Origin of the sequence: Shewanella nanhaiensis, from assembly GCF_019457885.1 — a bacterium.
Lineage (GTDB): Bacteria > Pseudomonadota > Gammaproteobacteria > Enterobacterales > Shewanellaceae > Shewanella > Shewanella nanhaiensis.
In genome coordinates this window covers 461,371-506,504 of record NZ_JAHZST010000003.1, presented here as the reverse complement: position 1 = coordinate 506,504, position 45,134 = coordinate 461,371, and the positions used below count along the sequence as shown (strand labels likewise).

Annotated in this window: 31 protein-coding genes (1 of these 31 running past the window's edge); 15 read left to right on the top strand and 16 right to left on the bottom strand. The window is 45.1% G+C overall.

Annotated elements, in window-relative coordinates:
• The first annotated feature begins 669 nt into the window (after positions 1-669).
• The 4 genes from K0625_RS06670 (at position 670) to K0625_RS06655 (ending at position 9,409) form a co-directional block, all read left to right on the top strand.
• Positions 670-3,828 (top strand): HD domain-containing phosphohydrolase, encoded by a 3,159-nt coding sequence (locus K0625_RS06670; protein WP_220108960.1) that lies wholly within the window; start codon positions 670-672, stop codon positions 3,826-3,828.
• A gap of 217 nt (positions 3,829-4,045) precedes the next feature.
• On the top strand, positions 4,046-7,267 hold the full coding sequence (locus K0625_RS06665) for an HD domain-containing phosphohydrolase (protein ID WP_220108959.1): 3,222 nt from the start codon (positions 4,046-4,048) through the stop codon (positions 7,265-7,267).
• 190 nt (positions 7,268-7,457) lie between these two features.
• Complete coding sequence (locus K0625_RS06660; RefSeq protein ID WP_220108958.1) at positions 7,458-8,624, top strand: BamA/TamA family outer membrane protein; 1,167 nt, start codon at positions 7,458-7,460, stop codon at positions 8,622-8,624.
• 2 nt (positions 8,625-8,626) lie between these two features.
• Positions 8,627-9,409 (top strand): hypothetical protein, encoded by a 783-nt coding sequence (locus K0625_RS06655; protein ID WP_220108957.1) that lies wholly within the window; start codon positions 8,627-8,629, stop codon positions 9,407-9,409.
• Positions 9,410-9,719: 310 nt separating this feature from the next.
• Here K0625_RS06655 and accC read toward each other — a convergent pair whose 3' ends face one another.
• From accC to aroQ, 3 genes are all read right to left on the bottom strand, one after another.
• Positions 9,720-11,075, bottom strand: a complete 1,356-nt coding sequence (gene accC, locus K0625_RS06650; RefSeq protein ID WP_220108956.1) for an acetyl-CoA carboxylase biotin carboxylase subunit — start codon at positions 11,073-11,075, stop codon at positions 9,720-9,722.
• Positions 11,076-11,138: 63 nt separating this feature from the next.
• Positions 11,139-11,603 (bottom strand): acetyl-CoA carboxylase biotin carboxyl carrier protein, encoded by a 465-nt coding sequence (accB, locus tag K0625_RS06645; RefSeq protein WP_220108955.1) that lies wholly within the window; start codon positions 11,601-11,603, stop codon positions 11,139-11,141.
• 45 nt (positions 11,604-11,648) lie between these two features.
• Complete coding sequence (gene aroQ, locus K0625_RS06640) at positions 11,649-12,098, bottom strand: type II 3-dehydroquinate dehydratase (RefSeq protein ID WP_012323190.1); 450 nt, start codon at positions 12,096-12,098, stop codon at positions 11,649-11,651.
• 356 nt (positions 12,099-12,454) lie between these two features.
• Between aroQ and K0625_RS06635 the strand changes: the two genes are divergently transcribed.
• Positions 12,455-13,660: a lanthionine synthetase C family protein gene (locus K0625_RS06635; protein WP_220108954.1), complete on the top strand. Its 1,206-nt coding sequence runs from the start codon at positions 12,455-12,457 to the stop codon at positions 13,658-13,660.
• 570 nt (positions 13,661-14,230) lie between these two features.
• Here K0625_RS06635 and K0625_RS06630 read toward each other — a convergent pair.
• The 4 genes from K0625_RS06630 to arfB form a co-directional block, all read right to left on the bottom strand.
• Complete coding sequence (locus K0625_RS06630; protein WP_220108953.1) at positions 14,231-15,097, bottom strand: ankyrin repeat domain-containing protein; 867 nt, start codon at positions 15,095-15,097, stop codon at positions 14,231-14,233.
• A gap of 101 nt (positions 15,098-15,198) precedes the next feature.
• Entirely contained in the window at positions 15,199-15,429 is a 231-nt protein-coding gene (locus K0625_RS06625; protein ID WP_220108952.1) for a hypothetical protein, read from the bottom strand.
• 35 nt (positions 15,430-15,464) lie between these two features.
• Positions 15,465-16,043: a hypothetical protein gene (locus K0625_RS06620; RefSeq protein WP_220108951.1), complete on the bottom strand. Its 579-nt coding sequence runs from the start codon at positions 16,041-16,043 to the stop codon at positions 15,465-15,467.
• Between the two features lie 901 nt (positions 16,044-16,944).
• A complete protein-coding gene (gene arfB, locus K0625_RS06615; RefSeq protein WP_064792377.1) occupies positions 16,945-17,358 on the bottom strand; it encodes an alternative ribosome rescue aminoacyl-tRNA hydrolase ArfB in 414 nt (137 codons plus the stop codon).
• A 117-nt stretch (positions 17,359-17,475) separates the two neighbouring features.
• Here arfB and K0625_RS06610 point away from each other — a divergent pair, with 117 nt between their 5' ends.
• The 8 genes from K0625_RS06610 (at position 17,476) to K0625_RS06575 (ending at position 28,744) form a co-directional block, all read left to right on the top strand.
• Positions 17,476-17,841, top strand: coding sequence for a SpoIIAA family protein (locus K0625_RS06610; RefSeq protein ID WP_220108950.1), 366 nt, complete (start codon positions 17,476-17,478; stop codon positions 17,839-17,841).
• A gap of 205 nt (positions 17,842-18,046) precedes the next feature.
• Complete coding sequence (locus K0625_RS06605) at positions 18,047-18,193, top strand: DUF3012 domain-containing protein (protein WP_220108986.1); 147 nt, start codon at positions 18,047-18,049, stop codon at positions 18,191-18,193.
• Between the two features lie 212 nt (positions 18,194-18,405).
• The gene (locus K0625_RS06600; RefSeq protein WP_438944492.1) at positions 18,406-18,834 is read left to right on the top strand and encodes a hypothetical protein; all 429 of its coding nucleotides are present in this window, start codon (positions 18,406-18,408) and stop codon (positions 18,832-18,834) included.
• Between the two features lie 165 nt (positions 18,835-18,999).
• Positions 19,000-20,349, top strand: a complete 1,350-nt coding sequence (locus K0625_RS06595; protein WP_220108948.1) for a TolC family protein — start codon at positions 19,000-19,002, stop codon at positions 20,347-20,349.
• Between the two features lie 16 nt (positions 20,350-20,365).
• The gene (locus K0625_RS06590) at positions 20,366-21,667 is read left to right on the top strand and encodes an efflux RND transporter periplasmic adaptor subunit (RefSeq protein WP_220108947.1); all 1,302 of its coding nucleotides are present in this window, start codon (positions 20,366-20,368) and stop codon (positions 21,665-21,667) included.
• A 67-nt stretch (positions 21,668-21,734) separates the two neighbouring features.
• The gene (locus K0625_RS06585) at positions 21,735-24,965 is read left to right on the top strand and encodes an efflux RND transporter permease subunit (RefSeq protein WP_220108946.1); all 3,231 of its coding nucleotides are present in this window, start codon (positions 21,735-21,737) and stop codon (positions 24,963-24,965) included.
• Between the two features lie 230 nt (positions 24,966-25,195).
• Positions 25,196-26,071, top strand: a complete 876-nt coding sequence (locus tag K0625_RS06580) for a cation diffusion facilitator family transporter (RefSeq protein ID WP_220108945.1) — start codon at positions 25,196-25,198, stop codon at positions 26,069-26,071.
• A 348-nt stretch (positions 26,072-26,419) separates the two neighbouring features.
• Positions 26,420-28,744, top strand: a complete 2,325-nt coding sequence (locus tag K0625_RS06575) for a M4 family metallopeptidase (protein WP_220108944.1) — start codon at positions 26,420-26,422, stop codon at positions 28,742-28,744.
• 61 nt (positions 28,745-28,805) lie between these two features.
• Here K0625_RS06575 and K0625_RS06570 read toward each other — a convergent pair whose 3' ends face one another.
• Positions 28,806-29,057: a DUF2999 family protein gene (locus K0625_RS06570; protein ID WP_220108943.1), complete on the bottom strand. Its 252-nt coding sequence runs from the start codon at positions 29,055-29,057 to the stop codon at positions 28,806-28,808.
• A gap of 99 nt (positions 29,058-29,156) precedes the next feature.
• A complete protein-coding gene (locus K0625_RS06565) occupies positions 29,157-31,478 on the bottom strand; it encodes a methyl-accepting chemotaxis protein (protein WP_220108942.1) in 2,322 nt (773 codons plus the stop codon).
• 362 nt (positions 31,479-31,840) lie between these two features.
• Here K0625_RS06565 and mepA point away from each other — a divergent pair, with 362 nt between their 5' ends.
• Positions 31,841-32,677 carry a penicillin-insensitive murein endopeptidase gene (mepA, locus tag K0625_RS06560; RefSeq protein WP_220108941.1) on the top strand — a complete coding sequence of 279 codons (837 nt, stop codon included), beginning with the start codon at positions 31,841-31,843 and terminating at the stop codon, positions 32,675-32,677.
• Between the two features lie 20 nt (positions 32,678-32,697).
• On the opposite strand, the gene K0625_RS06555 is transcribed toward mepA, so the two are convergent.
• The 4 genes from K0625_RS06555 to K0625_RS06540 all read right to left on the bottom strand — a co-directional run bounded on the left by K0625_RS06555 (position 32,698) and on the right by K0625_RS06540 (position 39,108).
• A complete protein-coding gene (locus K0625_RS06555) occupies positions 32,698-35,259 on the bottom strand; it encodes a beta-N-acetylhexosaminidase (RefSeq protein WP_220108940.1) in 2,562 nt (853 codons plus the stop codon).
• A gap of 23 nt (positions 35,260-35,282) precedes the next feature.
• On the bottom strand, positions 35,283-36,221 hold the full coding sequence (locus tag K0625_RS06550; RefSeq protein WP_220108939.1) for an ROK family protein: 939 nt from the start codon (positions 36,219-36,221) through the stop codon (positions 35,283-35,285).
• An 86-nt stretch (positions 36,222-36,307) separates the two neighbouring features.
• The gene (locus K0625_RS06545; protein WP_220108938.1) at positions 36,308-37,585 is read right to left on the bottom strand and encodes an MFS transporter; all 1,278 of its coding nucleotides are present in this window, start codon (positions 37,583-37,585) and stop codon (positions 36,308-36,310) included.
• Positions 37,586-37,833: 248 nt separating this feature from the next.
• Positions 37,834-39,108 carry a polysaccharide deacetylase family protein gene (locus K0625_RS06540; RefSeq protein WP_220108937.1) on the bottom strand — a complete coding sequence of 425 codons (1,275 nt, stop codon included), beginning with the start codon at positions 39,106-39,108 and terminating at the stop codon, positions 37,834-37,836.
• Between the two features lie 358 nt (positions 39,109-39,466).
• Here K0625_RS06540 and K0625_RS06535 point away from each other — a divergent pair, with 358 nt between their 5' ends.
• Complete coding sequence (locus K0625_RS06535) at positions 39,467-40,336, top strand: AraC family transcriptional regulator (RefSeq protein WP_220108936.1); 870 nt, start codon at positions 39,467-39,469, stop codon at positions 40,334-40,336.
• A gap of 338 nt (positions 40,337-40,674) precedes the next feature.
• Here the strand turns inward: K0625_RS06535 and K0625_RS06530 are convergent, their stop codons facing one another.
• From K0625_RS06530 to K0625_RS06520, 3 genes are all read right to left on the bottom strand, one after another.
• On the bottom strand, positions 40,675-42,990 hold the full coding sequence (locus K0625_RS06530; protein WP_220108935.1) for an aminotransferase class V-fold PLP-dependent enzyme: 2,316 nt from the start codon (positions 42,988-42,990) through the stop codon (positions 40,675-40,677).
• A gap of 174 nt (positions 42,991-43,164) precedes the next feature.
• On the bottom strand, positions 43,165-44,193 hold the full coding sequence (locus tag K0625_RS06525) for a M48 family metallopeptidase (protein WP_438944491.1): 1,029 nt from the start codon (positions 44,191-44,193) through the stop codon (positions 43,165-43,167).
• Between the two features lie 9 nt (positions 44,194-44,202).
• A protein-coding gene (locus K0625_RS06520; protein WP_220108933.1) for a YjgN family protein crosses the window boundary here: on the bottom strand, positions 44,203-45,134 show its 3' portion. The gene runs 247 nt beyond the window's last position; only the last 932 of its 1,179 coding nucleotides appear in the window; its start codon lies off the right edge, out of view; it ends in the stop codon at positions 44,203-44,205.

Sequence of the window (45,134 nt, the reverse complement as noted above, 5' to 3'; positions counted from 1 at the left end):
TCTCATCGTAGAGCTGGGACTAATGAAGGTCTCAATAGACTCTGAATACATTAGCGCAAACCAACTCCTGTTATCTTGCTTTATTATTTGCAATAACGGGGCGTACCATACATTCTGTCCAAAAATGCGCTATAACCAATAACCTCAATCGAAGAGACAAACAATCTGGTGTGAACGCGGCTGTGACCTTCGGTTTCAGGGATGAAACCGTAGAGCGTATAGGGACATATTCACAGCGTGTCGCAGAAGTGTTTCCACATTCAGCGAGCCGCAGGCTATAGATTAGATATGAAGTCATGGTTGATCATAAGCCAACCAAAGACCCAATGAACCCAACCAAAAAGATATTTGTAACTTGTTATCCTACAAGCCAGTTAACTGGTTGGAGAGGGTAGAAACCCATCATTCAACCATAGAAATAGTAGAAAATAGCGTAATTTAGGTAGTTGTTTAGCTCTATTTTACAATCAAAATGCTCTGGTTAGATTTTTATCTTATAACTACCTGTGTAGGTCTTTACAATTCCCTTTAAACTACATCTACATAGGTATTAATCACCTATTTTATGTGTGGGTTTAGTTATTTGGTCTGCCTTTTAATTCGTTGACTCAAATTGTTTTTTTTATAGACTGGTCGGTCTGCAAGGAGTGGTTATCATAGGGAGATAGGATGTTTTCTGTAGAGGGATACGAGCATAAACGGGTCTCCATACGGTTTACTGTCGTGAGTATTTTTATCTTTGCGACGGTATTAACCGCCGTGATAGCCATAAGTCTGCAGTACTATTTTAGTCAGTCTATGGCAACTGACTCTGCCTTAAAACATTATGATCTTAATGCCGATCATACTAGCAAGTACCTTTCTCAAGTCGACACACAAGCTGTCAACATCACCAAGTTGCTCTCAGGTTCAGACTTGTTGATCGAAGCCGAACACTTTAATGAAAAGTCGTTACACACTTTTGCTGAGCTGATGAGGATTAACCCACTCTACTTTTCGATTAACTTAGCCCTGCCAAATGGCGACTTCTACCAGTTGGTCAACCTCAACGCTTACCCTACTATTCGGGATCAATTACTGGCAACGCCCGATGATCGATGGGTACTGCTGTTGGTAGCTGGAGTGGGGGATGAAAGAAGCAGAAAAGTCAGTTATCTTGATGATAAATTTAATGAAAGAGTTAAAAGGGAGGAGCTGACTGACTTTGATCCAAGGCAGAGGCCTTGGTATATTTATGCTGGTAGGGATAGGGTCTCCAGAACTCAGCCCTACTTGTTTGATTTTAGCCAGTTCGCTGGTCAAACCTACTCCATAGCACTGGCTGACTCTGAGGCTGTTCTGGCTGTGGATATTACCCTCTCTACGCTGTCCAAATATTTAAACGTGATTGGCCGAAGTACCAGTGGAGGCTTTGAAAGTGAGGTCTACCTGTATCAGCCTAGCGGTGAGTTAATCGCCTCTAATCGGCAGCAATCGACTCAGGTGGAGATACCTAAATCATTACCACTTGTGCTCACTCAAGCTCAGCACTCCCTTATTGAGAGTTTACCTGTGCTCAGAGTCTCAAATGAGACCGATTGGCCTCCGATAGATTTTGCTATTTCGGGTCAGCCCTTAGGCTATGGTGTTGATATTATGGAGCTGATTGCTCAGATGACTGGATTAAAGTTCACCTATGTCAATGGTTTTAGCTGGCAAGGGTTACTCAGTGCCTATAAAACGGGGAAAATAGAGTTATTACAGTCAATAATAAAGACTAAAAATAATAGTGAGTTAGGTAACTTTAGTGAACCATTTTTAACTTTGCCCTATACCTTAGCAAGTTTAGAGGGGGCACCTAAGGTAAGTGCGCTCGCAGCCCTTAAAGGTGAGAGGGTAGCGGTGTCGACAGGCTGGTCGATCATTCCATTTATTCAGAGTCATTTTCCAAGCATCGAGTTAGTCGAGTATCCATCGAGCTATGAGTCTCTGCTCGCAGTTAAGCGTGGTGAAGTGATGGGGGCACTGGATATCGGGGTTAATCTGCATTATACGGCACGAAGGTTTTTTATTCAGGGTCTTAGCTTTCATGATGAACTCTCTTTTTCTCCTCAGAAGGGGCCCGATGGACTGACTATTCTGGCAAAAGATAAGCGATTAATTGAAATCATTAACCTCGCTTTAGCCAATATCACTAAAGAGCAGAAAAAGGCCTTGAGGTTGAAGTGGATAGGTAGGAGTTCTCCACGTCAGCCAATGAAAACCATGGGGGTGGTTCCCTATCAAGATTTGATAGAGATAGGCGCTCAGAGTGAACTACATCAAACACTGCAGAAACGACTTATTAATGGCGTCGAGCAGTTTGTCTATGTGACCTCTTTTGCTGAGGGGCTCTTGCTATTTGCTATTGTGATCCCTAGTGAGGCGATATTGGCCTCAAGTACAGATAAGGTGCTGACCTCTATATTGATAACGGCTGTTTGCATGTTGATGGTTCTGCCCATCTCTTGGCTGTTTTCAAACCCTATTATCAAGCCAATCAATCTCTTGTGTCGTGAAAATGTCAAAGTAAAACATAGGCGTTATAACTCAATCAGCAAGGTGGAGACACATATCAAAGAGCTCGATGAACTTGCCGATTCTATGCTTGAGATGGCATCAGCAATTCAAGCTTATGAAGAGTCTCAAAAAGCCTTGATGGAAGCGATTATTCGGTTAATTGCTCAAGCGATCGATGATAAATCTCCCTACACGGCGGGGCACTGTAATCGTGTTCCTGAACTCGGTTTGATGCTAGCAACAGCAGTGCATAAAGCGCAGAGTGGCCCCTTTAAAGGGTTTAGTTTTAAAAATGAAGATGAGTATCGAGAGTTTAGATTAGCCGCTTGGTTACATGATTGTGGCAAGATCACCACGCCAGAGCATATTGTCGATAAGGGCACTAAGCTTGAGGCCAACTATAACCGTATTCATGAGATCCGCATGCGATTTGAGGTGCTATGGCGAGATGCTGAGATTAAGTATCTCAAGTTATTAGCCCAGTCTCCCGAGAGTGAAGAAGCCCTGCTTGATCAGTTGAAAGCACAGCATGAACAACTAAAGCAAGATTTTGAATTTATTGCTAACGCCAATATTGGTGGGGAGTTTATGGAGGGCGCTGATATCGAACGGTTAACTCAGTTGGCTGAGATAAGCTGGCTTAGATACTTTGATGACAGGCTAGGTTTATCTCCTGTAGAGGAGGGGCATTTAGGGGAGGCTCCGTCTTCGCTGCCTGCTACTGAACAGCTGTTAAATGATAAAGCTGAGCATCTTATTGCTCGTATATTACCCGTTAGTTTTGATCCGAAATTGGGAATTAATATTCAGGTGCCTGAGCTGCAATATAACCGAGGGGAGCTCTATAACCTCTCTATCTCTAAGGGCACATTAACTGTGGAGGATAGGTATAAGATCAATGAGCATGTGATCACCACTATCAAGATGTTGGAGAGCCTACCATTTCCTCCTGAGCTGGCGCGAGTGCCCCGGTATGCATCGACTCACCATGAAACCTTAATTGGAACTGGCTACCCTAGAAAGCTCACCGGTGATGAGCTCTCTGTTCCTGAACGTATTTTGGTGATTGCGGATATATTTGAGGCATTAACCGCAGGCGATAGACCTTATAAAAAGGCGAAATCCGTCAGTGTCGCCGTGGATATTCTCCATAAGATGGCGTTAGAGCAGCATCTAGACATTGAACTGTTTAAGCTCTTTCTCTCCTCTGGGATCTATCTTGAGTATGCCAATAAGTTTCTTGACCCGTCTCAAATTGACGATGTGGATATCAGTCGATACTTGGATTAAGTGTCACTGGTAGTGAAAACGTAAAGCATGGGTTTTTGATTATTTTTAAGAGGATAGTTTCATTAATCCGCTATTTATTGGCGTATTATGTTGTCTTGATTGGTTGTTTATATCGTTATGATTTTATTGAATATTAACTCCGTCACTCTTTGTTGACTTGTTACCTACCTGTTATAAGATGCATGTTTCAGGGATTGAATCATAGAGCAGGGATACTATGGGTGTTGCAGCCAAGGTCAACAATAAGCGTTTTACCATTCGTTTCACTGTGGTGGGGATCTTTATTTTAGCCACTATTGTGACAGCCGCTATTGCCATAGGTTTGCAGTATTACTTTAGTAACACTATGGCCACAGACTCCGCCGTTAAGCTCTATAATCTCACGGCTAAAAACACCAGTAGTTACCTCACCCAAGTAGACAATCGAGCAACGAATACAACACAGTTACTCTCAAATTTTGATGATCTTGTGACCGATGGAGCTTTTAACCCCGAAGCGCAGCAAGCTTTTGCTGAAGTGATGCGAACTAACTCTTTGTTTTATGCCATCTACATCGGCATGCCCAATGGCGATTTTTATGAGCTAATTAACCTAGATGCCCATCCAATAATCAGGACGCAGCTCAATGCATCTCATTTAGATCGTTGGGTGATCATCACAATAAGTGGTGAAGGGGAGCTGCGTCAACGAGAGCAATCCTATCTCGATGAGCAGTTTAACTTGCGTGTGACGCATACAGAGCCCAGCGAATACGATGCGAGTGTCAGGCCTTGGTTTGTTGATGCTAATACCGAGTCTGTTTCAAAAACAGAACCTTATCTATTTCAGCACCTGCAATCGCCGGGTCAAACCTACTCCATCAAATTGGCTGAATCTGGTGCTGTGCTCGCCTTAGATATCGCATTATCGACTCTGTCAGATTTTCTGGTTATGCAGAGCGAGGGGGGAGCGGAAGCCGGTATCAATGAGAAGATCTACCTCTACAAAGAGAGTGGTGAACTGGTTGCATCAAACCAGATAGAGAAACGTGGCGTTGAGATCCCTACCTCCAGAGAGCTAAAGCTGAACAGTCAGCAGAGGGAGCTGGTTGCGGCAACTCAACCTCTTTTAGTCTCCAATGAAACCGATTGGGCGCCCATCGATTTTGCCATCTCTGGCATGCCCCAAGGGTATAGTATCGATCTGCTTAATCTGATCTCAGAGATGACAGGGCTTCGCCTGCGTTATATCAATGGCTTTAGTTGGAGCGAGTTAACGCAAAACTATAAAGCTCATGAGTTAGATATGTTGCACTCAGTGCTTAAAACCGATGAGACCCGTTTACTCGGTGAGTTTAGTGAACCTTTTCTTGAGCTGCCTTTTGCACTTGTCACTCAACCCGGTATCGCGCCAATTACTCATATTGAACAGTTAAATGGTAAGCAGTTGGCGATACCCGTTGGCTGGTCCATTATCGAGGTTATTAGGCAAAACTACCCCCAGATAGAGATTGTTGAGATGGCTTCGACCTATGCAATATTGCGCGCGGTTGAAGAGGGAGAGGTGTTTGCTGCGCTCGATAGCAGCATTATATTGCACTACACCGCGAATCAATTTTTTGTTGAAGCTATTCAGTATCATGAACAGCTGGATTTCTCTCCTGTAGAGGTCGATACCGGGTTACATATTGTGATGCCGACTCAAGAGCAGGCTGTGATTGAGGTGATTAATTTGGCACTTGCCAACATTACACCTGAGCAAACCCTAGCATTAAGGGCTAAATGGTTTGGAGAGGGAGATAAGGAGACCTTATCGACACAGGGAACCGTTCCTTTTGAGGCATTGATTGAGCTGGCAGGTTCGCCAAATGAGCAGAAAAGATTAATTCAGCGTGAGCTTAATGGGGTTGAAGAGTTTATCTATGTGACACCCATTGGTGGTCGCTCTTCTGGAGAGCAGGAGTATTTAGCGATAGTTGTGCCTACACAGCAGCTATTAGCAGCAAGCGTCGAAAAAGTGTTGCAGTCTATATTCCTCACAAGTATCTGTTTGTTGTTGATCTTGCCTGTTTCTTGGTTATTTTCATCGCCTATTATTCGCCCCATTAAGTTATTAGCTCTTGAAAATGAGAAGATAAAAAATCGTCAATATGATGAAGTGCGTAATGTCGACTCCAATATCTCTGAGCTCGACGAGCTAGCGACCTCCATGGTTGAGATGTCTGTCTCGATTAAGCAGCATGAGGAGAATCAGAAGGCCTTAATGGAGTCATTTATCAAACTAATAGCCCAAGCTATTGATGATAAATCTCCCTATACAGCAGGGCACTGTAACCGTGTACCTGAGCTTGGCTTGATGTTAGCGGACGCTGCGCAGAGATCTGAGCTGGCACCCTTTAAGGATTTTAAGTTTAATTCAGAAGATGAGCATAGAGAGTTCAGAATTGCAGCTTGGTTACATGACTGTGGCAAGATCACAACACCTGAATATATTGTCGATAAGGGGACTAAGCTTGAGGCGGTTTATAACCGTATTCATGAGGTCAGGATGCGCTTTGAAGTGCTGTGGCGCGACGCTGAGATTGATTACCTTAAGCGAGTATCTTCTGAAACGACCTCCTCTAAACATAGCCCGAACGAGCTTCTACTTGCAGAGCTGGCCCATAAACGAGAGCAGTTAATTGAGGACTTTGAGTTCATCGCTAACGCCAATGTTGGCGGGGAGTTTATGGGCCAAGAGGCAAAAGATCGTCTAGCTCAGCTTGCTAATATCACTTGGGAGCGCCATTTTGACGATAGACTCGGTCTCTCGCCTGTCGAAGAGCTTAATCTTAGTGCCCAAGAGGCAGAAATAAGTTACCCAGTGACTGAGTCGCTATTAAGTGACAGGGCCGAACATATTATCAAGCGAATCAATAAAGTGGAGTTCGATCCTAAGTTTGGTATCAAGATGGCGATCCCAGAGCACCAATATAACTTAGGTGAGCTTTATAACCTCTCTATCTCTAGAGGCACTTTGACCGCTGAAGATAGGTTTAAGATTAATGAGCATGTGACCAGCACCATTAAGATGCTGGAAAACCTTCCATTCCCACCTGAGCTTGCCCGTGTGCCACGCTATGCTTCGACCCATCATGAAACCTTAAAAGGGACAGGCTATCCACGAAAGCTAAGCGCCGATGATCTCTCAATACCTGAGCGTATCTTAGTCGTTGCCGATATCTTCGAGGCTCTGACCGCCGCCGATAGACCCTATAAAAAGGCTAAGCCCCTTAGTGTTGCTATCGATATTTTGCATAAGATGGCACTGGATGAACACTTAGATATGGATATTTTTAAGCTGTTTCTCTCAAGTGGGATCTATCTCGAGTACGCTCATAAATTCCTTGATATCAAACAGATTAATGAAGTTGATCTGGCCAAGTATTTAAATCAAGAACCGATGAAAAAGAGTGCGTGAATAGGAGCTCGCCCATTAGGGCCGAATGCTTAGGCTTATTGTGAGGGGGAGTCGCTGCTAGAGAGATTGGCACAAAACAAATTAATTGTTCAGGATTAATCTCGTGTTAAAATGCGCCCGGCGAGTCATATGACCGCCAGATAGGCCGCTTAGTGTCTCCCTTAATTCCCCATCATTGATTAGAGTCTTTATGAAACGGATTTTACTGTTAACCTTGTTTGCTTTTTCTAATGCGGCATTTGCCGTCGAACCTCTGTTTGAAACACCAAAAGATATGGAGCCAACTTGGGTGGACGATATCTTGTCTGTCTTTGGTGCAGATGGTGAGTTTGATGAGAGCAAAGCCATCGATATGAGCTATCTTCCAACAGCTTATTACACGCCGGAGAAGAAGTTTGGCGTTGGCCTTTTGATGGTTGGCCTATATAAAACCGATGGTGCTTCGGCACAGGAGCAGCCCTCATCTTTGGTGCTGAACTCCTTTGTTTCGATGAACAACTCCTACGGCGTTGAAGTTGAAAATATGACCTTTTTTAATGGCGGTAAGCAAAGATTATTGTTGGAGCTAGAGCTGCACAATGAAGCGTCAGTTTATTATGGACAAGGAATAGAGCAAGGTCACTTAGACAGTAACCATCATGAGTTTGAGGAGCAGTTATACAGCTTTAAACCTCGTTGGATGACCGAAGTTGCCGATAACTACTTTGTCGGTGTGGGTGCCAATTTTGTCTACGCCAGCGCAGACAAGTTTCAGTTAGCTGAGACAGAAGTACCTGTTGATTCTAGCGCTATTTTGCCCGATAACGTCAGCTCAGGCGTTGTAGTGACCAGTATCTATGACTCGCGAGATTATCGTTTAAATGCCACCAAAGGTTGGCTATTTCAAATAGATGCGGGCTTATATCAAAACAGTGAGTACGCTTCGTTTTCGACCTATGATCTTGAGTTGGCCAATTACATCGATTTGAGCTCTACCTCCATATTGAGCTCAGCACCTGGATTGATTGCATGGCAGTTACAGGGGCACTTTACAGATGGCGATGTGCCTTGGAACATGCTACCTGATTTAGGCGGCTCTAACGCCATGCGTGGTTATATTAAGGGGCGCTACCGTGACGAGCAGATGATGATGGGGCAAGTTGAGTATCGCTTACCTATATTCCAGCGTTATGGCATGGTTTTCTGGGGCGCCGCTGGGAGCGTAGCACCTAAGATAGGCGATCTGACCGATGAGCTATTAACCTCCTACGGAACAGGTTTCCGCTTTAAGATCAAAGATAATATCAATCTGCGCCTTGATGTGGGCGTGGGTGAAAATGAGACTAACTTCTACCTGAATGTGAACGAAGTCTTTTAATTATGGGTCATGCCATTGGAGCTATCACTTTGCTGCTGCCAAGCTTGATATTGGCCTCAGCTTTAGTTGGTGTCAGCAACAGAACTTTTGCCAATGATGAACTGGCAAAGCCGTTAGATTTGCCATTGCAAGCCTGTAGCCGTAGTTCACACTATGCTATCTATTTGAGTGGTATTCATACTGGTACCATGAGCAGAACTGAAACTTGGCAGGGAAAAACGGCCGTTGTTACCTCAAAGAGTGAAGCCAGTATTCTAGGGATCGGCACTCAATATCAGCAGCGAGCTGAACTCTCCTGGTCAGATAACACCCATGAATGGCTTACCGACAACTTTCATCAGAAGGTGACAGGATTTCGTTCTCGGGATATGCGGGTGAGCTTTGAAAATGCTGGTCGTGAGTCTCGCGTGGATATTGATGGTGATGTCGATACCTACAGTTCAGACAGCATTCCTCTGCGAGATGTAGATACCTTAGCGATTCAAATTCGTGAATATCTGCTGCAAGGGCGAAAGCAGTTCGCTTTAATTAGACAAGCGTCAGATGCAATAGAGCCTTACCAGCTCTATGTGCAAGAGCAGCTGAGTGAAAATATCCCGCCTTGGGGAGAGTTAAGCTTAATACCCGTTGAGCAAACTGGTGCTGAGGATGTTACCTACTACTTCGCCCCAGCTCTGGACTATCAACTAGTCAAAGCCCGATACCACGGCTTTATACTCCATGGTTTGATAGAGCTTGATAACTACACTTCAACTTGTGAGCCAAATATAGTTCAGTGGCCTTGATGCTTTTTAATAAGCTTTAAAGCTGGATTCTGAAACCAGTTTAGAATGACGGATAAATAGTTAGTAGGTTAGGCTTTAGCCCATCAATAACTTATATCGATATGCAAACCTGACGGCATCAATGCCGACCTACAATAGGATAAGGCTTGATCGTATATTCTTCTCTGCTTGACCCGTAACGGTCGTAGGCCATTCCGTATCTTTAGCCGCTTGTGGTATTCGCTTTTATATCAGCGAAGCTATCAGCTGTGAGTTTACGAACGCACTCTCAGGCATGCAGTGCCGTTCTCGCAGGGCGAAGCCCGTTCTATTACTTCCTTAAAACCTGCTCTTCTAAGTAGTGTATCGACTGTCCGCCCTCTCTAAAGCCTCTGTCTTTTAGGATCTGTTGGAGCAGAGCTTTGTTTGTCGATATCCCTTCGATAGTTAACTCATCCAGTGCAGTTTGCATACGGGCGATAGCTTGATCTCGTGTCGCGCCCCAGGTTATTAACTTGCCTATCATAGAGTCATAGTAGGGGGGGACCGTGTAACCAGCATAGAGGTGAGAGTCCCAACGCACACCTATGCCGCCGGGGGCGTGAAAGCCTGTGACAGTTCCGGGTGAGGGGATGAAAGTGTGGGAGTCTTCAGCATTAATGCGGCACTCTATGCTGTGACCGTTAAGTTGAATATCTTGCTGTTTAATGGTGAGCGGTCTGCCCGATGCTATCTCAAGTTGGGCATGAATCAGATCTATGCCTGTTATCATCTCAGTGATGGGGTGCTCAACCTGAATGCGGGTATTCATCTCGATAAAGTAAAACTCACCGGCCTCGTAGAGAAACTCGAAGGTACCAGCACCGCGATAGCCTATCTCGATACATGCATTGGCGCAGAGCCTACCTATTGTGCTGCGTGTGGCGCTATCAATCTCTAATGCTGGCGCCTCTTCCAAGACTTTTTGATGTCGACGCTGCATTGAGCAGTCTCGCTCTCCTAGATGTATGGCGTTGCCTTGGCCATCTGAGAGGACTTGTATCTCGATATGGCGTGGATGTTGAAGATACTTCTCCATATAGAGATCGCCGTTAGCAAAGGCAGCCTTAGCCTCAGCTTGAGTCAGTTCAATCGCCTGAATAAGTTCATCGCTATGGTGGACGACTCGCATCCCTTTTCCACCACCGCCAGCGGTCGCCTTGACGATAACCGGGTAGCCTATTTTCTCTGCAATCTCTTGATTAAGCTTATTATCTTGAGTCAGTACGCCATCGGATCCCGGCACTGTTGGCACACCCACTTTTTTCATTGCGCTAATCGCTGAGACCTTGTCCCCCATCTGCCGTATCACATCGGCATTAGGGCCGATAAAGGTGAAGCCACTGCGTTCAACCTGCTCGGCAAAATCTGCATTTTCAGATAAAAATCCATAGCCAGGGTGGATAGCATCGGCCTTGGCTTGAGCGGCTGCGGAGATTATCGCCGGTATATTGAGGTAACTGGCAATAGGGGCGGGTTTACCGATACAGATGGTGTTACTCGCATGTTTAAGATGAAGCAGGTCTCTGTCGGCAGTGGAGTGCACTGCAACGGTTTCAATCCCTAGTTGCGAGCAGGCGCGCTGAACTCTTAGGGCTATCTCACCACGGTTGGCAATCAATACACGTTTCAGAGGCACTGGCTTCATCGGTTTTATCTTCTTTGTTATCTATTAATGAAAGGTGGTTAGCTTTCGAAACTCGAAACGCCTCTATTCATCCTCAATAATAATTAAGGCTTGATCGAACTCCACGCCATCACCACTCTCAACTAAGATTTTGCTGACGATGCCCGAGCGTACGGCCTCTATCTGGTTCATCATCTTCATCGCTTCGATAATGCAGATAGGGTCGCCCTGCTCAACCCTTTGGCCTACTTTACACAAAGGTTCAGCCTCTGGTGCCGGAGAGAGGTAAAAGGTACCGACCATAGGCGAGATCACTGTATTTTTTTCATCGAAGTCGGTGACCTCATCGCTGTCACTAGCATCATCTTGCTTGTTATCGACTTGAGGTGAGTTGGCGGCTGTGTGGAGCTGCTGAGTGGTTTGAGAAGCGCTTGTTTGATCTCTGTGCTGGCAGATCCTGACCGATTCCTCCCCTTCGGTGACCTCAAGTTCGGCGATCCCTGACTCCTGCACTAACTCGATCAACTTCTTAATTTTTCTAATGTCCATAATGGTTCCGATTTATCACAGATGAAAATACTGACGGGCTATGAGCTAAGCCGATGGACCCTGCAAACGATTAATGGCTGACTTGAGGGCAAACTGATAGCCATCGGCGCCTAAACCACAGATAACGCCGACGGCCTTATCAGAGAAGTAGGAGTGGTGACGGAAAGGTTCACGGGCATGAACATTAGATAGGTGAACCTCAATAAAAGGGATCGCGACCCCTAGAATAGCATCTCTAATAGCGACGCTAGTGTGGGTAAATGCAGCAGGGTTGATGATGATAAAATTGGCATCTGTGCTGTGAATTGCATCAATAAGTTCATGCTCTGCATTGGATTGAATATGTTCGAGTTCAACATCGGCACTGTTTGCCGTATTTTTCATATTCTGCACGATACTGTCTAAGGTGTGATGACCATAATGGCCGGGCTCACGACGCCCTAACAGGTTCAAGTTGGGACCATTGACCAGTAGAATCTTAGCTTTGGCGCTCATATCAAAATCCTTTGAGAATACAGGTGAATCGTGCATTTATGCACTGATAAGAATAATAGTCTGATTTCACCAGAAGTTGACGAAGATGTCGACATTTGACTGCTTTTTCGACGAAAATAGCAGGAGCTTCGCCCTGCTATAATGGCACTTCGTGCCTAATTCGTGCTTATGAATAGGTTCGAAAGCTCACTACTAGATTACTTTTCTGTGAGCAACAGCTTCAAGAGAAGGAGATGTTTTGATAGTGCTGTAGAGTGTTGATAACTTACTAGGTACGCATTAAGTTATACATTAATAATCGCTGGCCCATTTTTCTGAAGCAGAACCAATTAAACAAGTCCAATTGGCTTAAATCTATGTTATTTGACCCCTCGCGTCACGAGCCCCTGACGAATCGTTTATGGGATAAGGCTATTGTAGAAGCTGAGATATTATCAATTATTGATGATATTGAGGGCTCACTCTTGCCCGAGTCTTGCTGGCCTACACACCCGCTTGATGCGGAAAGTTATCCTAAGGTTGGTCCAAAATGGTCTGCATATGCAGGGGCTGCAGGAACCATTCATGCCTTACAAATATTGGGGCGCTACGGATATAAAGTCAGTGATCTGTCTGTTTTATTAGAAACCGTTTACCAATCTTTTTTGAAAAGCCCAGATGTTTCAGTCGAACCTGGATTACAAATTGGTGAACTTGGGATATTAATGCCCGCCATGTTAGCTCAACCTAACAATGAAGAGTTATCAAGACGGGTAATACGTTGCATGGAAGCGACGTTAGCGCTTCCTCTGTACGAGATCACTTCAGGGCAAAGCGGCATGATGCATGGGGCGCTGGCGCTATATCGTAAAACGGGTAAAAACCATTGGAAAGAGTTATACGTAAAAGGTGCCAAGGCGTTATTGGATAATTGGAAGTTAGATACTGATACCGGAGAGTGGCTTTGGGAAAGCCAAGTGTTCGGTCCAAAGCGTCACTATTATGGTGCCTGTCACGGATTAACTGGTAATGCCAATATATTGCTACAAGGTGCTGATTTACTGTCAGATGACCCTAGAGCCATGATCCTGAAACGTACTATCTCTACACTGAATACCTCAGTTGAGCAAGATGGTAATTTAGCGAACTGGAAACTCTGCACTAAGCCAAATATTGACAAACTGCTGGTGCAATGGTGTCACGGAGCGGCAGGAATAGTTACCGCGATGGCTAGGACACAACAAGATGATTCCCAAGACTCCAAACTACTGGATCGTTTACTACAAGAAACAGGTGGACTTGTTTGGCAAGCTGGCCCTTTGGTAAAAGGGGCTAATATTTGCCACGGGACATCAGGTAATGGTTACGCTTTGTTATATCTATACCGCAGGACAGGTGATTCAGTGTGGCTTGAGAGAGCAAGACTATTCGCCATGCACGCTATTGAACAGTGCCAAAAAGCGCGTCTGGCTTATGGACAAGGCCGGTATACTTTATGGACTGGTGATGCAGGCTTTGCGATATATCTGTACCACTGCCTTCACCCTAAAGAAGCAGCAATACCAGGGTTAGATCTGTTCTAATGCTCTGAGTTTTTGTTTGTTGCTACTCTCCGTGGCCCTCCGTGTTCTCTGTGGTGAATTGCTTTTGTCTTGGTGCTCGGGATTGCTAGGACGGCACTTCGTGCCTACGAGGACGTTCGCAGGCTCACTGTTAGGCCGCTTCGCTGCTAGAAAAGCTGAGATGAACTTACGGACAACTTTTTGAGTACAAAACGCGCTGCTTACGGAATAACCTATGGCTACGGGAATGCTTCGCTTACAACAAAAGCAAAATTGAGCATGCGCTATTGCCGTCATCCCGGGCTTGTTCCGGGATCCATTCTTTCTTGTAAAAGCACGAAGACATTCTCACCACAGAGCGCTGCGCTTCACAGAGATCACGGAGTTAAAGATGGAGACAAACGTCTACAGAACGCGCTGCTTACGGAATATCCTGTGGCTACGGGAACGCTTCGCTTACAACAAAAGCAAAAATTGAGCATGTGCTATAGCCGTCATCCCGGGCTTGTTCCGGGATCCATTCTTTCTTATAAAAAAACAAAGATATTCTCACCACAGAGCGCCGCGCTACACGGAGGTAAAGCTGGAGGTTTAATGTGGCTCTAGTTCTGGAATTGATGAAATTAAACCTTGATAACGCTTTGTTTCAAAAATCTTATTTGCTTTTATGATTTGATAATGGGATGAGGAAATAGGTACACCATTTTTAACTAGAAACTTCACAATACCAATTTGTTTTCCAGTTTCAAAGAAGTCTTTTAGAGCTGACTCTAAAGTATCACGGCCTTTCACTTTAGAGTCTATTTTTACTCCATTACTCAATAAGTACTTAAATATCGAAGGTTTAACCTGAGTGCTAACAGCGACATTAAAAGCGTTACCTGTTATAGAGCTTGCATAATGGAGATCTAAACCGTAGTTTTCTAACACTCTAATTTTATCCAGCTGACCCGAAGCAACTAATATATGGATTGAACTTGGGGGTAATTCAGCTCCACGGTTGAGTAGTTCTAAAATAACATCTAGTGGTGCATTTTGAAGTAATGCTTGCAAGATAAGAACTTCAAGTGCCTCAGGTGCAGTTTCTTGAATGATATCAGTAATATTTAATAGAGCGTCCCAATCTTTTGCTACCAGCACTTCAAATGCTTTCTCACCTACTTCAATGCCTTGCTGAATTTCTGGATCATCACTGGTACCAGCAGCAATATCTTTACGTACTTTTTTATGTAGCTCTGTTTGTATATCTATATTGTTTTGGGAAAAGGCTATAATTTTACTTTGTTTAGACTGAAGCTGGATATCTTGAGGTTTAAATTCGGGCAGTGAAGATACTGTCGTTTTTTCTATGTTAGGAAGATCTTTACTGTTTTCGTTTGTACTGCTGAATGTAGTAACTAAGGGCAGTAATACAACTATAATAATGGCAACTATTATGCCTAGCTTAATTAATTTCATTTATTACCTGCAATTCTATCTATTCTATCCTATTTGAGTTAAATAAGTTCCAGCCGCGAATAGAAAATATCTATTCGCGGTCAAATATCTTTTATACAGCTTTACTTATTTTCATCGTGTTTGACAAAAGGGTTTTTCCATCCATTTTCATCAGTAAAAAATCCTAGAGTAATTGAAGCTATCAAACATAAAATATTCATCCATTGTGTGGGTAACTGCGATATTATTCCCATGTAATACATTGCAAAGTACGGCAAGACTGCGGACATATAGATAACGAAACTTCTAAGCCCTTGATTCTTTGGTAACGTCATAAAAATTGATTTTAACATTTTTCATTCCTCTAAAAATATCATATAAGCTATGTTCAATCACACTTTGCTTTGGCTGCTTCGGCTGCTGTATCACAAGCGGATAATGCATCATCCCAAGCCAGTCCATTGATTATTTCACATACAGCAATAGATCCTGGATTAACGAAGCCAGTACACAATAGAGCAGTGTTTGCTGCTAGTGCATTAGCAACATTTCGACAAACGCGCTTATTATCTGTTGCTGCGATTTCACATCGTTCTTGAGCATCGATACCATTGTCTGTATCCGGTTCTTCCTCTTCTCGCTCGAGGCCTTCCTCAGCGTCTTTCAGCTCTTCAAGCCACTCTTCCAATTCATATTCGTCCCAATTAAGTTTTTGTCCAACAACTTGGTATCGATCTATCTCTTGATCCCATTCATCGAGATAATCATTGTAGTCTTCCTCCCAGTCATCATAGTCTTCCTCCCAGTCATCATCTTCATCATCCCAATCATTTGAGCCAGCATAAGCTGAGTGTATGCCGATAGATACCGAATATGTTGTAGTATTTGAACTTGATTTATATATTTCATCTACGGATAAGGAGCTAATAAGTAAGAGGGTAAAGGCAACCCCTATTTTTTTAATCATGACAGAATCCTTTAGTCAATTATTAAATGGTATTGTGTGCCGTTACTATTTTTATACATAGTATAAGGTCACAGCCTCGAACCTACTCCTCCGTGCTTCTTGGTATCAACTGCTTTATTGTCCTTTTTTGCTCTTTTATATCTCTATTTTATATCTATTTGTATATTTTGTTCGTTACTTGATGGGTTTTTGAGTGTTATATTCTTTTCTTTGTGTTTCTGGGTAAGCATCATAATCAATTAGCTCAAATCGAAGATATGAACTCAAGTGTAGATGCAGCTGTGGGCTTCGGTTTCAGGGACGAAACCGTAGAGCGTATAGGGATATATTTATAGCGTTCCACAGAAGTAGCTACATGTGAGCCTGCTGCAAGCAATAAATACAATCGAAGCTATGGCTTTCTAGATACCATCAAACACCAAATCACTCCAATGAACCCAACCAAAAAGATACTTGAAACTTGCTATCGGGCAAGTCAGTAAACTTCTGTCCAAAGATGAGCTTGTAACGTCTGAGGGATAAGTTCGAAGAGATGAATAATCTGATGTAGATGCTGCTGTGGGCTTCGGTTTCAGGGCGAAGTTTCACCCTGTGAAACTCTTTGAGCGCGAGGTAAGGATACTGAGCTGGCCGTTTAACAGGGAAGTTATTGGAAACCACAGAGCGTATAGGGATATATTTATAGCGTTCCACAGAAGTAGCTACACATCAGGTCGCTCTTTGGCATCCTGCCACTGCGACATTGGTGCATCCCTGCACGGCACCTGCTGCAAGCAATAAATACAATTGAAGCTATGGTTTCCTAAATACCATCAAACATCAAGCCAACCCAATGAACTCAACCAAAAAGATACTTGAAACTTGCTATCGGGCAAGTAGAACACCTGTGATGAGACAAATGTCAAAAGTCTTTGTTTTGACGCAGCGCCTTGGTGGCCCCTTTCTGCTTTTTAGCATCTACTCGCCTGCGTTGGCTGCCCTTGGTGGGTTTGGTCGCTACCCGTCTTTTCTGCACTATGGCCACACTGGCAACCAGTTCAATAAACTGTTCCAAGGCGGTTTGGCGATTAAAGTCTTGGCTGCGGCTGGCTTGGCACTTGATGATGATTTTGCCGCTCTTGGTGATGCGATGGTCGGCTTTTTTTAACAGCGCCTGTTTATAAAAATCTGGTAGGGAGGAGGCGTTGATGTCGAAGATTATCTGGGCGGCGGTAGACACCTTATTTAGGTGTTGACCGCCAGCGCCACTTGAGCGGATAAATTGCCATTCAATCTCATTTTCTTGAAGGGAGACACTATTTGAAATTTTAATCATGGCAAACTACTTTAGCTTCGGGGAAGGCTATCTTACCAAAACTAAAATGGATTTATTCATGTTTACTATTTTTGCTATGCTGCCCCCAATTAGACTGATCTGTTCGGAGTATTTTCTATGTTGTGTAAAATCCCAGATATTGCAGAAGGCGTGATAAGCCTTTTTGCCAGTGGGCGTTTGTCGAGTTCAGACTATCAAGAGAAACTTAAACCCTTGATTGAGCAGAGTCGTGGTGAGACGGGAAAGGTTTTTCTCTATGTCGAGGCCGATGTACTACTTGAGGGATGGGATGCAAATTCACTGACTGGCAGTGGTGAAGTGCGTTTAGATAACTTCGACGCTTTAGTGCTTGTTGGTGGCCCTGATTGGTTTGGTAACGCTGTACGTTTGATGGGGCCTTTTATGCAAAGTGAGGTGGCTTGGTATCCGCTTGAGGCGAAAGTTGAGGCGGTAGCTTGGATGACTGAACGCTTAGAAAAGTAGAATGGTCTATTTTATCTAGGTTAGATAGTTTATTCTATTTGTTTACTAAAGCGGCGCCGGATCACATCATGTCCTAGTGGCTAGCCGTTTATTTATAAGAAAAGTTATTCGCTAAGGAAATGCGAATAACACCAATACTTAAGGAAATGTCATGTCTTTATCTACCAAGTTAACTAAAACTGTTTCTGCTACTTTCTCTGTCTTGATGGCGAGTGTGTTTGTTCTCAGCCTAAGTGGTTGTGCGCCTGAAGTGGGCAGCGAGAAGTGGTGTAAGCAGATGAGCGAAAAAGATAAAGGTGATTGGTCAACCAACGAAGCGACAGATTACGCTAAGCACTGTGTATTTAAGTAAATATTGTTTACAGTGTCAGAGATCTTTTGACAAAGTGCACAGAGATCTCGATTTTAGATAGTTGATTCACGGTAGTAGGTAGAAAGGCTTGTTACCGTGGAACTTTTGAATACAATGTCAGTCTGAATAAAAGTAAGTTCCCAAAACGCTATTTATAAAGGTATTTTTTGAAGCACTCTTTTCGTCAATTTACTCACAAGATCGCTCTTATGATGGTCGCTGTTGTGCTACTGCAATTCGCAGGGGCAAACTTAGGCGCGCATCAGTTGCATCTTGGGGATCATGAAGAGGAGAGCGAAAACCACCCACATCTGGAGTTTACCGCCCAGATCACCAGCTTAGCCCAGTGTATCGATTGTACCTGCAGTGTTGAAACTGATGTTCCACTTTCATCTAGCAGCGATGCAAATATTAGCCAGTCTTTCGATCTTCCAGGCGCTAAACATAACCATTTGATCAGTAAAACCGAAACTCAGACCTTCGATCTCTGTTTAGATTGCCAGTGTCACGGTGGTCACGTGACAGCTATGTCTATCACCACTATGGTGCCCTCTATTCCCAAAGGGGATGAACTTGTGGCCAGTGTAGAACAATACCTGCCACCAGAAGCCACGTTAAATTACCGCCCTCCAATCGTATAACCTTAATGAGTTAAAAAGCATTACGGCACAGCATAGATCTATCTGATCTCTGGCTGTACCTCACTTTTTTACCCCCATTTAGCCTTGTGCCTAAACCTTGCTGGAACTTGAATGTTTCGCCTGAGCATTAGTGCATTTTTATGGCCTTTGGGGAAAGGAAATACGATGAAAAAAACTATCATTGCCAGCTTATTGCTTGCCTATATGGCGGGTGGAGCACTGTATGTGCAGGCGGCAACAGCAGACTCAAATTTAGCGGCAGAGGGCTCAAATACTGCACCTATAATGCAGAACTCTCAAACCCCAATAGCTCAAGATGAAGCGGGGGCGGTCTTTAGCGTTTGGCTCCCAGAGCTAATGCAAGATTTTAATGCTCTGCCTGAAGTTTTAGCTCAAGAAGCTAAGCGCAAGCAGGCCAAGCTTATGATCAAGGCTGCCGATCAAGCGGTGTACAACCCTGAGCTTGGTCTTAATTACCAAAATGCCTCAGAAGACACTTACTCTCTGGATATTAGTCAGACCATAGATTGGGGAGATAAGCGTGGCGCCGCAACCCGTAAAGCCCAACTGGAAGCTGAAATTTTGCTATCTGATATTGCCTTAGAGCGGAGTCAGATGCTGGCAAATACTTTACTTGCATTGGTTGAGCAATCACAGGCGAGCAAGGCGTTAGCGTTTCAAAAACAGCAGTTGGCATCGGCTAAGACTCAGCTAAAGATAGCGGTGCAGCAGATGGAGCTAGGCGATCTGTCTGCGGTAGAGCTGCAGCTTATCCAGCTTGATGTTGCCAGCAAGGCGGCAGATTATGCGGTTGCTGAGCAGGCATCTATCACGGCTGATGCGGGTGTGTTGATGTTACTAGGCAGTAGCGATCTGCCTTTTAACGGCTTCTTAAGTGCATTAACAACCTCCCTTGTCTCTAAACAGGTTGATCCGCAACTGCCCGCCTTAAAGAGCGCATACCAGCAGGTGTTACTGGCGAAAGTAGTGGCACAGCAGGTGAAAGCGGATACCTCTGCCGATCCAACTATCAGCTTGAGTGCTGAGCGTGAAGGTGAGGAGAATAAACTAGGGCTGGGCTTATCTATTCCTCTGCAGATCCGTAACAACTACAGCGATACCTTAGCCGTTGCAGGTCAGGAGATCGCTGTCGCTGAGCAGAGTTATCTTGCGCGTGAACGCGTGCTTACTCAGCAACAGAAGAAATTCAATCTAAGTCTGCCAAGACTCACTGAGCGTTATCAGGAGTGGCGCGAGTTAGTGTTCCATTCAGGTCAGGAAGCGGCGTTAGCGTTAGGTCAGCAGTGGAAAGCGGGTGACATCAACACCAGTGATTACCTGCAGAGTCAGCGCCAACTGTCGAGCAGTTTCCTCGCAGGCTTGTCACTGGAGACCGCACTTTACTCGAGCTGGCTCGAGTGGATGGGCGCCAGTGGCCAGCTAGAGAGCTTCCTTAACGCTCAGCTACCAGCAGGTTTAAGTGCGGCTGCTAACACCAGTACGCTTTCTCATTAGATTGGAATTTATCATTATGAAACACAATACAGATTTAAAGATTATTGAAGTTAACGCCATTACCAAGGCGATCGCGAAAGCCATGTTTAGTGCAAAACGTTTTGGGCTATTTATCACCTTAGCGGCGGCTATCTCTATTCCTAACGCGGCATTGGCTGGTGACGGTCATGAGCACACATCCATTGAGAGTGGCTCAGGCGAGCCTCATCTGGAGGAGATTGCTCATCAAAATGAGGAGAGCCATGATCACGATGGAGAGTCAAAAGTAGTGGCCGATGATGGACATGGCCACGGAGCTGGCGAGGCTGAAGAGGAGTCTCACGCTCTAGTGCTCTCTGATGAGCAGCTAGCGCTGGCCAATATTCAGGTTGAGAAGTTAGCCGTTGCCACCTTCAGTTTAGAGGCGGTTGCCACTGCAACCTTAGTGGTCGACCGTGATAAAACCATGACCTTAGCACCGCAGTTGGATGTCAGAGTCGAGCAGCGTCATGTGGTTCCTGGGCAAGAGGTGACACAGGGGCAAGCACTGCTGACATTAGGTGGCGTTGCTGTTGCACAGGCTCAGGCTGATTACATTAATGCCGCTGCTGAGTGGAGCCGAGTTAGCCGTATGAGCAAGAGTGCGGTGAGTGCGAGCCGCCGCCTTCAAGCTCAAGTCGATGCCGAGTTAAAGCGCGCGATTTTAGAAGCGATGAAGATGACCTCAAAGCAGATAGCTCAGCTGGAGTCGAACCCAGGCAACATAGGTAGTTACCAACTGTTAGCGCCGATCAATGGCCGTGTTCAGCAAGACTTAGCCAAGTTAGGACAGATAGTGCCTGCGGGAACAGCTCTAATGCAGCTAACCGATGAGTCTCATTTGTGGGTTGAGGCGCAAGTGACACCAGCTCAGTCTGAAAAGGTGAGTATAGGCAGCGTGGCTTTAGTGCGTGTGGGTGAGAGAAGTTTAGAGGCAAAAGTGATTGGTCGCTCTCATGAGTTGGACAGTGTGACTCGCACCGAGCAGATCTTGGTGAGTTTGGAAAATCCAGGCCATGTGATCCACGCAGGTCAATTTGCAGAACTTTACCTGCCTGATTCTATCGAAACTGGTTTTGTGTTACCGGATGCGGCCTTAACTCGCGGTGGTGATGGGGATTGGCAGGTATTTATTCAAGATGAAGATGGTTTTGAAGCTGTCGAAGTCGATGTGGTTGAGAGCCAACGTGGCATGAATCTGGTTCGTGGATTAGCCGTTGGTAGTCAGGTTGTGGTTTCCGGCGCCTTTTTCTTAGCGTCAGAGCAGGCTAAATCTGGTTTCGATATTCATAACCATTAGTCACAAGCTTGAGTCATTACTCAGGTTTGGACCATCTACATATTCTTGAAAAGAAAGAGGTTCTCTCATGTTACAGAGACTGATTGAGGTTGCGATCCGTAACCGATTACTGGTGGCACTTGGCTTGATCGCCATCGCGGTCGCCAGTGTGGCCATGTTGCCAAAATTAAACCTGGATGCCTTTCCAGATGTGACCAATGTTCAGGTCACAGTGAACACCGAAGCTGAAGGTCTGGCTGCAGAAGAGGTTGAAAAACTCATTAGTTACCCAGTTGAGTCGGCGATGTACGCTCTACCTGCGGTGACTGAGGTTCGCTCACTGTCGCGAACTGGCTTGTCTTTGGTTACCGTTGTGTTCGCCGAAGGCACGGATATCTATTTTGCTCGCCAACAGGTATTTGAGCAGTTGCAGGCGGCGCGGGAGATGATCCCCGATGGGATAGGCGTGCCTGAAATTGGCCCAAACACCTCGGGATTAGGACAGATCTACCAATATATCCTGCGTGCAGCGCCAGATGCAGGTATCGATGCAGCAGAGCTACGTAGTCTTAACGATTACCTTGTTAAGCTCATTATGATGCCTGTGGGTGGGGTGACCGACGTACTCTCCTTTGGTGGCGATGTTCGTCAATACCAAGTGCAGATAGACCCTACTAAGTTGCTCAGTTTTGGCCTCTCTATGGAGCAGGTAACCACAGCCCTTGAGAGTAATAACCGCAATGCAGGTGGCTGGTTTATGGATCAAGGTCAGGAGCAGCTCGTGGTTCGCGGCTATGGTCTTCTGCCTGCTGGTGAGGCTGGATTGCAGGCGATAGCCCAGATCCCATTAACTGAGTTTGCCGGTACGCCAATTCGTGTCAGTGATATTGCAAAAGTTGCCTACGGCAGTGAGATCCGTGTCGGTGCTGTCACCATGACACGCCGCGATGAAGCGGGTAATGCACAGGATTTAGGTGAAGTGGTTGCTGGTGTTATCTTAAAGCGTATGGGCGCGAATACTAAGGCGACTATCGATGATATTAATGCCAGAACGGCGATGGTTGAGCAGGCCCTGCCTGAGGGCGTGACCTTTGAGGTGTTCTACGATCAATCCGATCTGGTGACCCAAGCTGTGACCACAGTACGCGATGCACTCTTGATGGCATTTGTGTTTATCGTGGTCATTCTGGCACTGTTTCTGGTGAATATCCGTGCCACCTTACTGGTACTGCTCTCTATTCCTGTCTCTATCTGTCTTGCCTTGATGGTGATGTCCTACTTCGGCATGTCGGCGAACTTGATGTCATTGGGTGGATTGGCGGTGGCTATCGGTATGTTGGTGGATGGCTCAGTGGTGATGGTGGAGAATATCTTTAAGCATCTGACTCAGCCTGATAGACAGCATTTGAGTGATGCTCAGTGCAGAGCGGATGGAGAGTTAGACCCTCACCATGCCTATGAGGATGGCTCAAGAGCAGGCTTTGAAGATGGTATCGCCATGCGAGTGATGTTGGCGGCGAAAGAGGTATGTAGCCCTATCTTCTTTGCGACGGCGATCATTATCGTAGTGTTCGCGCCTCTGTTTGCGTTAGAGGGGGTAGAGGGTAAGTTGTTCCAGCCGATGGCGGTGAGCATTATTTTAGCCATGTTGTCAGCCCTTGTGGTGGCGCTGGTTGCCGTTCCGGCTCTTGCTGTCTTCCTGTTCAAACGTGGGATCACCTTAAGGAAGAGCCCAGTTCTTAAGCCAATTGAGGCCGGCTATCGCCGCCTGTTAACGGCAACCATGGCAAGACCTAAAACTGTGATTGTCACCGCCGTGGTGATGTTCGGTTTGAGTATGGCGCTCTTGCCACGCTTAGGGACTGAGTTTGTGCCTGAACTTGAGGAGGGCACGATTAACCTACGTGTGACTCTAGCTCCTACCGCCAGTCTTGGGACTTCACTGGATGTTGCGCCTAAGCTTGAGAGGATGCTGCTTGAGTTTCCAGAGGTCGACTATGCACTGAGCCGTATTGGCGCCGCCGAGCTTGGGGGCGATCCTGAGCCTGTGAACAATATTGAGATCTATATCGGTCTTAAACCTGTTGATGAGTGGCGCTCTGCTGAAAGTCGTATTGAGCTACAAAAAATGATGGAGAAGAAACTAAGCGTCTTCCCTGGACTGCTGTTTACCTTCTCTCAACCGATCGCAACCCGAGTGGATGAGTTGCTGTCAGGGGTGAAGGCTCAGCTGGCGATCAAGCTATTTGGTCCCGATCTTGACGTATTATCTGAAAGTGGTGAAAGGCTTACGGCTTTAGTTGCTGGGATCCCCGGTGCTGTGGATGTCTCTTTGGAGCAGGTGAGTGGCGAAGCTCAGCTGGTGGTTCGTCCTAAACGTGAGCTGCTTGCACGCTATGGTATCAGTGTTGATGAGGTGATGAGCCTAGTAAGCCAAGGTATTGGTGGTACCAGCGCTGGGCAAGTGATCGATGGCAATGCCAGATACGATATCAATGTGCGTTTGGCCGAGGAGTACCGTAATGCGCCAGATGCTCTTAGGGATCTGATCTTAAGCGGTGTGAGTGGTGCTAAGGTGCGCTTGGGTGAAGTTGCCAATGTTGAAGTTGAGATGGCACCGCCGAATATTCGCCGCGACGATGTTCAGCGTCGTGTTGTGGTGCAAGCCAACGTATCGGGCCGAGATATGGGCTCTGTAGTGAATGATATCTACGCCATTATTCCACAGGCTGAACTGCCACCTGGATATACGGTTGTGGTGGGGGGGCAATATGAGAATCAGCAGCGTGCTCAGCAAAAGTTAATGCTAGTGGTGCCTGTCTCTATCGGTCTTATTGCGCTACTGCTCTTCTTCTCATTTGGCTCGGTGAAGCAAGTTGGCTTAATTATGGCGAACGTGCCTTTGGCCCTAATTGGTGGTGTGGTCGCCCTGTTTGTCAGTGGCACTTATCTGTCGGTACCAAGTTCAATCGGCTTTATCACCCTATTTGGTGTAGCTGTGCTTAATGGTGTGGTGTTAGTGGACTCAATTAACCAGCGACGTCAGGCTGCACTGAAAGAGAAGCTAGGCTCGAACGCTGGCGAAAGTCTCTATACCAGTGTGTATGAGGGCACGGTAGGGCGTTTGCGTCCGGTATTAATGACGGCCTTGACCTCTGCATTAGGTCTCATTCCTATCTTGGTATCGAGCGGTGTGGGCAGTGAGATCCAGCAGCCTCTTGCTGTGGTGATTATTGGTGGTCTATTTAGTTCGACCGCTTTGACCTTGCTGGTATTACCGACCCTGTATCGCTGGATCTATCGAGGTGAGGAGAAATAGTCTTTAGCTACGAGTTGCGGGCCAAAAGCGACAAGCTTTTGTTCGTGACTTGTGGCTTTTGGGCTCTGTTTTAACTCGATTTTTAAAGCTGGATGCTTACCTATGGGGTGCATAGCGTTAGTCTGCCGTCGCACCCACATTTGTTACCGTCACCCAGCCTATGGGGTGATTTAGTACGCGCAGCAGGAAGCTGCGCTTTTTAGAGGTTAATTGCTAACGGAGTACTTTAAATGTCACACAATCATCAGTTTGAAACCAATAGTAAGAAGCTCTATATCGCTATTTTTATTAATATTCTACTAACTATTTTTCAGGTTGTTGGCGGTATCTTAGCTGGAAGTTTGTCACTTTTGGCCGATGCTCTACACAATTTTAGTGATGCTGGCGCGATTATTATTGCAGTTATTGCCCGTAAAATTGGTAATAAGCCTGCCAGTAACCGAATGACATTTGGTTATAAAAGAGCGGAAATTCTAGGCACATTAATCAATAGTGTCTCCCTTATTGCGGTCGGTTTATATCTTATCTTTGAGTCAGTCGATCGTTACTTAAATCCACAGCCTGTTGATGGTTGGATAGTCTTTGCCGTTGCAGGTATTGCTTTAGTCATAGATCTTGCTACCGCACTGTTAACTTACTCATCAGGTGCTAAAGATAATCTGAACATTCGTGCTGCGTTTATTCACAATGTTTCCGATGCCATGGCCTCTGTTGCTGTGATTATTGCTGGCATACTGATCATCAATTTTCAGTGGTATATTGTCGATCTTATTACTACGGCTATTATCTCTATCTATGTCATCTACCATGGTTGGATCTTACTGAGAAAAGCTGTGCTGATTCTGATGGAAGCGACACCTGAAGAGATAGATCTGAAGAGAGTGAAAGAGGAGCTTATTCAGTTGGAAGTGTTAGAGTCAATTGAGCATATCCACTTGTGGGAAATTGCTGATAAACAGTATATGTTTACAGCAAACTTAGTACTGAGCGATAAAGAGAGTTCAGTGGCAGCACTTGAACTCGTGAAGCAGAAACTCGCCAGTGAGTTTGGGATCAAGCACACTACACTTGAGATCATAAATAGTTCATCTAGCTCATCACTCTAGTTAGCCGTAGAGCGGGCTTTTTTATTCACGAGAGGATGTCTGTTTCAAATCCTCTTTGTCACTTTTATCACTACCCAAAAGTTTATATTACTAGTTCTTTTTTGCTCTCAAGATAGCCCTTTTATCTGATTGTCTCCTCTACCTTTGGCTTATAGCATTGAAGTTTGTTTCAACTTGTAACACTTACTTTTCATTCTTGTTACTTGGTCAAACGTGAAACAGAGCATATCCGACCTCCTAGAATTTCAGTCTATTTTTTTGTTGTGTCTGTTTGAACTGGATGTCTTCAGGTTCGCTGCAATATTCAGCGGCAAACTTCCTAATTTTTAATAGAAATGGGCATAAAGCATGATGCTAAATAATAAGATCTCATTAGTTTTTCTCGCTATTTCAGCGGCGCTAAGCTCTCAAGCTATGGCGGCGAATAGCGTCGATGTTTCAAAACTAAAAACTATCCACTCGAGTAACGATATTAACCGTGTTCTTCCCCTTGAGAAAGGCAGCGATTTTAAAGTCGCCAAAGAGGTTAAGCTGGGTAAGATGGGCGTTAAACAGCGCCTGCAGCAATACTTCTATGGTGTTCCTGTATTCGGCTACTCCATCAGTTCAGATGTGTCATCCATGGGGATCTATTCTGATTTGAAGGGCAATATGTTGGGTAATATTGCTCAACCTGAGAGTTTTGTTAATGCCAAACTCTCACCTCAACAAGCTATCGCTGCTTCAATAAAAGGTAAAAATGGGCTGGCAAAGAGTGCTAAGCGTCATAATGAACAAGCTGATCTTTGGGTATATCAAGATGATGCCCAGCAGCCGCGTTTAGTCTATATCACCTCCTATGTTGAGTATGGTGACACACCTACTCGTCCCTTTACTATTGTTGATGCTAAGAGTGGTGCAGTGCTTAAGCGTTGGGATGGTTTAGCTCATGCAGAGGTGGGCACAGGACCTGGTGGTAATGTTAAAGTCGGTCAATATGAGTACGGAACTGACTTTGGTTACATGGATGTGATTGAAGATGGCGCGAGCTGCACCATGGACTCGGCAAATGTCAAAACAGTTAACCTTAATCACGGTACAAGTGGCAGCACTGCGTTTGAGTATGATTGCCCACGCAATACGGTGAAAGAGATTAACGGTGCTTATGCCCCTCTTAACGATGCTCACTTCTTCGGTAATGTTATCTATAACATGTATAGCGATTGGTATGACACTGCGCCATTGACCTTTAAGCTCACCATGCGTGTGCATTATGGTAATAGCTATGAGAATGCCTTCTGGGATGGCTCTGCCATGACATTTGGTGACGGTGCAACTACCTTCCACCCATTAGTGAGTCTGGATGTATCAGCTCACGAGGTGAGTCACGGGTTTACAGAGCAGAACTCTAATCTAGTGTACGCCAACCGCTCAGGTGGCATGAATGAAGCTTTCTCTGATATGGCTGGTGAAGCCGCTGAGTTCTTTATGCATGGCACTAATGATTGGTTAGTGGGCGCTGATATTTTCAAGGCAGATGGTGCTCTGCGTTATATGGAAGATCCAACACTGGATGGGCGCTCTATTGGTGATGCCGCTGATTATTATGATGGAATGGATGTTCACTTTAGCTCAGGTGTCTTTAACAAAGCATTTTATACTCTAGCTAATACCGATGGTTGGAACACTCGCACCGCATTTCAGGTGATGGTGGTGGCTAACCAAGTTTACTGGACGGCTAATAGTCATTTCTGGGATGGTGCTTGTGGCGTGAAAAGTGCGGCAGAGGATCTGGGTTATAGCACAGCAGATGTTGAAGCGGCCTTCATGGCGGTGGGTGTTGAGGCTTGTGTTGAACCTGAGCCAGAGCCAATTCCTGAGCCTACCGTGTTAGAAAATGGGGTATCGATTGTGACCTCTGCTAATGCTGGCAGTAAAGCCTATTACACATTAGCGGTTCCTGCCGATGCGACAGAACTTGCTTTTGCCACCTCTGGTGGAACTGGTGATGGGGATCTGTATGTGAGATTTGGTGAAGCGCCAACGCTTGCAGATTATGATTGTCGCCCTTATGTCAATGGTAATGAGGAGTCTTGTCCTGTTGATACAGCGCAAGAGGGAACTTACTGGGTGATGTTACATGCTTACTCTGCTTATGATGGTATGTCACTTGTGGGTAGCTATGAAGGTACTGATGTGCCGAATGAAGCACCTGTTGCTGATTTCGATGCAAGCTTTAACTTAGGTCAGGCAAGCTTTACCAGCACAAGCACTGACAGTGATGGCAGCATAGTTGATTGGAGCTGGAGCTTCGGTGATGGCGGCACGGGTAGTGGTGAAACTGTCTCTTACGAGTATGCGGCTTCTGGCAGCTATGATGTGAGCTTAACGGTAACCGATGATGATGGTGCTACCTCAGTTTCGACGCAGACCTTTGCTGTTGAAGTTGATGAGGTGACCGAGTTTGACCTAACGGTTAAAGCGGCGAATAAGTCTCGTCGTGGCAGTATTCGTGTCAGACTTATCTGGGATAGCGTTGGTTCCTTTACTGTTTTCCGTGATGGTGTTGAGGTAGCTAGTACCAATAATAGCAGTTACACAGATCGCTTTAGAGACGCTGATGGTACAAGCTTCAGCTATCAGGTATGTGGCGCTAATGGTAGCTGCTCAGATGTTGAAGTGGTGAACTTTTAGTTCGATATGAGCATAAAAAGGCCATCGAATTCTCGATGGCCTTTTTGTTTAGCGCTGAAGGCTAGTTTTGCAGTTGTGCCTTAGCCGCTTCGACTTTGGAGAAGTCTAAACCTAGCTCATCAACGGCCTCTTTAATTAATGCAGGGTTTTGCATCACAAGCGCCATCAGTTGCTGTAGCTGTTCCGGCTGGATCCCTAGCTGTCCAATCATGCCCATGGCCATCATAGGGTTGTCTGTCATCGCCTGAAATAGCTCGTTAATTTGCGCATCAGTTACATTGTGCTCTTTTAAGATCGCAAGAATTGGGTTCATTGCACTACCTTGTATGGGGTTATAGTTAAACTTATCTCAATTCTATCACTCATCGAGTCAAATGGTAGTTTTTGCATATAGCCTAAGTGTTAGAGAGTATTAAACCGTAAATTTTGCGATAGAGAAATCCAGCTGTTCAGCCATCTTGCGCAGATTATCGCTCATGTTTGCCTGTTGCTCACTGCCTGTGGCGGTTTGAGATGCAACGACACTAATGTTAGTGATGGAGCGTAAGATCTCTTCCGTTGCCACGCTCTGTTGTTCCATCGCGGCGGCTATCATGGTGCTGATATCTTCAATATTCATGGTCGAGCGGGTGATCTCCTCCAGAGCTGTTCCAGCTTTCTCAGCCTGCTCAAGACTCTGAGCACTTTGATCTTTTCCTATTAACATCGCTTCGTTTGCATCTGTGACACTGGTATTGAGCTTGGCAACGACATCGCGAATATCTTCGGTTGAGCTCTGTACTCGACTGGCTAGACTACGTACCTCGTCGGCGACAACCGAGAATCCACGGCCATGATCGCCCGCTCGTGCGGCTTCGATGGCTGCATTGAGGGCAAGAAGGTTGGTCTGCTCAGCCATATCATTGATGATATTGAGTAGGCTAGTGATCTGTTGGGACTGGTTAACGACTTGGGTGAGGGCGGTCGATGTAACGCCAACTTGGGTTGATAGCTCTGTCATCATGGAGATGGTGTGCTTAACCTCGACCTTACCTATCTCGGCTTTAGACTCTGCCGCATGGACCGCATCCAGCGCCTGTTGAGTGTTGTGTGAAACCTCTTTAATGGTGACTGACATCTCGGCCATTGCGGCGGCCATAACATCTGAATTACTCTGCTGGTCGATGGCACCACTACTGGCTTGTTGTGTAATAACAGATAGCGAGTTGGCGGTATCCGATAACGCTTTAGTGTTATCTGCTACATCACTGATAACCGTGTGGATTTTACTGACAAAACCATTAAACCCTACGGCCAGTCGACCTGTTTCATCTCGTCTTGTTGAATCGATGCGTTGGGTCAGATCGCCACCTGCTTCGGCTATCTGATTGAGTGAGTTAACCACAGTGTTAATGGGTTTGGTTATCTGGCCTGCGACTATCCAACCGATCAGGCTGGAGGCGCTGACTAAGAGAAGAATAATCCCCAAAGACCAAGTGGTGATATTGCTAGCGAGTACAGATTGTGAGGCAAATGCTTCGGCGACATCAATTTCACTGAGGATCGCGAGCTCTACTCCCTCTATCTCCAGTGGTGCATAGGCAGATAGTACCTCGACATTACGATAGTCTGGGAATGTTGCAAAGCCATGCTCTCCAGCAAGTGCAGCTCTAACTCCTGGACTGTCGACCTTCTGTAGGCCAATGCTGGTATTTTTAGTGTCTATGGCGTTTACCTCTTTTGGGCTGACTCCAGATGAGGCCAGCGCAGCTAAATAGGCTGGCTTATCTTCAAGCAGGAAACGGCTGACTGATTGCATCTTTTGATTTTCATCGATGAGATAGGCTTCACCCGTGTCACCCAGTCCCGACGATGCCCAGTTGTGGTTGAAGGTCATGATGGCATTGATCTCATCTATAGGAGCTTGGAAGATCAATACTCCGATCTTTTGAGTGTCTTTATAGATAGGTGAGGCGATAAAGGCTGCTGGACCCATGTAAGAGGGCAGGTAAGGTTTAAAATTTGAGATGACGGTAAGATCTCTGTTTCCCGTTTTATTGGCAGCTCTATAAGCCTCTGCAATACCACTATCGGCGTAGGGGCCATCGATAAGTGAAGTGGCGAAATCTAACTCCTTAAAAACGGAGTAGACAATATTACCTGTCAGATCATCGATAAGAAAAATATCGTAATAGGAGAACTTCTGTAAAAAGTCACTGATATGTGGATGGTACTCTTGGTGGAGCTGGCTATATTGGCTGCCATCTCCAGCGTTAAGCAGTTTATCTTTCTCACCGAGGGGATTGGGATTTAACGCAATATAACTCTGCTGCAGGGCGAGTGCCTGAGGAGATAAGCCTGTCAGTAAACGATTGGTATTGATTCTCTCCTCTGGGTTTAGGCTATCAAACTGCCTGCTAAACTCCTGTTGGTAATAGCGCTGTAGTTCTTGAGGTTGGCGGCCATCCTCTGTCAGTTGTGGAAAATCTTTGTAGGCCTGCTTAAGCTCCTCCATGGCGGTGATGATCATGCGATCGTTGGAGAGGGTTTGTACTTGCCTTTTGAGAGTGGAATAGTAACGCTCTATCTGATCTTTCTTGATATCACGGATTGAGGTGAGGTGATTCTCTGCTTGCTCATGAATAATCTCTTGACCCATCTTATAGGCGATGAGTCCGACAGCGATACAGGCGATAATAAGAAAAGAGGCTGTGATAGTACCAAACAATAGCGAGAGCTTTGCGCGGATCTGCATAGTAACTTCCTTGTATTAAATCATCCATTTAGCTATTTGTTTTAAACAGCATTCAATTGAGTGTAGGTGCTATTGGCTAGAGCGCAATAACAATGATTGCTATTTACAAATGTAAATGAAACAAAAGGTGTACTGAAATCACAGCGCGCTTGAGCTGATATATCTCATTGGTTAAAGCGGGTTTTTGATATCGACTTAAATACGTAAGTGAGTGCTTACATTTTATACGGTTGCCAACATGAACTACTGTACTCGTTATCATGATGCTGCTGATCTCACTTGCTAGACTTAGCTGATAAAACATCCTAGTTTAGATAAGCTGACTCATTAATCTCTTTGACCCTATTATCCTTGGATCTGCCATGGCTAAATATCTTCTTCTCCTGTGTGTCTTGTATCTAATGTTGGGTTTTACGGCATCGGCTAACCCTTGGGCGCGAGTGGAACAGCCCTTTGATGGAAGTTCTGATGCCATCGGTAGCTATGCCAATGGTTGCTTGTCTGGCGGAGTAGAGCTGGCGAGTGAAGGGGAGGGGTTTCAGGTGATCAGGACCTCACGTAAGCGATACTATGGCCATGCTGATCTGGTGAACTTTATTAATGAGTATGCTGCGACACTTAAGCAAGCAGGTTTAGATGACTTGCTTATTGGTGATATGTCTATGCCTAGAGGTGGTCATTTTACCTCTGGGCACCGAAGTCATCAGATAGGTTTAGATGTGGATATCTGGTTACGTCAGATTGACAGAAAATTGACCGCGCAAGAGGTTGAAAAGCCTCAAAAGCTGGATGTTGTTAACCGACAAGCCTTTAAGGTGAACACAAATTGGTCCGATGCACATGGGGTGATGATACGCTTAGCGGCATTAGATAAGCGAGTCGCCCGTATTTTTGTCCATCCAGTGATTAAGCAGCAACTGTGCAGCCAGGCGGAGCTGGGGAGTGCTTGGTTACAGAAAGTGCGCCCTTGGTGGGGGCACTCATCTCATATGCATATTAGGCTTAAGTGTCCTGAGGATAATCAACTGTGTGAGGAGCAAGCCCAGCCACCAGAGGGGGATGGCTGTGACGAGCTTAGCTGGTGGCAGGAGCAGATGAGTGCGCCGAAAAAAGTGAAAAGCAGTGAAGATAAATCTAAACCAAAACCTAAAAAGAGGAAGCCTGAGCAGTGTATCCCCCTGTTAGGTTCAGGTTTGTGAGCTTGGTTTTATACCGATTATTACAGGGCCAGTGCTCTGCCTTTTCGGCTCAAGTCTTGGCTCATGGCCCTTATTTTTAGAGGCTTTGTCACCTCGCCATTGTCTTGGTATGGCAGCCATTCACCTGATTTTTCTTGATACTCAACAGGGATCCCTGGAAATATTGTTTTAATGGTAAGCTTGCCGTTTTTGAACTTAGCTCCAACAGTGGGAATACGGTAAAACACCCCCGCTTTTTCCAGTTTGAGCAGTTCTTTACGTCCTAAAATGGATGCAAATCTCTGCCAGTCCTGCTCTCTTGCATATATCGCACCTTCGGTAAAATGTTTAGATTGGCTGGAGTAAACTTTACCTGAGTGGTCATAGTCCAGTTCCCACTGAGCTTTATGCCATGCACGTTCAGCTAGCGCTAATAGCCGGGGGAAAAGCATATATTGAGCTTGTCTATCACTGCGAAGCATCTCACTCCAAAGGTGTCCCTGAAGGCCTTGATATTTTACCCCTGATCGTAGTGGGTTAGTGGTATCGTCTGAGCGGTATGCCTGATTGTTGATGTCGGTCCAAATTTCAGCGTGGGCTGGTAGGTTATCGGGCATAAACTCGAATACCTTTTTACTGCTGATATTTCTGGCTGCCCAGTGGTTTCCTGGCTCCTGTGGGTGCGCTTCATAGGGGAAGTCGAAGTAGGTGACCTCGGGGGTTGAGATGATGGTATCCCAATCATAGTTAGCCTGTTTATGGGTGGCGACATGGCCTTGACTATAGAGTTGTGACCAGGAGTTGGTTTGCACCGATTTGGGCATCTTTTCAGGGCGAGTTTCACCCATGCCGTCGTTCCAACCCGCCACTTTTATCTGCTTTTTAGCCAACATGGCTGAAACACGCTCAATAAAGTAGCCATTTAAGCTATGTAGTCCTGCAATCTGTTCGCTGAAGTTACTGCGTAACTGATCGCAAGCGGGGGAGTCTATCCAAGCTCCCGCAGTCTCATCAGCCCCGATATGGTAGGTGGTTAATGGTGTGCCTGCCTGTTGGTGAAGCTGCTGGACCTCATCGATAACCTTGTCGATAAAGAGGTAGGTACTGTCTAAACAGACGTTCAGTGTGTTGTCTTTGTAGTGCTGTATTGAGCTGTATTGGGTTTTATCTTCAGGTTCAACGAGTCGATAGCGCTCAGCGGCTTTTTGATCACCTTTTGCTAAATAGTGACGGTATCTTGCTTCCATTGAGTGAATGGCTGCGCGGCTGTGTCCCGGCATATCTAAAGATGGGATCACTTGAATATGTCGGGCGTTCGCATAAGCTAAAATTTCAAGGTAATCATCGACGCTGTAATAGCCATCACTCTGACTATTGCCGCTGATATCGCTACCAAGTTGAGGCAGCAAGCAGTCATCAGGTGCATTAAAACAGCGCCTCGATCCAACCTCTGTTAGCTCGGCTAAGCCTGGGATCTCAAGGCGCCAACCTTCATCATCGGCAAGGTGTAGATGCAGTTTATTCAATTTATATGCTGCCATCTGATCCAGTGTGCTTAAGATAAAACCTTTAGAGAGGAAGTTACGAGCGACATCGATATGTAGGCCCCTGAATGAGTACCTAGGTTGGTCCTCTATTGTTAAATAGGGGAGGGTTAAACTCTGTGTGTCTATTAACCCGGCCAGCGAGATGAGTCCATAGAATGCACCCACCTGGCTATGGGCGGCTACCTGTATTCCCTGGGCGTCTATGGTTAGTGTGTACTGTTCAGGATGCGTGTCTTTTTCAGGAGATAGATTGACAGATACAGCTAGCCCGTTAGGTGTCTCTGTTACTCCTAACAGCTTTAATCTATTCATTGCTGGGGTGAGTGACTGCTTACTTACTCCTTTTGTTTTAAGCACTATTCCCTTAGTGAGATCTACTTGAGAATGCTTATCTGTGATGATAAGTGATTGTGGTTGAGGGATAAGTTGGGCGCTAATATCGACACTTTCAGATATCGATTGAGTTTGTTGATAGAGGAGAGCGGAGTCGGCCCACTGGGTATTATCACTTTTATTGACCCTGAACTGTTTCTGTTTATCGGTAAACGGCTCAAGATATGGCTGGATCTCTAAGCCTGTTTCAGGATCGAGCCTAATTCTAGTGCTGTCGATAACCTGAGCTTCACCTCCTTGAGTGTGAACGAAGAAGTTAGGCATAAACTCTGAACGGGTGATCTGGCTTCCTTGACTATAGAAGGTGAGTGAGTACTCAGTGCCGGGAGTAAAGGTGTTGAACTCTTTAGTGGGAGTGATGCGGTGAAGATCGCCATTAATGTGCTCAATATCGAATTGGGAAGACTCATTGACAATGACTGGAGTGAGCTGACTAAAGTAGATATTCCAGTTAGTTAAGTTTAATGGCTCTTTAGTGGTTAAGCGGATACGAGAGTAGTAACACTTTTCCAGCTCTTGGGGACAAAGTTCAGGTGAAGCGTTTAAAAGCTCATAGCTAACTTGAAGGTGCTTGGCAAAGTCAGTGACTTGAGCTTGCTGGCTCTGTGCTGCGGCATGAGCAGATGACATTGCCAGTAGGCTTACCATTAAGATCCTTCTCATATCTGTCTTCCTTTTTATTGTTATTAAGAGGGCTGAGGTGATGTTAGGTATGATTCAGCTGAGAGCTCTTTAGAGTTAACTATTTGGGCCGCGGCCTCTGTTTTTTTATTCTGATCACATTGATTAAGGTAAAGCTGGGCTGCGCCTAGCAGGGCCGTATCTCTATTGGACGATGGGACTATGTTAAGGTTTTCAATTACTTTACTATAGGGGAAATCTGCAAGTCCTAGCCATAGCTCCTTTTGAAAGAGATCGAATGAGCGAGCGACAGAACCGCCAATCACTATGACTTGCGGGTCAAGAATCAGCAGCAGATGGCTGATAGCGTGAGCTAAGTGACGACCAAATTGAGAGTAGGCTTCAATAGCGTAAGCTTCACCCGCCCTTGCTTTTACTGCCAGATCAGTGCCTGAAGCGCCTATATGTAGATCGAAGAATCGTCCTGAGCAGTATTCATCAATAGTCGAAGTGAGATAACTGACTTCACCAATCTCTCCGGCACTACAGTTATGACCTTGATAAAGCTCATTATTAATAATGAACCCTGCGCCTACACCTGTGCCAAGGCATAAACCTATGATGTCATCATAACCTTGCCCAGCACCGAATCTGTGTTCGCCTGCGGTGAAGCAGTTAACGTCATTATTGATATAGACATCTAAATGATAACGTCGCTGAAGCGCACTTTTGAGATCAAATTCTTTCCATGCGGGTATATTAACGGCGTCATAAACCATCCCTAGCTGAGTATCGACAATGCAAGGTACACCGATGCAGATAGCGGTTGTACTTTGAATTAAAAAACCATCAATGCAGTTAATAATAAAGCACTCAATTTCACTCAAACTTGCATTAGCGCAAAATTTGAATGATCGTGAATCCTCTATTACACCGTTAACATAACGGCCTGCATTGATTTTGGTGCCACCAATATCAAGAGTGACAAGTGAAGGAAAACTCATATTAAACCTAGACGTTATTCTGATTTTTTAATTACAGATTAATTAAGATGGTTATCTATTTTTATTAAAAATGCTGTGACTTTTTATTAATTACTTGTTTGAACCGTTTCCCCCTTTCTGTTTTTAAATAGATTAATCGTTTTATTATTGATAAGTGGTTTTGCCCAGAATCCAACACTTAAAATATAAAATAGAGTGATGTAAACAACGATCATGCCTAGACGAAGGTCGCCAGATATGTCGGCTATTGCCCCTACCAAAGGTGAGGCAAGGCCACCGCCAATAATGCCAGTACAGAGAATACCTGCTACTGAGCCGTGATGCTTGGGGACTGAGTTTAGCGCTAATGAGAAGATGACTGACCACATGACAGAAAGGAAAAAACCAATCAAAGGAAAGGCCATTAATGCGACCGTTTTACTGCCAAATAATGCGGCCGTGAGGGAGATGATGGCGCTGATTGAGAAGAGTTTGAGCACGAGTCTGCTGTCTAAAAACTTAACCAGTATTAGGCCCAGCACACAGCCTAGTGTCAGCATCAACCAGAACTGGCTTAATACAGCAGTTCCTTGGGTTACCGGGTCTAATCCGTGGTGCTGTTGCAGGAAGATGGAGATGAAGTTAGCAACTCCTTGCTCTGTTCCTACATAGGCGGCGATGGCAAAAAAGAACAGGATAATTTTCTTATCTTTAAATAGTGATACATATACTTTTACTGCACCGATGGACTCCGCTTCATTACGCTCAACCTTAGGAAATTTAAGCAAGGTGATGAGCATTAACATCATCAATGAGATAAGCGCAAATATCCAGTACATGGAGACCCAAGTCATATTAGCGGGAACAAGTGCTTGCAGCGTGCTGACCATGGCACTGTTTGTGTTAGGTTCGTCGATGGCAAGTACCACCTTGCTGTAGACTAGTGGGCTGAGGGCGCCTGCTGCGCCAAAGAGGAGTTGGGCTGATACTGAGTAGAAAGCGAAATGCTCCTCACCACCAACAACTCGTAGCAGTGGGTTGATGGCTACCTGTAACATCGCCATGCCTGTGCCGATGAGAAACAGAGAGAGCATCGCCATATAGAAGTTTGGTGATATTCCAAACAGTAGTGAGCCTAAGGCTGCCATTAGGAAAGCCAGAAAGAGCACTGGCTTTTCACTGAATTTGTCGACTAGCATCCCAGAGGGGATAGACATCACCCCATATGCAGCAAAAAAGGAGAAGGGTAGGAACCCTGCGAGCGCTAGACTTAAATTAAAGTCGGCTATCAAAGAGGGAAAGAGAGGGCCGAGTATATTGGTAATAAAAGACACCACGAAGAATGTCAGTAAAACTAAGGCCAGGATCAGCTTGTTCTTATTCATCTTTCAGCATCCTTTGCTGTATCAAATATCTGATTTATATTGCCTGTCTTTTATCACTATAGAGATACTAAACTATCAAATGTTGATACTTTTCAACCTCCCTTGTTTTTATTGTTATCTTTATGATAGGAAAGAGTTTTTAATTCTAGGTTAAAGAAGTAGAGGATGTAAAAAGGCCAGAGATTTAATCTCTGGCCTTTTGGGTTATGGGCAACTCTTACGCTAGATAGGTAAGTTTATTGGTTCAATTAGTTTGCCAAGAACAGTGTATCGCTGGCATTTGGTGTCCAAAGAGATTGGGATACATGGTCTGCTATCACGGTATATGTCTGTCCCATATAAGTGACGCTCTCGCCAGCTTGGTAACTAACATTTTCAGTCCAAACTGAGCTTGGTGTGCTCTTTAACCATAGGTTTGAGCTGGCTGTTGGTGCCCAGTTATTTTGGGATGTATGGGCAGAAACGGCCTTAAATACAGCGTTGTTGTAGGTAACATAGTCACCCTCTTGGTAGCTAGTTTCGCTTAACCATTGTGGTGCATAGTTATCCATAGTATCGAATTGATAACCCGCAGCCAGTGCAAGCTCAATAAACTTAGCAAGTTTAGGTAGGTTCAAGGTTGCACCTTGGCCACGCTTAGCATCTTCAAACAGGAAGTCATGGGTTAAGATGATAACCTTATCTGCGTGCAAGGCATCACCACATGGGAAGGTTTGCGTCTTAGAGTTAACAGGGTTGATGGTTACCGGTGCACAGGCATTAAGTGCTGCATCAACATAACCGAGAAAGGCTTCGGCTTCTGTTAGGCTGTTCGCTGGGTATGGGATCCCCCAGTTTTCAGGTGCCCAGTCGAGATCCCAACCATGGATCAGATAACCTTTATCAGCAAGAATATTTGATACCTCAACACCTGCTTTTGAACTGTTTGATGGGTTTTCAGCATCACAAACATAACCAGGCTCCCACGGCTTAAAGTCATCAGAGGTAGCACATAGTCCATCCCCTTTTAACTCACCGCTTGAGCGCCAGCCATTCGTGTATGGTAGGCGAGCTAGGCTAGCTGCCTTATAGTTAGGGTAGCTTTGAATGTTTGGTATGTAAGACTCTAAAACAGTGAGGTTTTCACTGAACATAGAGGCATCATAGACAGGATCTTGATAGGAGTTAATCTGATGATCACCGGTGGCATTACACTCAGCGCCACTTGTTGGGCCAAACTCATCGACACAGTTATGTACCATATGGTCATAGCTGTGGTTAGCTACCACATGTCCACTTTTTAATGTTTGAATTAGTGCAGAAAGAGCCTGATCTTCGTTCTCATCAGCGATGCCATCTAAGTGCCAAGCATTGATATAGAAAGTCGCTTTAATACCTGCATTATCTAAGGTGTCAATGAGTGCTGGGGTCGCATTCATCGGGCCATCATCGAACGTTAAGTAGATAGTTTTGTCACTGGCTTGTGCGTATGAAATAGAGGCAAGAGCTAATGATAGTGCGCAGGTAAGGGTTGTTAATTTCACTGTTATTTCCTTGTGTTATCAGAGGTAAAAATGATATTCCCAATTATTTTTATAATCGGTCTTTTATTTATATGGTTAATTTAATCTTTGTTTTTTAACTCTGGTTATACGATTCAACTCCCTTAATATATTATTCTATCCATTTGATTTTATAACTTGATTATCTAGTTAATAGTGATATCTACTTTATATATATAAATATCCAGTTATAAATAACTGCTATTATTTGTATCTTGCCTTTATAAGGATAAAGTCTAGCTATATTAAAAGTTAATATATTGTAAAAAGGTCTAATATACTTAACTACTAAGCGAGCTAGACTTTTCTAAATTGAGCATTAATAAATGGACTTATTTTAATGAAACCTATGTGTGAGAAAGTGATCCCTTCGAGTAACTGCTCATGGCGTTTTGTTAAGTACCAACTACCTAATATTGATTTTAATTGGCACTACCATCCCGAATATGAGATCTGTTTGACCTTAAACAGCCAAGGTTTGAGGTATATTGGCGATCATATTGAGGAGTATTCAGAGCTAGATCTGGTCTTTGTTGGCCCCCATATGCCCCACACTTGGCACTCAAGTATCAACGAGGATGAGTCTACACAAATAGTCTATGTTGCTCAGATCCCTAAACTTTGGTTAGATGGACAAGTGGCTGAACACCCTGAAATGCAAGGATTAGAGGAGATGTTAGAGCGCTCCTCAAGGGGGATCTTTTACAGTTCAGAAAGTACGGAAAAAGCCCTAAGTTTATTTCGACAGATGGAGAATGCCGATCCCTTTAGCCGTTATATTCTGCTAATGAACTTACTGAATGTGATGCTTAAAGATAATCAATCTAAGTTGTTATCCAGCCGATTTTTTACCTATGGTGATAAAACTGACTCAGGGATCGATAAACTAGATAGGGTTATTGAGTATATCTACGGTAACTTTGACCGAGGGCTCTATGCCGATGAGTTGGCAGCTATTGCTCATATGAGTACCAACCATTTTCACCGTTTCTTTAAAAAGCGTACCGAACGTACTTTGACTGAGTTTATCAATCAGTTGAGGATAGGTAAGGCCTGTAAGTTACTCATTAACTCCAACCATCCAATCTCTGTGATTAGCGATCAATGTGGTTTTAATAACATCTCCAATTTCAATCGTCAGTTTCTCTCGATAAAGGGCAGTACACCGAGTCGATTTAGAAAAAGCCTCAGACTTAAGCATGCGCAATAATCTTGTTTGAAAAATAAAAAAAAGCACTATACCCAAACGACTTCAAAATGCAGGATTCAGCATGTCGAGAAGTGACAGAGTTCAAGGCATGAAATAGTAGGACTAGTTATTCTAATTCAATATTTCATAACACAGAAAAATGTTGCTTTTCGCCATGCCCTTCGGGAGTTCCCGTAGAATCACTGCACTGCGTTAGTGATATCAATAAGGGAATAACCATTATCCTCAATCACTGCCTTATTCAGCTATCCTACGGGAGCTCTGAAACGAGCATCTTGAGGTGGCTTGGGTATAGGCCTCTTTTCTATTTAGTTTCTGTCTGTATTTAGCTATGGGGATTAGCTGCTTAACGCATAACCGCCTTTTAGGTGTGCGACATTAGTAAAGCCTAGTCGGTGCATGGCTTGTGCTGCAACCATAGAGCGACTGCCACTGCGACAAACAAGTACCCACTCTGACTCTTTCTCCATCTGATGTTCCTGAATAAATTGCACCAGACGTGTCATTGGAATATTAAGGCCTGTATTTAAGCTGTTTTCAGTAGAGCTCTGTTCACTTACTGTATCTAGCTTATGTTGCAGCGCATACTCATGGGGCTCGCGAATATCGAGGATTTTTACGCTATCAGAAACTGTCAATCTCTGTTTGAGACTATCGCTACTGTACTCCTTAATTTGAGCTTTATCGCAGTCACCATAGTAAGCACCACATAGGATCTCTGTGCCTTTCTCATCATTTAGATTGGAGTCTAGATCAGCTTTTCTTGCTGCAAATTGGGATTGGTTAATTGAACCCGTAAGCACAGATTGAAGCAGGCAATTACGCACCACCTCGGCTGAGAGTGTGGTGGTAAATTCGTTATTGTAGTCATGACTTGCACATAGCAAGGTTTGTTGGCCAATTAAGCGGTTTATCTGTTTTAGGCTGTGGTACATGTCGATGGAGCTGCTGGAGGCGAAGTTAGTTCGACCTAGGCTACCCATTAGGATGGTGTCCCCACAAAAAGCATAGCGGGTACTGGTTATTAAACTCGTTGGATCTGAGCTCAATAACAGACTGATGCTGTCATCTGTATGACCCGGTGTCGGCACCTTGATTAAAGAGAGCTCTCCCACGGCAAGCACATTAAATGACTCATCACCAATTGCCACTGCTTTTGTGTTGGTTGGCCAGCCAAGAACGTCTGTTTGTTGACTGCTAAGGTACTTATTCGCTAATGCAACACGTCCAGAGATATGGTCGGCATGACCATGTGTATCTAAGATGGCGACAGGGGTCAACTGCTGACACTGCAGCAGGGTATCGATACGCTTCTCAAGTTCTGGAAGGGGGTCGATAACCAGAGCCTGTTTGCTCTTCATATCGGCATAGATCCAGGTGCAGCTAGAGCCTGAACGCAGCTGCACTAAACCATTGAGTGGGGTTTTATCTTGTGTTTGCTCTGTGTCATCAAGCATTAAACAGCTATTGGTGAGTGCTTTGGCCGCTGAACGGATCCTTGCACAAGCGCTATCAACCTCCTCTTGGCTCATAGCGGGACCAAACGAGAGGCGGATAGCGGATTCACTCTGCCAAACAGGCAATCCCATGGCATCGAGAACAAAGCTTCGAGTGACCTTAGAGCTGCAGGCTGAACCTGAGCTGACACGGATATTGGCAGCGTCAAATAGATCCATAATCTCTTTGCTGCTAAATCCAGGAACGGCGAAATTCAGTGTCGTAGGGACACTATTATTAAACTGGTGATTAAAGACAATATCGGGAAACGCTTGGGATAGGCTGTGACTCAGCTGGCGACGGTAATCGTTCAGTGTGTTGAGATCGTAAAAAGTCGTGTTATCTGTGTCGAGCAGCATCTGGAATATCACATTAAGGGCTGCCATACCTGGCAGGTTTTCAGTGCCTGAGCGTAGTCCGCTCTCTTGACCGCCACCTGCAATGAAGGGAGTAAAGGGCGCACCTTCACGTATATAGATAAAGCCAATTCCCTTAGGCGCATAGAGTTTATGGCCGCTAAATGGCGCGTAATCTATGCTGGTTTTGGCTAAGTTAAGTGGGCGCTTTCCCAGAGCCTGAACACAGTCGACTAACCAAAATACCTCTGGATTTTTCTCCCTTATGCAGAGTTCAAGTTGCTGTAGATCTTGATATACACCGGTCTCATTATTGACCGCCATGGTGCAGATCATTAATGCACTGCCCACCTCTTTTTGAATAAACTCAAGATCTAGTTTGCCAAACTGATCCACTGGGATCGCTTTAATCTCGGCGTTGATCCCTAAGATCTCATTCCAGTGAGCCAATGAATTGGGGACGGCCTTATGCTCCGTTGAGCCATACAGAATGCTATATTTTCTCCCCTCTTGGATCTGAGTCTTAGCCTTTATCAGACCAGACAATATTCCGGTTTGGATCCCCTCAGTAGCCCCGCTGGTAAAGATAAGCTTGCCCTCACCTGTGCCTAATAGTGTCTTGGCCCGCTGACGGGTTTGTTCCATTAAATTCTTCGCTTTGAGCCCGGTAATGTGACTACTGCTGGGATTACCGAAGAGGTCTTGCATGGCATCCATTGCAGCTTGTGCGGCTTGAGGGAGAACGGGAGTAGTCGCATTCGCATCGAGATAGATCTGACTTAAGTTTGTTGTCTGGCTCATAGGGGCTCTTATCTTTATTTTTGTTACCCATATATAACATAAGGGTATAACTAATTTCTTTTGGTTATATTAGCAGCTATAAAGTAATGATCAAGATCACATTTAGTCAATGGAGCAGTTAAAAAGGGCATAGAAAGTTCTATGCCCTTTAAATGGGGGAGCTAATGGGGTTTATTAAAGGGAGGGTTTATAGCTTCTTAAGGTGTCTACTCGTTCGCTTAACGCTGGGTGAGTACTGCTCCAACTGGGCATATCTACCGCTTTTTGCCCACGTAGCTTTTCAAACAGATCCGCAAGAGGCGCTGTACTGTGAAGCCATGAATAGAGCTGGTGTGCGGCAAAATCATCGGCTTCGCTCTCATGAATTCTCGAGTAGGTTAGACCTCCACCTAATACCGCGATACTGGCTAGAGTATCGGATATACCGCTACTGTCACCTACAACCATAGCTGCGGTAATGGAGAGGATGGCTGTCTGTACCATATTTGTCATCACATGATCGTGATGTACATGGCCCAGTTCGTGGAGTATGACCCCCTCGAGCTCCATTTTTTCGTTTGCTAGTTTGACCATGGCATCGGTTAAAATAATGGTGCCGTCGGCGAGTGTAAAAGCATTCGCTCCACCATCTGCATATCTGAACTCTATCTTAGGGCTATGCTTGAATTTGACACCTTGGTTATTGAGTTTCTCTATTAGGGCATCAAATCTTTGGCGCAGCTTCTGCCGCTCCTGCTGCTCAAGTTTCGACTCCTCAAAGCCCATCTTGTTAAGCATAGTTAATCCCTGCTCGCCTAATTCAGTTGAGAGTTCGACTGGCAGCTGATTAGCGATAAGTTTAGCTGCTTTCGGAACCCCATAAACATAGAGCCCATAAGCGGTTAATAGGGTGATAATCGAGGCCAGAAAGATAAGTAGCAAGTTACGCTCAAGCTTAACTAAAAGTGGCGTTTTACAGTGACTGTTTAACCAGCTATTGAGCTTGTTTCCGTCACTGCTGATAAATACCCAGCCAGTTGAGAAGGTGATACTTCTGGGCATTGAGCCGATGGCATCTGAGAGCGCGACCTCCTCCAGTTGACATTGGTGCTGGTGGGCCTCGCTTTTTAGGATAAGGTAGCCGTTACTACCTAGGATAAGCTCGGCCGCATGCTTTGTGGAGTTTTGGGGCGCCATTAGGTGCCCCTTTATGGTTTCGTTCATCTGGCTGTATTATATGATGTTTAGGTTGATATCGAAGGCATCAACCATCTCATCGGCAATGGCGTTATTGGTTTCCTGATTATGATCTTGTACAGCCATTAGAGCCAGATCGCCATCGACTTGAGTAATACTTGCCATGTATTGAGCGCGTCTGATATCAGCCCACGCGCGACCTAAACCGAAAGTGAAGACCACTATCAGCAGGTTGGTGATTATCAGTGACAGATAACCCCCTAATGTCATATTGGACACCAGTTGTAACTTGTTATCTATTTGAGTTTTGCTAAAGAGATAGTTACGAATGCGAGTTTTTATAAATGCCGCGATAACAAAGCCGATAAAGAACATGTAGATATAGCCAGCGAAAAGGGCGAAAAATGATGACGCTTGGTTAGTTGGATCGAGGGTTTCACCTGAAAAAAGCGAAGCGATAGTATCAAACATTCCAAAACCTAAAATGATAAGAAAGCCGAGAATAAAGGAACCGAGAAATAGAGCCCCCGCGAGTGCGGCAATTTTTGCGTACTCACCCATGTCTAATTCAGCACTAAATTGCTTACCACCATATCGGTAACCGTTGACGACATAGTTTGCCATTCCGGTCATTACCCAGGCATAACCAAAGACCCCAGTTAAGGTAAATAGCAGTATTCCACCAGTTACTGCGATGGCAGGATGGCTCTCCATAAGCAGAGCACCAAAGCCCATTGAGCTTCCAATGATGATGGCGTAAGCGGCTAATGGTTTGGCTAAGATGTTAAGGTAAGCGCCTGAGTAGCTGCCTTCAAAATTAAAACGCACATTTCTAAAGCGTGTGATCCTAGCATCGAAGCGGATATTTCTTACCAATAAGTAAGGGATAGCTAAGGTCAGCAGTGCACCACAAGCTATAGCGGCAACTGGGTGAACGCCAGACAAGATGGTCCATGCTATTAGCGCGA

Bases quoted from the DNA above. Each gene is read 5' to 3' on its own strand.
- K0625_RS06670 (WP_220108960.1), top strand. From the start codon at position 670: ATGTTTTCTGTAGAGGGATACGAGCATAAACGGGTCTCCATACGGTTT.
- K0625_RS06665 (WP_220108959.1), top strand. From the start codon at position 4,046: ATGGGTGTTGCAGCCAAGGTCAACAATAAGCGTTTTACCATTCGTTTC.
- K0625_RS06660 (WP_220108958.1), top strand. From the start codon at position 7,458: ATGAAACGGATTTTACTGTTAACCTTGTTTGCTTTTTCTAATGCGGCA.
- K0625_RS06655 (WP_220108957.1), top strand. From the start codon at position 8,627: ATGGGTCATGCCATTGGAGCTATCACTTTGCTGCTGCCAAGCTTGATA.
- accC (WP_220108956.1), bottom strand. From the start codon at position 11,075: ATGAAGCCAGTGCCTCTGAAACGTGTATTGATTGCCAACCGTGGTGAG.
- accB (WP_220108955.1), bottom strand. From the start codon at position 11,603: ATGGACATTAGAAAAATTAAGAAGTTGATCGAGTTAGTGCAGGAGTCA.
- aroQ (WP_012323190.1), bottom strand. From the start codon at position 12,098: ATGAGCGCCAAAGCTAAGATTCTACTGGTCAATGGTCCCAACTTGAAC.
- K0625_RS06635 (WP_220108954.1), top strand. From the start codon at position 12,455: ATGTTATTTGACCCCTCGCGTCACGAGCCCCTGACGAATCGTTTATGG.
- K0625_RS06630 (WP_220108953.1), bottom strand. From the start codon at position 15,097: ATGAAATTAATTAAGCTAGGCATAATAGTTGCCATTATTATAGTTGTA.
- K0625_RS06625 (WP_220108952.1), bottom strand. From the start codon at position 15,429: ATGTTAAAATCAATTTTTATGACGTTACCAAAGAATCAAGGGCTTAGA.
- K0625_RS06620 (WP_220108951.1), bottom strand. From the start codon at position 16,043: ATGATTAAAAAAATAGGGGTTGCCTTTACCCTCTTACTTATTAGCTCC.
- arfB (WP_064792377.1), bottom strand. From the start codon at position 17,358: ATGATTAAAATTTCAAATAGTGTCTCCCTTCAAGAAAATGAGATTGAA.
- K0625_RS06610 (WP_220108950.1), top strand. From the start codon at position 17,476: ATGTTGTGTAAAATCCCAGATATTGCAGAAGGCGTGATAAGCCTTTTT.
- K0625_RS06605 (WP_220108986.1), top strand. From the start codon at position 18,047: ATGGCGAGTGTGTTTGTTCTCAGCCTAAGTGGTTGTGCGCCTGAAGTG.
- K0625_RS06600 (WP_438944492.1), top strand. From the start codon at position 18,406: ATGGTCGCTGTTGTGCTACTGCAATTCGCAGGGGCAAACTTAGGCGCG.
- K0625_RS06595 (WP_220108948.1), top strand. From the start codon at position 19,000: ATGAAAAAAACTATCATTGCCAGCTTATTGCTTGCCTATATGGCGGGT.
- K0625_RS06590 (WP_220108947.1), top strand. From the start codon at position 20,366: ATGAAACACAATACAGATTTAAAGATTATTGAAGTTAACGCCATTACC.
- K0625_RS06585 (WP_220108946.1), top strand. From the start codon at position 21,735: ATGTTACAGAGACTGATTGAGGTTGCGATCCGTAACCGATTACTGGTG.
- K0625_RS06580 (WP_220108945.1), top strand. From the start codon at position 25,196: ATGTCACACAATCATCAGTTTGAAACCAATAGTAAGAAGCTCTATATC.
- K0625_RS06575 (WP_220108944.1), top strand. From the start codon at position 26,420: ATGATGCTAAATAATAAGATCTCATTAGTTTTTCTCGCTATTTCAGCG.
- K0625_RS06570 (WP_220108943.1), bottom strand. From the start codon at position 29,057: ATGAACCCAATTCTTGCGATCTTAAAAGAGCACAATGTAACTGATGCG.
- K0625_RS06565 (WP_220108942.1), bottom strand. From the start codon at position 31,478: ATGCAGATCCGCGCAAAGCTCTCGCTATTGTTTGGTACTATCACAGCC.
- mepA (WP_220108941.1), top strand. From the start codon at position 31,841: ATGGCTAAATATCTTCTTCTCCTGTGTGTCTTGTATCTAATGTTGGGT.
- K0625_RS06555 (WP_220108940.1), bottom strand. From the start codon at position 35,259: ATGAGAAGGATCTTAATGGTAAGCCTACTGGCAATGTCATCTGCTCAT.
- K0625_RS06550 (WP_220108939.1), bottom strand. From the start codon at position 36,221: ATGAGTTTTCCTTCACTTGTCACTCTTGATATTGGTGGCACCAAAATC.
- K0625_RS06545 (WP_220108938.1), bottom strand. From the start codon at position 37,585: ATGAATAAGAACAAGCTGATCCTGGCCTTAGTTTTACTGACATTCTTC.
- K0625_RS06535 (WP_220108936.1), top strand. From the start codon at position 39,467: ATGAAACCTATGTGTGAGAAAGTGATCCCTTCGAGTAACTGCTCATGG.
- K0625_RS06530 (WP_220108935.1), bottom strand. From the start codon at position 42,990: ATGAGCCAGACAACAAACTTAAGTCAGATCTATCTCGATGCGAATGCG.
- K0625_RS06525 (WP_438944491.1), bottom strand. From the start codon at position 44,193: ATGAACGAAACCATAAAGGGGCACCTAATGGCGCCCCAAAACTCCACA.